The sequence below is a fragment of the Lactiplantibacillus sp. B652 genome (assembly GCF_023806745.1).
GTDB classification, from domain to species: Bacteria; Bacillota; Bacilli; order Lactobacillales; family Lactobacillaceae; genus Lactiplantibacillus; species Lactiplantibacillus pentosus.
Genome location: NZ_JAMSKY010000002.1, coordinates 403,700 through 445,231 on the forward strand (window position 1 = coordinate 403,700; position 41,532 = coordinate 445,231).

Annotated in this window: 35 protein-coding genes, 1 pseudogene and 1 other annotated feature (1 of these 37 running past the window's edge); of the genes and pseudogenes, 11 read left to right on the top strand and 25 right to left on the bottom strand. The window is 47.3% G+C overall.

Going from position 1 to position 41,532, the window contains the following annotated elements:
* Both MZO40_RS04505 and MZO40_RS04510 read right to left on the bottom strand, forming a co-directional pair.
* Positions 1–1,013: the start of an excinuclease ABC subunit UvrA gene (locus tag MZO40_RS04505; protein ID WP_105961912.1), read on the bottom strand. The gene continues 1,255 nt to the left of window position 1, outside the view; 1,013 of the gene's 2,268 nt are visible here — the first part of the coding sequence; it begins with the start codon at positions 1,011–1,013; its stop codon lies off the left edge, out of view.
* A 53-nt stretch (positions 1,014–1,066) separates the two neighbouring features.
* Complete coding sequence (locus MZO40_RS04510; RefSeq protein WP_003638401.1) at positions 1,067–1,354, bottom strand: hypothetical protein; 288 nt, start codon at positions 1,352–1,354, stop codon at positions 1,067–1,069.
* 109 nt (positions 1,355–1,463) lie between these two features.
* Between MZO40_RS04510 and MZO40_RS04515 the strand changes: the two genes are divergently transcribed.
* The 3 genes from MZO40_RS04515 to MZO40_RS04525 all read left to right on the top strand — a co-directional run bounded on the left by MZO40_RS04515 (position 1,464) and on the right by MZO40_RS04525 (position 3,793).
* Positions 1,464–1,985, top strand: coding sequence for a hypothetical protein (locus MZO40_RS04515; protein ID WP_225367257.1), 522 nt, complete (start codon positions 1,464–1,466; stop codon positions 1,983–1,985).
* A 113-nt stretch (positions 1,986–2,098) separates the two neighbouring features.
* A complete protein-coding gene (locus MZO40_RS04520; RefSeq protein WP_050340248.1) occupies positions 2,099–2,575 on the top strand; it encodes a MarR family winged helix-turn-helix transcriptional regulator in 477 nt (158 codons plus the stop codon).
* A 531-nt stretch (positions 2,576–3,106) separates the two neighbouring features.
* Positions 3,107–3,793, top strand: coding sequence for a CPBP family intramembrane glutamic endopeptidase (locus tag MZO40_RS04525; RefSeq protein WP_252133129.1), 687 nt, complete (start codon positions 3,107–3,109; stop codon positions 3,791–3,793).
* Between the two features lie 292 nt (positions 3,794–4,085).
* Here the strand turns inward: MZO40_RS04525 and MZO40_RS04530 are convergent, their stop codons facing one another.
* From MZO40_RS04530 to MZO40_RS04555, 6 genes are all read right to left on the bottom strand, one after another.
* A complete protein-coding gene (locus MZO40_RS04530) occupies positions 4,086–4,454 on the bottom strand; it encodes a hypothetical protein (RefSeq protein ID WP_050340246.1) in 369 nt (122 codons plus the stop codon).
* 253 nt (positions 4,455–4,707) lie between these two features.
* A complete protein-coding gene (locus MZO40_RS04535; protein WP_050340245.1) occupies positions 4,708–5,046 on the bottom strand; it encodes a hypothetical protein in 339 nt (112 codons plus the stop codon).
* 160 nt (positions 5,047–5,206) lie between these two features.
* Positions 5,207–5,974 carry a response regulator transcription factor gene (locus MZO40_RS17515; RefSeq protein WP_050340244.1) on the bottom strand — a complete coding sequence of 256 codons (768 nt, stop codon included), beginning with the start codon at positions 5,972–5,974 and terminating at the stop codon, positions 5,207–5,209.
* A gap of 5 nt (positions 5,975–5,979) precedes the next feature.
* Positions 5,980–7,311, bottom strand: a complete 1,332-nt coding sequence (locus MZO40_RS04545) for a GHKL domain-containing protein (protein WP_225083531.1) — start codon at positions 7,309–7,311, stop codon at positions 5,980–5,982.
* Between the two features lie 230 nt (positions 7,312–7,541).
* Positions 7,542–8,150 carry a hypothetical protein gene (locus MZO40_RS04550; RefSeq protein WP_088769725.1) on the bottom strand — a complete coding sequence of 203 codons (609 nt, stop codon included), beginning with the start codon at positions 8,148–8,150 and terminating at the stop codon, positions 7,542–7,544.
* A gap of 129 nt (positions 8,151–8,279) precedes the next feature.
* Positions 8,280–9,101 carry a Cof-type HAD-IIB family hydrolase gene (locus MZO40_RS04555; RefSeq protein WP_105961915.1) on the bottom strand — a complete coding sequence of 274 codons (822 nt, stop codon included), beginning with the start codon at positions 9,099–9,101 and terminating at the stop codon, positions 8,280–8,282.
* A gap of 422 nt (positions 9,102–9,523) precedes the next feature.
* Between MZO40_RS04555 and msrA the strand changes: the two genes are divergently transcribed.
* Entirely contained in the window at positions 9,524–10,327 is an 804-nt protein-coding gene (gene msrA, locus MZO40_RS04560) for a peptide-methionine (S)-S-oxide reductase MsrA (RefSeq protein WP_105961916.1), read from the top strand.
* A 219-nt stretch (positions 10,328–10,546) separates the two neighbouring features.
* Here the strand turns inward: msrA and MZO40_RS04565 are convergent, their stop codons facing one another.
* Positions 10,547–12,946: a sigma factor-like helix-turn-helix DNA-binding protein gene (locus MZO40_RS04565; RefSeq protein WP_165861031.1), complete on the bottom strand. Its 2,400-nt coding sequence runs from the start codon at positions 12,944–12,946 to the stop codon at positions 10,547–10,549.
* A gap of 394 nt (positions 12,947–13,340) precedes the next feature.
* Between MZO40_RS04565 and MZO40_RS04570 the strand changes: the two genes are divergently transcribed.
* From MZO40_RS04570 to MZO40_RS04580, 3 genes are all read left to right on the top strand, one after another.
* Positions 13,341–16,295: a YhgE/Pip domain-containing protein gene (locus MZO40_RS04570; protein WP_105961918.1), complete on the top strand. Its 2,955-nt coding sequence runs from the start codon at positions 13,341–13,343 to the stop codon at positions 16,293–16,295.
* Positions 16,296–16,718: 423 nt separating this feature from the next.
* The gene (gene mscL, locus MZO40_RS04575; protein ID WP_252133130.1) at positions 16,719–17,102 is read left to right on the top strand and encodes a large-conductance mechanosensitive channel protein MscL; all 384 of its coding nucleotides are present in this window, start codon (positions 16,719–16,721) and stop codon (positions 17,100–17,102) included.
* A gap of 104 nt (positions 17,103–17,206) precedes the next feature.
* A complete protein-coding gene (locus tag MZO40_RS04580; protein WP_003638386.1) occupies positions 17,207–17,854 on the top strand; it encodes a deoxynucleoside kinase in 648 nt (215 codons plus the stop codon).
* A 130-nt stretch (positions 17,855–17,984) separates the two neighbouring features.
* Here the strand turns inward: MZO40_RS04580 and MZO40_RS04585 are convergent, their stop codons facing one another.
* The 7 genes from MZO40_RS04585 to pepV all read right to left on the bottom strand — a co-directional run bounded on the left by MZO40_RS04585 (position 17,985) and on the right by pepV (position 25,254).
* Positions 17,985–18,671: a glycerophosphodiester phosphodiesterase family protein gene (locus MZO40_RS04585; protein ID WP_050340234.1), complete on the bottom strand. Its 687-nt coding sequence runs from the start codon at positions 18,669–18,671 to the stop codon at positions 17,985–17,987.
* Positions 18,672–18,691: 20 nt separating this feature from the next.
* Entirely contained in the window at positions 18,692–20,056 is a 1,365-nt protein-coding gene (locus tag MZO40_RS04590) for an ABC transporter substrate-binding protein (RefSeq protein ID WP_105961919.1), read from the bottom strand.
* Positions 20,053–20,895 (bottom strand): carbohydrate ABC transporter permease, encoded by an 843-nt coding sequence (locus MZO40_RS04595; RefSeq protein WP_105961920.1) that lies wholly within the window; start codon positions 20,893–20,895, stop codon positions 20,053–20,055. Before MZO40_RS04595 ends, MZO40_RS04590 begins: the two co-directional genes overlap by 4 nt.
* Positions 20,895–21,860, bottom strand: coding sequence for a carbohydrate ABC transporter permease (locus MZO40_RS04600; protein WP_122217849.1), 966 nt, complete (start codon positions 21,858–21,860; stop codon positions 20,895–20,897). Before MZO40_RS04600 ends, MZO40_RS04595 begins: the two co-directional genes overlap by 1 nt.
* Positions 21,835–22,944, bottom strand: a complete 1,110-nt coding sequence (locus tag MZO40_RS04605; protein ID WP_105961922.1) for an ABC transporter ATP-binding protein — start codon at positions 22,942–22,944, stop codon at positions 21,835–21,837. Before MZO40_RS04605 ends, MZO40_RS04600 begins: the two co-directional genes overlap by 26 nt.
* A gap of 308 nt (positions 22,945–23,252) precedes the next feature.
* Positions 23,253–23,759: a universal stress protein gene (locus MZO40_RS04610; RefSeq protein ID WP_105961923.1), complete on the bottom strand. Its 507-nt coding sequence runs from the start codon at positions 23,757–23,759 to the stop codon at positions 23,253–23,255.
* 91 nt (positions 23,760–23,850) lie between these two features.
* Positions 23,851–25,254, bottom strand: coding sequence for a dipeptidase PepV (pepV, locus tag MZO40_RS04615; protein ID WP_021336284.1), 1,404 nt, complete (start codon positions 25,252–25,254; stop codon positions 23,851–23,853).
* A 254-nt stretch (positions 25,255–25,508) separates the two neighbouring features.
* Here pepV and MZO40_RS04620 point away from each other — a divergent pair, with 254 nt between their 5' ends.
* Positions 25,509–26,351 carry an NAD(P)H-hydrate dehydratase gene (locus MZO40_RS04620; RefSeq protein ID WP_105961924.1) on the top strand — a complete coding sequence of 281 codons (843 nt, stop codon included), beginning with the start codon at positions 25,509–25,511 and terminating at the stop codon, positions 26,349–26,351.
* Between the two features lie 244 nt (positions 26,352–26,595).
* Here the strand turns inward: MZO40_RS04620 and MZO40_RS04625 are convergent, their stop codons facing one another.
* Together MZO40_RS04625 and MZO40_RS04630 are read right to left on the bottom strand one after the other, a co-directional pair.
* Positions 26,596–27,336 carry a pseudouridine synthase gene (locus MZO40_RS04625; RefSeq protein ID WP_003638377.1) on the bottom strand — a complete coding sequence of 247 codons (741 nt, stop codon included), beginning with the start codon at positions 27,334–27,336 and terminating at the stop codon, positions 26,596–26,598.
* 7 nt (positions 27,337–27,343) lie between these two features.
* On the bottom strand, positions 27,344–29,014 hold the full coding sequence (locus MZO40_RS04630; RefSeq protein WP_050340227.1) for a polysaccharide biosynthesis protein: 1,671 nt from the start codon (positions 29,012–29,014) through the stop codon (positions 27,344–27,346).
* A 398-nt stretch (positions 29,015–29,412) separates the two neighbouring features.
* On the opposite strand from MZO40_RS04630, the gene MZO40_RS04635 reads away from it, so the two are divergent.
* Positions 29,413–29,631, top strand: coding sequence for a hypothetical protein (locus MZO40_RS04635; protein ID WP_105961925.1), 219 nt, complete (start codon positions 29,413–29,415; stop codon positions 29,629–29,631).
* A gap of 501 nt (positions 29,632–30,132) precedes the next feature.
* On the opposite strand, the gene leuS is transcribed toward MZO40_RS04635, so the two are convergent.
* On the bottom strand, positions 30,133–32,559 hold the full coding sequence (gene leuS, locus MZO40_RS04640; protein WP_252133131.1) for a leucine--tRNA ligase: 2,427 nt from the start codon (positions 32,557–32,559) through the stop codon (positions 30,133–30,135).
* Positions 32,560–32,681: 122 nt separating this feature from the next.
* Positions 32,682–32,892, bottom strand: a binding site (T-box leader).
* Positions 32,893–33,038: 146 nt separating this feature from the next.
* On the opposite strand from leuS, the gene MZO40_RS04645 reads away from it, so the two are divergent.
* Positions 33,039–33,689 carry a phosphatase PAP2 family protein gene (locus tag MZO40_RS04645; RefSeq protein ID WP_105961927.1) on the top strand — a complete coding sequence of 217 codons (651 nt, stop codon included), beginning with the start codon at positions 33,039–33,041 and terminating at the stop codon, positions 33,687–33,689.
* A 69-nt stretch (positions 33,690–33,758) separates the two neighbouring features.
* Positions 33,759–34,286 carry a class I SAM-dependent methyltransferase gene (locus MZO40_RS04650; protein ID WP_050340223.1) on the top strand — a complete coding sequence of 176 codons (528 nt, stop codon included), beginning with the start codon at positions 33,759–33,761 and terminating at the stop codon, positions 34,284–34,286.
* A gap of 256 nt (positions 34,287–34,542) precedes the next feature.
* On the opposite strand, the gene MZO40_RS04655 is transcribed toward MZO40_RS04650, so the two are convergent.
* From MZO40_RS04655 to MZO40_RS04675, 6 genes and pseudogenes are all read right to left on the bottom strand, one after another.
* Positions 34,543–34,740 carry a hypothetical protein gene (locus tag MZO40_RS04655; protein WP_088769739.1) on the bottom strand — a complete coding sequence of 66 codons (198 nt, stop codon included), beginning with the start codon at positions 34,738–34,740 and terminating at the stop codon, positions 34,543–34,545.
* A 28-nt stretch (positions 34,741–34,768) separates the two neighbouring features.
* On the bottom strand, positions 34,769–36,295 hold the full coding sequence (locus MZO40_RS04660; RefSeq protein WP_105961928.1) for a glycosyltransferase: 1,527 nt from the start codon (positions 36,293–36,295) through the stop codon (positions 34,769–34,771).
* An 11-nt stretch (positions 36,296–36,306) separates the two neighbouring features.
* Positions 36,307–37,815, bottom strand: coding sequence for an accessory Sec system glycosyltransferase Asp1 (asp1, locus tag MZO40_RS04665; RefSeq protein ID WP_105961929.1), 1,509 nt, complete (start codon positions 37,813–37,815; stop codon positions 36,307–36,309).
* A 26-nt stretch (positions 37,816–37,841) separates the two neighbouring features.
* Complete coding sequence (locus MZO40_RS04670) at positions 37,842–39,476, bottom strand: glycosyl transferase family 1 (protein WP_105961930.1); 1,635 nt, start codon at positions 39,474–39,476, stop codon at positions 37,842–37,844.
* Positions 39,477–39,592: 116 nt separating this feature from the next.
* The gene (locus MZO40_RS17585) at positions 39,593–40,084 is read right to left on the bottom strand and encodes a hypothetical protein (RefSeq protein ID WP_263852152.1); all 492 of its coding nucleotides are present in this window, start codon (positions 40,082–40,084) and stop codon (positions 39,593–39,595) included.
* Positions 40,027–41,532, bottom strand: a pseudogene (locus MZO40_RS04675) (hypothetical protein); the annotation flags it as partial. The gene MZO40_RS17585 and the pseudogene MZO40_RS04675, both read right to left, overlap by 58 nt.

Consider the following 41,532-nt stretch of genomic DNA (forward strand, 5'->3'; position numbering starts at 1 on the left):
GAGCTGGTTCCACGATCCAAGGTCAAATAGCCTAGACCAATATCGACCAACGACTGAATTTTAGTCGTTAATTCACGGACGATATCCTGCGCGAGCGGGGCGTCGATCGTTTGCAAAAAAGCCAGGACGTGCTTCAAATCCATCGCACTCACTTCCGCAATGTTAACGCCGTTGATGTGATTGGTCAGTACGACCGGTTTCAAACGGGTGCCACCACAGTCGGGGCACGGCTTGCGAGTCACCACCGCCGCAATGGCATCGCGATGGTGTTCCGCTTCCTTTTTGCCAATAATTGACCGCTTGATGCGTGGAACAACGCCCTCGTACAACGCCGTTCTTGGAAAGCCGGCACCGGGATGGTCGAGCTTTTGTTGGGGCGCGTGCATTAACAAGTCATATTCTTCCGCCGTATAATCCTTGATGGGCTTGTCATTATCGAATAAGCCACTAGTTGCATAACGCCGCCAGCGCCACGTGTCCGGTGCAAAACTCACAAAGGTGATGGCACCTTGATTAAGGGATTTTTCGGGATCGATCAATTGGTGCTCATCAATATCGTCGACGTACCCCAAGCCCTGACAGGTCGGGCACATGCCTTGTGGTAGATTAAACGAGAACGTGTCGGAATAGCCGATAAACGGTTGGCCGACTCGCGAGAATAACAGGCGCAATAAGGAATAAATCCCGGTATAAGTCGCAAGTGTTGAACGGGCGTTTTTACCCAAACGCTGCTGGGCAATCACAATGGCGACCGGCAAATGTTCGATGTGGCCGACATGCGGTTGCCCATACTTTGGTAAATACTGCTGCGTGAAGCTCGGAAACGTCTCATTCAGTTCGCGTCGTGACGCTGCCGCAATCGTATCAAAGACTAGCGACGATTTTCCGGAACCGGACAGTCCCACAAAGACCGTCGTGGCATACTTAGGGACCTGGAGACTGACGTGCTGCAAATTATTTTGAGTCGCGTCAAAGACTTCGATTGCCCCATGTTCAAATGGTTGCTTGCTCATCTAATCTTCCCCTCTCAAATCAAAAAAGGACCTGAATTTTCAGATCCTCCGCCTCAAACCGATTCGTCCACTAATTTGACGACCGTCCCGTAGCCCGTAACGACTAGGAACCGGGGTGCGACACTCATTTGAGCAACTTCTGTATTGAAGTTCACGTAAATGAGGCCGTCGCCACCCTGTTCTTCGGCTTTTTTCAGCAACAATGGTTTGACTTGTTCAATCAAATCATCGAAACGTTCAAATTGGTCGACACCATCAGATTCGAACATCAGGTGCTTGGTGACAGAAACAACACCTTTAATCATGTGTGACCGTTGTAGATCACCGGTTGTCATAAACATTTTATCCCAACCCCCTATCACCTCAATTCTACTTGAAAACCCCGTGACTAGCAAACGTAACCAATTATTTGACCATCCGTTTTTAAAGGACTAAGTTAAAGGTTAGGGAGTGATATTTTTGGAAACAGCAACACAACTTTTACAACAGTATACTTTCGAGCCCGTTAAGTCGAAACTGCGGGCCGAACAACACACCTTAGCTGTCCAAGCACAGGACCGCGCCATTCCATTCGGTCACTTCAAGATTCGACTGAAAAATATCGATAACCAGCAGTCCTACTTGCTTGAACTGAAACAAGCGTTACAATTGACGACCACGACCGGACTCCAGTTACGTTCCCGGCTACACGGTGTGCATGTCAAGCACGCGCGCCACTTGGTTCCTAACGGTTATCACGTGCTCGCGTCATTAACAATCAAATCGGCACCCGAAGATGCCCACCAGTTTGTCCATGATAAAACCAAACTGGCCTGCCTGATTCCGGTCAGTGAGCACCACACGACTGATCTACCCGACCAAGTCCCGTTATACGCCTTCACGGATAATCACCAGTTAGTCATTAACCAGCAAGCCATGGCCCACTTATTCCTAACTTGCATCCGGCAAACGACCCATAGCAAGGTCAGCTAATCAACCTTTTTATAAATAATTTGATAGAAAACAATGTATTTGCGCAATATTAATTGCATTTAGCAAATTAATTGCGTACAATGTACTAGAATAATAGTAAAGGAGGCGGTTTGATGGCGACACCAACGAAGAATATTTTGTTAGACGAACAACTCTGTTTTGCGCTTTACACTGCCAGCAAACGCTACAATCACTTTTACGCCGAAGCTTTAGCACCCTTTAAGCTGACTTATCCGCAGTACATTACGTTACTTGCATTGTGGGAAAAGAGTCCAATGACGGTCCGGGAACTCGGATCGCACGTCAACTTGGATAGTGGGACGTTGACTCCACTGCTCAAGCGGATGCAGACTCAAGGCTGGGTCGAACGGAAGCGTGATACTGATGACGAACGGCAGGTCAACATTTCCTTGTCACAAAAGGCGATCGATGCTAAACCTGAGATTTTCGCGCACGTTAACTCATGCATGGACCTATTAGGCTTAGACCAAGACACCTATGACCAAATCCGCGAAACAGTCAACTTTGCTTCTGAACGCATTAAGAATGCTAAGCCAAGCACAATTGACTACACGGGTGACACGTTCTAACAGAATCAGACGATTAAAGCCGAAGCACGCTGCTTCGGTTTTTTTGGTGCAGTTATCAGCTGTAAATGCCCTTTCCAAGAAACAATCAATCCCAGAAATCAGCTGCAAATCAGACTTGAGCAATACGGGTTTATTAATAATTTTGTCCAGTTCAGACTGCGATTTGAGCAAAAAAAATGACTCTACCGCTTATTAGCAGTAGGGCCAAAGAGTTAGGTTTAAGTACAATATGGGGGATTGTACTTGCTCGTCCATCCACTTTGGGGGAGTAAAATGAACAAGTGTATAACTATTAGGTACAAGTATATACTATTACATAATTGTGAAGAAATTGTGAAGATTTATCTGGAAACCACGAATTTAAATATTATTTTTTAAATATATGATTGTTTTTACATCATTTTTAAAATTTCAGCATATTAACAATGCTGAAATCCAAACAACCTCATTCACACGATTCATATTTTAGATTTGCAATTACGTGTTCCAGGCCCATGACTGCGGTAAAATGAGCTCAAGAGGTGAAGTCTAATGGAATTAGTTGACCGGGGATTAGGCTGGCTCGCCCGGGTATTACTGACAATTGGCCTGGTAATTGGCGTCGTCATTCCCCCAATGTTACTTAGGTTAATTAACCAACTCAATCGGCAATCACGAACCGCAAACTTAGAGATCATCTTAGCCGTTGTTTACGTGCTTGTCTTCGGTATCGTCATCCTAGCTGCTAATGCCTTGATGCGCCATTATACAGGAGCCTATCAACCACAACGAATGACTCGCCACGACTGGCACATCGTTCTTGGCGTTTACGCCGTCATCTTAGTGCTGGAAAGTTTATTTCAATTACTGAATCAACTCATTTATCATCAAAGTCAAACCCAGAATAATGCCGCAATTCAAAATTTGATGGCCGGTAGCACCCTCTCGCTATGGCTGATGGCCCTCAGCGCAGTGTTTTTAACGCCGATTACCGAAGAGCTGGTCTTTCGTGGCGTCCTCATGAATGCTTTTTTTAAGCAGTCCTGGCTCAAAATCATTCTCAGTGGCATTGTCTTTGGCAGCCTGCACAGCAGCTCGACACTGCCCAGTTTTATGATTTACCTCACAATGGGGCTCACCCTGGCAAGCGTTTATCAGATGACTGGCAAAATTCACGCCAGTATGAGTCTCCACTTTATCATTAATGCGTTGGCAATGAGCCTGCTCTTGATGCATTAAGTTGACTGATGTTCATTCACAAACTTGGGACATGTGTTTAACTGACAATTTGCGATATATTTAAGGTAAAAATCCGCACCAGTCATAAAGACAGTACGGATTTTTATCTTAAAAACTACGGTCTGCATTAATTGGATTGACGCTTTTGAAATAAGCGGATACTACATTACAAATACAACCACTAATATCGCAAATCAAAGAAAGTACATCTCACTCATTATCTCAAAAAAAGACGACCCCAGCCGCCCCAATTCCAGTCTTCACTTGATATACAAATACCGGTCCAAACTCATCACATATCCGTGCCCACCCACACGAATAACACGTCAAAAATCAGAAATAAGACGTTAAAATGCAGTAACCACCAATTCATCAGACCTTTTTCGCGAACCATGCCGAAAACGGCGAGCACAATCCCGATAACGGGAATCAGGCCGCCTTGTAACAGCCGATAAATTGGCAAGTAGGCCCATTGCGACAACAATACCGGTCCAGTGAGTTGTCCCAGCAACACGAATAATAAAAAGACGCCGATATTCAATAACGAACACGCAAACGCGGTCTCAGTCACTGCGCCCATCGATAATCGAAAATGAAATTGGAATCGCAGGATAAAAGTCCCGATAATCCCGATGATCAAAATAATGCCAATCACTAACATTCCCGCACGCTCCCCTTATCTGGTCATGTTCACCTTACGCTAAAATACGGGCAGCGCCTAGCCGTTGGGATAAAGCTTAATGGATTTTTAGCAAAGCACCGCGGCTCACTCAATAGCGGTGCAAGGTCCGGATCAATCTTTAAAACGCCTGGCAATTATTGACCATCAACGCTAGCCTGAAATCCCGCCATTCTCGTAACTGGGACTGATTTCAAGCCAACAAAAAAAGAGCGTGCAATACGCTCCCACCAAACTAACTCTTTGACCCAGTTGGTACCTTTAAGACTTTCGGTTTCAACCCCACGACCCGAATCGTCACTTGCTTTTTAACGGGCATCTCGAGATAAAACTTACCATTTTGCTTATTTGAAATCACTTGGCGAACATGCTTGCCACTCTTGACTGTCACGATCACGCCATGTTTCGTGTGACCGCTGATCGTGGCGGAGGTGGCGTTTTGATGATAAACCACTTTCGACACTGTCAACTGCTTGACTGGCCGATGATAATCGCCTTGTAAACTATATTCAGAACCAAAAATCAACAGACAGCCCGCCAGAATCATTAGACTCAGTGACCAAAACTGCTTCATGACACCACCTCCAATCCAGTCCCCATAACTGGTATTTGATACTTTAAGGATACCTGCAAATCACGACTGCAACACAAAAAAGGTGCAAAGCTCAAAATAGCCTGCACCAACGTTAGGATTATTTAGTTGTCATTAACGATTTTGTTACATAAGAGTCAGCTTAGTCCATCGTGACCGATAAATCGGACTGTTTGATCAAGGCGACTAAATCATGCATCTTCCGAATGGCAATGTCGACCGTTTCGCCGTTTTCGAAGTAGCCGAGCTGGTGTTGCTTATCGATCCGCACCAACATCTGCGGATTGACCAAGAAACTCTTGTGCACCCGAAATAGCTCGGGATGCGCGACCGTTTCGTCACTGATTTTGCCATTATACTGGACGATACGGTCTAATAAGTGCAAGACCAACTTGTTACGACTGGTTCCAGTCTCGATGAACAGTACTTGTTCTAGCGGCACGTTGAAGAGTTGCCCACCCTTGGAATAGGAGAACATCGCCTTGCTTGTCGCCCCCTGTTTGGTGTAACGCTCATACGCCACGCGAATATCCGTTTCGACCTTGGCTTTGACGGTATCTTGACCTAAATCCTTGACGATAAAGTCCAGTGGTTCGATGCGCCGTTCGAACGTCAAAAACGCCATTTCAGAGTGGGTCGAGACAAAGACGATCTTTGCATTCACGTCGGCCTCACGAATCTTGGTTGCGAGCGACAAGCCGTTCAAGTCCTGACCCGGATATTCAATATCCAAAAAATACAAGCCTTCTACACTTTCATGGCTCTGAACGTAATCCAACAGCGTTTGGGCCTGACCAGTTGCCAAAGTCAACTCCATGTCAAAATCATTAATCATAATGTGATTCGTAATAATTTGCTTTAAGGTCGCTAATTGTTCTGAATCATCTTCCACAACAAAGGTTTTTAACACGCTGCTCACTCACTTTCAATGCTAATAATAAACTCGAATCGGTGGCGCGAACTGACTTCATAGGTCACGTTGGCCAATGGGTCTAATAACTCACGGACAGTCGCTAATCCCTGTCCGTGACCCGCGCCCTTGGATGTATGACCGGCCACCATCAATTGGTCCAATCGTTCGATGGGCGCCGCCAGTGAATTGGCAAATATCAATTCGACCATCTTCGGATACTTGACCACTGCCACAGTGATTTGGCCGCCACTCTGTCCTTTGACCGCTTCAATGGCGTTATCCAATAATATCCCACTGACCCGCGCTAAGGTCACCGGGTCGATGGCCAACGCAGCGACGGGGTCATTGGCTTCCAGCCGGACTTGAATCCCCGCTTGGCGCGCGGCCGAAAACTTACTCTGGACAATTGCTTTGAGGGCTTTGTCCTTAATCTGCTCTAAATTATCAAAATGACCAAAATCGCGGCTCAAACTCTGCTGGGACTTGGTGACGACCCGATCAAAATAGGTCTGCAATTCAGGGTCATCCGCCGTATGGATGTATTCGCCCAACGACAATAGAATATTCTGGTAGTCGTGGCGGAACTTACGTAAATTCTGGTAGCTACTTTCAAGATTTTTAACATAAATATCATACTGCTTGCGCTCGAGGGCCTGCCGATTGCTCTGAAGGCGCATCGTATAGCTATAAAACAAGTAAATAAACGTGCCGGCATTGATCATCAAGATTGCCACTAGTATCAACATCAGGATGCCTAAAAAGCCGGAGCCAATATTGTAATTATCAGCGGCAGTCGTAATGGTGAAAAAGGCCACTGCCACGACGACCAAAGCACTGACGATCACGTTCAAGGTCACTTCATCACTAAATTGCCGTGGGTAACGTTTTTGTAAAATTTTAAAACTGACCACTACCGCCAGCATGCAGGCAGTTACGATCGTCTCACCAATCAATTCAAATAACCAGCCGCTCCAATCATTCAATCCGAGATTGAGCAGGTGCAGAATCGACTCGGTCGCGTAGTTGCCAAAGAAACTAAATAGAATATAGGCTAACGTCGCCGTCAAACTGGTGACAATGAAGTACTTTTTACGACGCACAAACGCCAGCAGCCCCATATTGACCATAAAGGTGATAATATCTGAATAGTCGTCGTATAGCATATAAATCGCGGTCAGGAGCACGGACATCACCGCGATACTGGCATACACCCTTTTCTGGCGTAACTCGCGATTGATCAGTATTTGTAGTAAAAATACCAGCATGACCGAGTACCAATGGTCAAACGCCGCGATATACCAATAAACGTAAACGATAACTGCTCCCCTCCCCACATTCAGCTCAATACTACCATTGTAGCGAAATTAATCCGGTTTGTATATTTACAGCATAAAAACTTAACAATCTTTATCGAATCACTGACTTCTAACAAAATCGTCCTCAAACCGGTCGTCCAAGGGCATCCAGGCCTTTTGACAGCCGATCGCCACCCCTGCGGCCAACAGTTATGACCGCATCAAAAAAGCGACCCCCATACACTATTGGCGTCGCTTGATTAGTTTAATTAATGAAAATCACCGGGCATGAAACTTTCAATCACCGCGGTGGTGTTAAAGGTCTCAAAGCTATGGAAACTGGCCTCATCAATTTCGGCATAGCGAATCGCAATTTGCGGCCGCTTTTTGAGGTCAAACATATCAACGTAATTGAATTCGATGTACTTCTTGTGTTCACTGTGAATAAAGCCGGCATAGCTATCACCGTGCTTCTTGATACGACCAGACAGTTGAATGACTTGGTCATGACGGAAGGCCTGCTTCAATAGTGTCTTGAGCAGTGAATGTTTGGTCTTACTTTGTTTCTTCAACAACTTAGTGACCAACCGTTCCGTATTCCAGACATCAAAGTACCCGCGTTGCTTGGCGAGTGTAATGATAGTCGTCATACTCTTCAAATAATCAGTGTCACTAATCACGCGGGCTAACGATGCTTTACGAAAAACCACTAGCCCATCTAGTTCACCATCGACATTAACGGCCTTAACCAGCACAAACTTTTCGTCCTGCTGAATGACATAGCCGACACTAAATTGCTCATTGGTTCCCTTGGAATAAATCTCAACGAGGTTTTTATCCTTAATCGCCTTAGCTAAATCGTCGCGAATCGCACTCATGCGTGTTCCCCCATTCGGTAATTTGTAACAAATAATTTATCTCATATTAGCACATTTTCAATTACCATGATACCACTTGTAAATATTGAAATCCAAATGGTATCTTTCATTTTGACGATAAAAATCGGTTTATAATACAAATTTATTAATTACTTCAGCTAACGCATCGTGATTATTATCCGCTGCCGTCACATACTTCGCTGCTGCTTTGACGGTATCAATCCCGTTCGCAACACTGACTGGCAGGCCCACGGCGTTTAACATTGGCAGATCATTTCCGTTATCACCGGCTGCAATGATTTCATCCGCGGTGATGCCGAGTAATTTACCCAATTGTAGGGTCGCACTCCCCTTATTCACGCCGGCGGGATTGAATTCCACGTACCGGTCCGATGAATAGGTGACGGCTAACTTGCTGGCGTCAACCCGTTGTTCAGCCGCAGCCCGCATTGCTTTGCGGTCAGCCATCGTTGGCAAGGCCATGATGATCTTCATGATATTCATATCCTTGAAGCGTGAAAAATCAGGTTCGTTCATGACTTCAAACGTCACCCCACGGTTTTCAAGGTAGGCGGAATCACTAGCAACCGGATTATAAATGTACAGTTTATCTTGCGTATATACATGGGTCGCTGCGCGTTCATCGGCCACCCCAGCTTCAAAGACGCCCTTGGCAAGTTCGTAAGGCATGGCGTTAACGGCCAGCGGTTTGTTACCGGCATTTTCCAAAATCAAGCCACCATTATATGAAATCGAATATTGGTGCGGTTGATTGCGAAGCCCCATCGTTTCCAAATCATTTTGAAAAGAGGTATAACTCCGCCCTGAATTTGGCACGAAGAACACGCCCTTTTCAGCCGCCGCTTTGATGGCCGCTGTATTCTTAGCTGACAGCGTCCCGTCATCATTCATCAATGTTTCATCTAAATCACAAACAATCATTTTATACATATCAATCGTCCCTCTCATCCAGTCCACTACGACCATCCTCGGTCAGTTTAGGTTTACCATTCCACTCTAGCGAAAGATTGGGGGAAATGCAACCGCTTTATTTTGGAGTGTAAAGTACCAATCTGATTTGAACATGTTTTATTCCTTATTATTGCGAATCAGTAAATCGGGATACGTTATATGTTAGAGCACAAACTACACTTAGTCGTGATCGCCCAGCCAAATCTCCTCTATTTCTATCCATCCTGGCGAAAAACAAACTATAATTTTTGCTAAAGCGTACAACTCCCAATCATGCTGTTAGGTGTATTCACTCGCACCATGCTAAAATGTACCTAATTCAAATGAACCAAACCAGAAACGAACTTAAATTCCCACGCCTCCCCCAACACAGTCAATCAACTAGCAGCGGGTGATTAATCGTGAAAACAAATAATGCCGCGTTAATGCGCGACCTATACAACCTAATCTTAAATCCCGCAACCCGCGACTGGGAGCGGCATTTACTAGTTCAGGTCAAAGATAATCCGCAACAATTATCCCCAACTGGTCAATTGAAGCAGTTGGAAGCCGATTTACGGCCACTCGCGACTCGTGATAACCTCACGCCGGACGTGATGGATTTCTACTTGGCACTGACCGGCAACGGGTCCGTGGTGCCCAAATCAGATTATTCTGACACACCACAAATCGATGCTAGCCATGAAGAACGCGCCGTGTTTGCCGGCGGCTGTTTTTGGTGCATGGTCGAGCCCTTTGACCAACGTCCCGGAATTATTGCCGTCACTTCGGGCTATACGGGCGGTTCGTGGGCACAACCCACCTACGAGCAAGTTAGTGGTCAGTACACCGGCCACGTGGAAGCGGTCGAAATCAGGTATGATGCCCGTAAAACGTCTTATCGAGAACTTGTCAAACTCTATTGGCAACTGATCGACCCGACCGACCAGTTTGGACAGATTAATGACCGCGGCAACCAGTATCGCCCCGTTATTTTCTACGCCAATCCAAGCCAAATGGCAATTGCCACGGCGTCTAAACAAGCCGTCATTGATTCAAAGCGCTACAAACAACCGATCGTCGTGGCAATCGAACCACTATATCATTTCTGGCCGGCTGAAAATTACCATCAGGATTTCTACCGCAAGCAACCGCAACGTTATCGACGAATGAAAAAGGCGCATGACCATTATTTGAAGTGGTTGGCGTTTAAAAACAAGTTATGACACGCGCTTCTTCTTGATAGGCAACATCCGCTAAACAAGCGCAGTAGAAAGCGGCGTAATTTGCGTCAAATCATAACTATCAAAAAATTAGGCTGACCAGTCTCCATTGGGACTAGTCAGCCTAATTTCATCTAAATTGCTTCATTAAAATAAAATTTTCGATTAAATAAACGTTGATTTATCAGCCATGAGTAGCTTTTGAACTGCTTATGGCGCTCATTAAACATCGATTCCGAGCTCTTGGTAAGTATCTTCATACATACTCAATTTATCTGGATAGATGTGATTAGTCTCTGTTGAATACGCTAATTGGCCTTTAGCCAACTTCTCAAGTGCTCTTGTTCTAGTCACATCCAGACCGAATTTATGATTCAGCTCACGTAAGAAATCGTCAATATCACGTGACTGCCCACCCAGTTCTTGTGCAAAGAAATCAGTTAACGGCGGACATTTTGGTGTCGGATGACTCTGCTTAACATAGACTGAACCTCGCGTTTTGATGGTTCTAATGGACGGAATGGTGAAAATCAACCGTTCATACGCAAAGTCGCTCAGATTAGCTTTAGCCATAAAATCACTTTCAAAGCCAGAATCAAGCAACGATTTCCAAGTGAAGAAAACGTCATCCTCAATAAATGACATGACTTCTTGCAGAAACCGATCAATATCCGGCTTAGTCACGTCAATTCTATTCAATCCCTTCGAAGTCAAGTAACGGGTCGAATCTATCGCAACCAGGTCATGTTGCAATTCCAAATTATACGCCTTGAATCTAAACCAGTTGTTCGGATAAGCTTGAACCTTCTCAACTGAAATTTCGTCATCCGCCAACCACAGTGCTCTAATTGCATCATTCAAAGAAGCATAAGATTTTTGCATTAACAGGGCACTTCGCTCGATGTAACCGAGTCGATCCATCAGTAATGGTGACACTTGTATCGACGGATCAACTAGCTTAATAATCGCTGCAGCTTGGTCATAAGGATATATTGGTTGATTGAGAACAACTTTCATTTTACGATAAAAATCTACATCACTGGGCAACTTAACATTCATATTGATCATATTGCGATGAATGTATGGCTTATAAGTTGTTCCCAAGTATGACCACATCGTTGGACGCTGAAGCGCAAAATTAGCTTCAAGGTAGTCAACGGTATCTGCCAATGATTGCCCGTCAAACTGTGAAAAAACACCAAGATAAAATTGCTCCTTGCACTGGGTATCATTCTTGATTGCCCCAATGTAAACCTGCGACTGACGAACAATTGTATTTAAGCGCTCAAACCGCTCATAGCCCAAGCCTTTTAACAAATTAGCTAACTCAGAACTTTCTTGCAGCCCTAGTTCGGCCATCAGCGACTGATTGTGGTCAAAAAAGTAATCAATCCCATAAATGCCATCTGCAACATCAAATAGTGCATTCAACTCGTCCAGATAGTCCAGTATATCGTGCAGATCCAACTCATAGTACCGAAAGTAGCCATTTGTTCGTTGAATAATATGTGCTTGTCGTTCGATCTGGGCCAGTACCGCACGAGCCGAAATGGCAGTCGCCTGCATTTGACCATGAGCTTCAAAAAAGCTTTTCATTTGAACGACCATTTCATCATTATCAAAGACCCGTCGATTGTTAAACAGAATTTCATCAATCACATTGGCGGCCGAAAAAGGAACCACTTGATTCGCGTGATTAATGAATTTTCCGTGCTGATTCAATCGGGCCCCTAAAGCATCTGGTGCGACTTTATTCAGTGCGAGTAAGTATTGGTCCAATGACGCCAGCGTTTTAGGACGTTTATACTTTAGAGTCAAATAAGTATATATTTCCTCAGTCCCTTGAGTATAGTTTAAAAATTGATCGAGTTGGATATCATAAGTCAATACTAATTTGTGATATTTCTCAACGTCGTCAAATAATGGGAGCTGTTGAATCATTTTGGCAATAATCTGACGAACACGCTCACGCGTCAGCCCATGTTCATCACCGATTTCTTGTAACGTCTCCCCAGACAAACGACTAACTAGGATGTCTTTCTTCTTGAAGTCTAGCCTTAAAAATGCCATTAACGTCTTCGGAATTTTCTCAACGCCAAACCACTTTTGAAGCTTTACTGCGGTTCGCTGCTGATTTGCAGCTTGCGCTAATCGCACACTCAAATCAACCTCTGGCTTGGTTTCAAGCTCCCGCTGTAATTCCGATTGATTGGTGACTTTCCAATCAAAATAGGCTTGTACGAGTGCAGCATTTTCCGTTGGATTTTTCCGCCAATCGGTTGGCATCTTCATTTGTTGCCTAATCATATCATCTAGTTGTGAGACCGTTCTGACCCCATTTCGTTGCAAGCTTCGGATTAACTTATCACTTGCGCCCACGATTACTAGAAAGTACAGCGAATCAGCCAGATCAGGATGATTTTGCCGCCAGTTCACTTGAGCAGCTTCGATTTGACTCACCGCTTGGGCACTTTTACGACCCACTAATTGTTCCCACAATAATGCAACGTGCTGTTCATTGATTAAGTCATAAAAGTGACAAGTGGTGGGATCTAACTTATCAATTTTCCCCTGACTTACCCCTAAAGTGGCTAAGGCACAACACATGATTGGATTTTTCATAACAATAGCCATTCCTTTCGATTATCCGCCAATAATAACTTCAGCGTTAATACAATTCCCCTACCCTTGCGTTTATTATAAATGTACGCTCATGTTCAAGAAAGCAAATCCGCAATTTCTAATCCAACTATATCCGGAAGTATACTTGAATTTTAATAGACCCCATCTATTTCCATCTGTAATGGGTGATTTGCACGTGATCTGTTCGTCATACTAACAATCTCCAAATGTCAGCGCCGTTTTACACCCCACTTACGCCCCAAGTGTGGCATAAGCCTCACACGCGGGGAAACTGATGTGGCACTTCATTTAAAACCTGTTATTCTCATTGGTGCACAGGCGAATTTCCAGCGGTGTTACCTGACACCTTTCACCACAAGGGGGAGTAATGACAATGATTAAAGCAGAATGGGCCTATATGCAGCGCCACAAATTTATGATGATCGTCATGGCAATTATTATGTTGATTCCATCGATATACGCCGTCACATTTCTTCGGTCAATGTGGGATCCGTACGGACGGCTCAATCACTTACCGGTCGCTGTTGTCAACCAGGACCAGGCTGTCACTTACCAGGGCCACCGACTCAGTATCGGCCACGACCTGACGCACACACTCAAGCAATCCGATGCGCTGGAATTTCATGCGATGACGGCAGACCAAGCCCAAACCGGGTTAAAAAATGGCCGCTACTACATGGTCCTCACGATTCCTAAAAACTTTTCACAGCACGCCACGACCTTGCTCAATCGGCACCCACAGGCGATGGTGCTGCACTATGACACGAGTGCTGGCCATAACTTTGTCGCCAGCAAAATGGCAACTTCCGCGGTCGGCTCAATTCGGACATCCGTCGCACAAACGATTACGACCAGCTATGCCAAGACGATGTTTGCAGCTATCAAGCAACTAGATGGCGGTCTCAAAACCGCTACGACGACTAATCAAAAACTCGCCACCGGTGGCACTCAACTGGCATCGGCCAATCGGCAGCTCGCCGGGCATCTTGATACACTGGCCACCAGTTCACTGAAACTGGCACAAGGCAGTCAAACGATGCGCATCGGTTTAAACCAATATATTAACGGCGTCGACCAACTGCAAGCAGGTAATCAACAAGTCGTCGCTGGACTGACGCAGCTACTCGTCAAAAGTAATCAGCTGGTCGCTGGATTCAATCAACTTAATACCGGTGCTCAAGCGCTGAATCAGGGCGTCAATCGCTACGTCACCGGCGTTCAGCAAGTTAACGTCGGCACCACCACGGTTAACAACGGTGCCGGTCAAGTGGCGACTGGTGCTCAGCAATTCAGTCATGGTACGGCGCAATTAGCTACTGGGACGCAGCAATTTGGAACGGGACTGAATCGCTATGTGGACGGTGTGAGCCAGGTCAATACTGGTGCCGCGGATCTTAGCCGTGGCACCAGCCAGTTACAGGCTCAAACGACCCGTTTAACTGGCGCAACGACCGCACTTACGGATGGCGCTAGTCAGCTTAACACCGGTCTTCAAACGCTAGATTCACATAGTCAAACACTAACTGCCGGACTGCAACAGCTTCAAAATCAGCTGCAACACCGGACCAGCGACCAGGCAGCGCTCAACACAGCTGTGACCGCCTTGCAAAAGCAAGCGACGGGCAGTGACTTGACCACCGTTAACAGCGCACTCAACGCCCTGTCAGCGGCCATCAAGGCTAGTTCAACGGTCCGCGCCAACGTTGCCGCGACAGCGGATCATCAAAACCTAACTGCTGCCCAAAAATCCGCCATTTTAGCGACGGTGGATCAGTCAACCAATCAGGACGCCATCAACGCTGCGCTTGCGAGTCTGACGACTGCGCTCGCACAAGTTAAACAGCCCACTGTTGACGCGACCGCCCTCACCAACGCCCTCAGCGCCATCAATCAGCAGCAGACGGCCCTCGCCGGCTCAGTCGCTCAGCTTGCTACCGGCGCACAAGGGTTGACTAACGGCATTCAAACTGCCGGAACAGCGGCCAGCCAACTGAACACTGGTTTGACCCAATTTAAGACCGACCTGCCACAGCTCACTACCGGCATCACGACGCTGGCCAATGGCGCAACGCAACTAGCTAGCGGAACGGCCGGACTCACGACCACTAGCACACAGCTGACCCAGGGCTTCCAGGCGTTAAGCACAGGCACCGACCAACTTAACCAACGCAGTCAGCAGCTCGCCGCTGGTGCTGGTCAAGTCGCAGCGGGAACCCAACAATTAGCGACGGGAACGGCCCAACTCAGTAGCCAAGGCAACCAGCTCACCCGCGGCAGCAATCAAATCGCGACTGGGCTTGGCACAATTCAGACTAAATTGCCTGGCCTCACGACTGGTGTTACCCAACTTACAAACGGGGCGCAACGTGTCGGCAATGGTCTCAACCAACTCGCCGCTAACGGCAACACTTTAACGACTGGCAACACCCAGCTCACCAATGGTAATCAACAGTTAGCAAGTGGCGCGCAACAACTTGCCAACGGTGCGAACCAGGTCACGGCCGCTGACCAGACCATTCAAAGCGGCAATCAAACTTTGGCGACTAAATTAGGGTCGGCCGCCGAGCAAGGCCAGGTCAATCCGTCCAGCTTGACGTATCAACAAATTGCTAAACCGGTGACGACGACTCATTCAGATTCGGATCAGGCTGCCAACAACGGGACTGGCATGGCACCCTACATGTTAAGTGTGTCGCTCTTCGTCGGCGCGCTTGCGTTTAACATGATGTTTGATTTATATACACCCCGCAAGCATCCAAAATCCGCCTTCGAATGGTGGTGCAGTAAGGCAATCCTAGTGCTGGTCTTTTCACTGATGGAAAGCACCATTATGCTTGGGTTAATGATGCGCATCGATGCGCTCACACCGATTCATCCGTTCGCCACCTGGTTGGTGCTGATTCTGACGGCACTCCTATTCATGACGATCGTCGCCTGGCTGAACCTCGTCTTCGGTAAGGCCGGTGCCTTCTTCAGCATGGTCTTGCTGGTCCTGCAGCTCGGCGGTTCAGCCGGCACTTACCCGATTCAACTATCCGGCCGCTTTTTCCAGATGATTCACCCGTGGTTACCGATGAGCTACAGCGTTAACGGATTACGACAAACCTTAATGACTGGCAATTCCGCGCTTGGTGAGCTGGGCATCCTGACACTGTTTCTCACGCTATTCGTTGCTTTTACTGGGCTGTTCTTCCTGCGTCGTTACCCACGGCTCGCACAAATTGATTTCGACGACCCGGCTGCCCTCAAAGCGACGCAGAGTAAACTAGCCACGCACATTCAGCGTCGGCTGCGAGCTAAAGCAAGTGATGAACCCGACGTACACTAACTGGATATGATGATTGGTCAGTGCACCGCTTAATATTGACCACCAGTCTAATAACGCCTCAGCACACTTGTGTTGGGGCGTTTTTTGTATCGATTTTGTCAGTAACTGAACGCTTTTCGCGACTAACCGATATACTGGGGTTGATTCGAGCTTGTCGTGCCATGTTCCCGAAGTCTTGAATCCTAGTCACTAGCCACCGATAACGTGCAGCTGTGCTCCCCACCCCAACCCCCGCCTCAAGCACAGCGCCCACCAGATTAGGTCACTATCCAAACGAAACAAATCGTTAGTACGGGCAAAATTCGACCGCGTATGCTGTGGTTAACCACCAATTGCCCCGAAATTCATCTCGTATATCAATTGAGTCAACGTTTGATTTTGGCTATACTGTTATCAGCTAAACAAAAAAGGAGCGCTCGTCACATGATTAAAGAATTTAAGGAATTTATTGCTCGTGGGAACGTGATTGACTTGGCCGTTGGGGTCATTATCGGGTCTGCGTTTACCGCCATCGTCAAATCGTTAACCGATAACTTGATCAATCCGTTGATTGGGATTTTCCTAGGTCGTATCGATTTATCCAACTTAAAAGTCAGTATCGGTGATGCCACCTTCAAGTATGGGTCATTTTTGAATGCCATCATTAATTTCTTCATCGTCGCCATCGTTGTGTTCATTCTGGTGAAAATTATTAATAAAGTCGTTAAAAATGAACCGGAAGAAACTGAGGATGAAGAAGAAGTCGATCTTTCCGCGCAATACTTGGAAGAAATCCGTGATTTATTGAAGGAACAAGCCAAAAAATAGCCCAAAATAGCACCGAAGCAAATTTTTCATTAAAAGTCTATATGGTATTCCAACTTTTTTTGAGATACAATATATTGTGCAATTTTTTATAAAGAGGGGCTATCATGGTGATAATAACAGCAGGAATGATTGGGGTCGGCAAAACCACGTTAACGGGGCTGATTGCCGATCACCTTGGAACGAAGGCATTTTACGAACCGGTTGGCGACAACCCAGTACTGCCACTTTACTATTCGGATCCAAAGAATTACGGGTTCCTATTACAAATCTATTTCCTCAACAAGCGCTTTGCAATGATCAAGAAGGCATTGGCCGATGATAACAACGTTCTCGACCGCTCCATCTACGAAGATGCCCTCTTTACCAAAGAAAACAACGCTGAGGGTAATATTTCTGACACTGAACTGAAAGTTTACTTGCAACTATTAGACAATATGATGACCGAATTAACCGAGCTCCCTAAAAAGGCGCCGGACTTGATGGTCTACTCCGAAACCGACTTCGATACGATCCTCTACCGGATCAAGAAGCGGGGTCGTGACTACGAACAATTCGATAACAATCCTGAACTTGAATCATATTACTACAAGATGTGGACCGCCTACCGCAAGTGGTATGACGAATATGATGCGAGTCCTAAGATGAAGATCGACTTACAACAATACGACTTAGAGAAACCTGAAAATCAACAAGCCGTACTCGCACAAATCGATGCTGAATTGGGTAAGATTCGCAACCCAGCCAGTGTTTAAACATTCTAACGATAAAAAGGAGTGGATTTCCGCCATGGAAATCCACTCCTTTTCTTATGCTGACAATTAATCACAACTATCAATAATTAGTAAGTTCGTTTGAACTAACGTGTCGCGCTTCGAGCTGCGCTTACATGGCCGCTCGTACTTGCTGCGCCAACTCAAAATTATTCGTAATGACCGCGTTAACGGCTGCTGCAAACAATTGTTGCATGACTGCCGGCTCATCAACGGTCCACACGCGTTCTGCAACTTCTTTCACCGGTTGGAAATGCTCGAGATGCACCCCTTCCAAATGTTCATGGGTGGCAAATTCATCTGGATTACCCAAATGTGCAGAGGTCAAAAAAGCGTACTTTTGACTGGCATCAATGGCATAGGCGCGCTTCAAGCTCTTCAAATTGAAGGACGAAAAGACGACCGGATAGACTAAATCTGTCTGTTTGATCATCCGCAGTACGATCCGTTCGATGCCAGGATAGAAGTGGCGGTCGGTCTTGAACTCTAGGTTTAAGTGTACCGGCTCACCACTGACGAGACTCAAAAACTCTTGCAGTGATGGCACGGGTTCTCCGTTAGCCAGCTTGAAGTAACGTAACTGTTTGAAAGTCATATCGGCAATGGCACCCTCACCATCCGTGGTTCGATCGATGCGTTCATCGTGCATGATGACGGGCACCATGTCCTTGGTCAGATGCACATCAAATTCGAGTCCGTCGATATGATGGTTAATGGCGTAGGCGAAGCCCGCTAAGGAATTTTCTGGAAACTTCACGGGCACGCCGCGATGACCGTAAATTAATGACATATTTGGCACGTGGTTTCAACTCTTTTCGATTAATGACGACCGTTTGCACGGTTATTTGATTCTAACACTTGATTGTAGGTATTTTCAGCTGTTTGCAAAGATTTACGAATATCTTGACCCGCAAAAATTTGTTGCATCGCATTTTGAATGGCAGTCCGGGCAGGCACCCATCCGTCCACGAAGACACCTGAGTTGGTATTATTAGGCTTGGTGCGAGCCATTTGATTCCCAGAGACTTCCAGCACTGGTGACTTCTTGAAGAGCTTCTTCAGTGTTGGTTCATCCTTAGCATCCTTATTAACAGCTAAGTAGCCGGTCTTGGCCTGCCAATCCGCTTGGACTTTAGGACTAGTCAAATACTTGGTGAATTCCCATGCCCCGTCTTGAACAGCGCTAGGTTTGTCATTCGCGATCCACAACGCCGCGCCCCCAACGGCGATACCATTGGCCTTTTGACCATTTGGCCGTGGGAAGTATGTGACGCCGAGGTCGTTCTTCAAGACTTGATAGAGTTGGCCGGTCTTCGCTGATGACTGCATAAAGATCCCGAGGTGACCTGACAAGAAAGAAGCTGCTTCATTGGCGGCAGCGTTACCACCAGAACCAAAGTTCATGAAGTCACCGTAATCAATATTTTCTTTGACCCACTTCATGGCATTGATGGCCGCGGGACTTGTAAAATCGACCTTTGTCGCATTACCGGTGTGGCCGTTATCATGATTAGCGACTGGAACGCCCGCATTGGCCCCGAGTTGTTCGAAGAGCCATGAGTAAGCCTCCATGGTCATCCCCTTCACTTCACCATGCGATTTATCATGAATCGCTTTGGCAACCCGCGTGATGTCATCGTAGGTTGGGTCGACAGGTGGTGGCGTAATGCCGTACTTCCGCAACACCGCCTTATTGTAATAGAGGGCAGTCTGAGAGGCGTTGAACGGCATCGCTAATAATTGGTCCTTACGCATCACGATGGCCTTGGCCCCTGGAATAATCTGACTGGCATCATAGCCATCACGGTCAATGAACTTTTGCATCGGTGTGGTAAAACCACTATGATACATCTGACTCGTCGAGATGTCCATCGATTGGAACAACGCCGGTGATGCCGCGGTCCCGTGCGTATTGAGGATCTTCTGAATGACGCCGTTGTAGCCGCCTTCGAATTCAGCGACCACTTCATATTTAGACTGCTGCTGATTAAAGGCTTTGACATAGGTGTCGATTGCCTTTTGGCCGGGTCCCTTCATTTCATGCCAAAAGACGACTTTGATGCGGCCAGTATTGGCTTGCACCTGACTGCGATTATAGGCGAAGGCCCCCAGCGCGAGTACCAGAACAACTAATCCGAGTCCCCATTGCCAGGACCACCGCCATTTGTGCATCATTTTCATCATTTCACTGAGCCCTCGTTCAATCCAGATTTAAAGTAATGTTGCCCCCAGAATAGGACGATTAATGTTGGAATGACGACGATGGCAGCACTGGCTTGGACCAGGCCCCAATTAGTCGCCGTTTCTTCAGAATGCAATTGACGCAGGCCATCTTGCACCGGCCGTAAACGATTCGAGAACGTCGTCAACATTGGCCACAAGTATTGGTTCCAACTTCCTAAGAAACTGTAGGCGGCTAACGTCAATAGACTGATTCGCGAATATGGTAGCGCGACCTTACGATAAAATTGCCAGTGGGATAAACCATCGACATCCGCGGCCTCTTTTAAGTCCCATGGAATCTGCTTAAACGCTTGCCGCAACATAAAAATCCCAAATGCAGAGGTTAAAAACGGAATCACCATCACCGCATAGTGGTCCAACAAGTGCATGGCACGGACGGTGTGGAAATTAGGAATGACCTCGGCTTCAAATGGCAGCATCATCGTCGCCAGGACCACGTAGAAGAGCTGATCCCGGTACTTAAATTCTAAGAACACAAAGGCGTAGGCTGCGATGGATGCGAAGAACAAGTGTGCAAACATCTGAATTAATGAAATTACCAAACTATTGAACAAATAGCGTAAAATCGGCGTTTGAGTGAAGGCTTCATGGTAATTCTGCCAGGACATCACCCCGCTCAACGACCCTTTGGCGATAGCGGTCGTTGGTAAAAAGCTCGTCCAAAGTCCTAAGATAAAGGGCAAGATAATGATCAGGGCTAACACGCTGAGGACGAGATACTTTAAGACTAACGCCACCCGCCGCCGGACGATGGCTTGATGGCCTAATGTATTTTCCATTAATAGTTCACCCGCTTTGCTAAAAGTTTGAATTGAACCACCGTGATAGCGGCAATAATGACCGCTAAGACGATCGACTCGGTGCTTGCTAAGGCGTAATTACCGTCCACGAAGGCATCTTGATAAATACGATACACGAGTAAATTCGTCGCGTTGGTTGGGCCACCAGCAGTCATCAAATCAATCAAGCCAAAACTTTTGAAGGCTGAAATCAATGTGATCACGGCCACGAAGAATAGTGTTGGCGAAATCATCGGTAGCGTAATGTGTAGGAACTGGTAACGTCGATTCGTGCCAGCCACATCTGCAGCATCATATAACGTCTTGGGCACTGATTGAAGCGCACCAAAGAAAATCAAGAAAGTAAAGCCCAGGTGCATCCAAACGCTGGTCATGATGACGGCGACCATCGCCCAATGTGGTTCCGTCAGCCAATTAATCGCCGGCAAATGCAGCCAAAGTGCCACTTTGTTGAGAATCCCAATCGACGGGTTGAACATGAATAGCCAGAAAATAGCTGAAACCGAGACTGATACCCCCATCGTCGATGTAAAAATCGTCCGAAAGAACTCGATGCCCCGCACTTTTTGGTTGGCGACGGCGGCTAACAATAGGCCACCAATCAAGGTAAAGACCGTCACACCAACGACGTATAGTCCGGTAGCTTGCAAGCTTGCCAAGTAACTCTTCGTACGCAACAAATGAATGTAATTTTGGAGCCCCACGAACACGGTCGGTTCCCCAAATGAGTTCGTTAAAAAGAGACTAAGATAAAATGTCCGTAACATCGGATAAAAGACGAAGATGCTGAGTAACAACAGTGATGGGCCTAAAAACAGCCAGGCATAATATTTGTCATTGCGCTTGAGCTCAAAGCTGACCGGTTGGGCCTGTGCCTGGTCGTTGGACTCTGGTGACAGTCCCGGTTTAGGACGTCGCTTAATGGACGGAAACGAATTGATCACTGGTTGCACCCCCTTCTTCTGCAATTAATTGTTCGTGTTCATCAAAGATAAAGACTTTACCACTGACTGTGACCGCAATGCGCTGATTTAGTGGTAGTTGAACTTGTCCAGCTTGAACGATTCGCAGGGCTTTGCCATTGTCGGCCATCGCTTCAATGATCGTCGTCTCACCTAAAGCTTCCACGTTCACGACGGTCGCATTACCTTCATTTGCGGCAACTGGGGTCGCGACCAGTTGATTAGGCCGAATCCCGACCGTGTACGTGCCGACGGTGATTGGCCGTTCTAAAGTGACTTGGACCCCTTCCGCCACTTGTAATTCACGGGTTGCTTTGCTCGACATCGTAGTTGCGGTTAACAAATTGATTTGGGGCGTCCCAAAGAATTGCGCCACAAAATGGTTGGCCGGATGATTGTAGATATCTAATGGCGTATCGATTTGTTGGACATGGTGGTCATTTAAGACCATCACGTGGTCAGCCATCGTCATCGCTTCAGTCTGGTCATGGGTCACGTAAATCAAAGTCAGGCCTAGCTTTCGCTGTAATTCACGAATCTCAGCACGCATCCGAACGCGCAGTTGGGCATCCAAATTGGAGAGCGGCTCGTCCATCAAACAAATCTTAGAATCACTGGCAATTGCACGCGCCAGGGCCACCCGTTGTCGTTGTCCACCAGACAATTCACGTGGCTTGCGGTCACGAAAGGCGGTTAAGTTAACCATGTTCAAGGCATCATTGACCCGTTGCTCGATTTCTTCAGCGGGCATTTTACGTGCGCGCAATCCGAATGCCACGTTGTCGGCAACCGTTAGAAATGGATACAGCGCATAACTTTGAAAGACCATCGATAACTGGCGGTCCTTTGGTGGTACGGCATTCATCACTTGGTTGTTGATCAGGAGTCGCCCACTTGTGATTGGAATAATCCCCGCAATCATGCGTAACAGCGTGCTCTTACCACAACCGGATGGCCCGACAATGACGAACAATTCGCCATCTTGAATCTCAGCATTAACATCGTGCAAGACTGGTTGTTCATTCTTGTCATAGGCTTTCGTGACACTTTGTAACTCAATTCCCATAGTGTTATCCCCTCGCATTACCCTTTGATTTGTCATTGATTTAACTTACTCTTAAATCATGACAGACCAACGTATCAGAACTGTTAGCATAATGTAAAAATAACGTATGGGTTATGTATTTTTTTCATAAACATCATTAAAGTTCAGGTGCCCACTCCTTAACTAAATTCTGAAAAGTCGCTCGTTTCAAAGCGTCGCCGACACTCGTCACCAGTCGTAGACACGCAGCGTTTCAACAAAAAAAGAGTGGCAACCATCTCAAATTGAAATGATTGCCACTCTTGAGTGAACAGTAAAGCTAATTTAAATTAAAGTCGGCGCGTCGAACGCTTGGTGAATTTGACCGGTTGCTGGTCTTCGTCGGTTCGAACGACCAACGTATCACACGCGGCGTTACGAATCACATAGGCCGCATTGGAGCCAATCAATACCCGAGCCACATTGTTTAGGCCGGTCGCGCCAATGACGATTAAATCAGTGCCATAGCGTTCAGGGAGTGTCGTCGCCAGTAACAGCTTGGAGTTACCCGAATGCAAGTGAACCCGGACATCCGTGACACCAGCATCCACTGCCTGCTGACGGGCCTTCGCGAGGTTGGCTTTCAACATCGTCGTCAGTTCATTCAATGACTGCGGTGTGGTCGCGCCAAACCCCATCGGCCCCTGAGTCAGCCCGATAAACTTTTCAGTATTGATCACCGTCACAATATCCAACGCGGCCCGTTGCTCAACAGCAATCGTAATCGCTTCTTGCAAGGCCAACTGAGATTGGTGACTGGTATCAATGCCCACTAAAATTCGCTGTACGAGACTCATTCGTCGACACTCCTTTCAAATTCATCGTTTATCCGTAACCGACACGCATCATCACCGCAGCTGCCGCAAACATATGGCAGCCTAGCATCAATTATTTATCCGTCGCTAAAACGGCGATTGATTCCGCATAAATGGCCATTGCTGCCATTAATTCATCGATTGGCTGGAACTCGTTGGCTTGATGCATCGTGTCTTCGGTATCAGGGAACAAGGCACCAAAAGCGACCCCACGGGCCATCATCCGGCCGTAAGTCCCACCACCGACGATTTGTGGTTGTGAGGCCGTATCACCGGTCTGACGGCGATAAACGTCCATTAAATCCTTAACGATTGGGTCTTCAGGATCAACATAGTGTGGTACCATGAAATCGCCTTGGCTGACCGTCGCACCAGCTGGTAATTGGGCTTGCACTTTAGCCGTCAAGTCAGCTGGTTCGATGCCCTTAGGATAACGGAAGTTCAAGGTTACTTGGCCACCCTTTTGATGGTCGAAACTGAGTAACCCTACGTTCATCGTTAAGTCACCCATCACGTCATCCGTAAACGCTAATCCGAGCTCTTTAGCCCGTGAATCATCGTGTAATTTGTGCGCGATGAAGTCGAGGAAGGCAGCCGCATCGTCACCAAACGCATAGTTGGTTAAGAAAGTTGCGAGATAAGTGCCGGCGTTGATGCCGTTACGTGGTTCCATCCCATGCGCAGCCTTGCCGACCACTTCCAACTTGACACCTTCTGGAACGACAGTCAATTCACCAGTGACTGGTTGTTGGTCCAAGAACGCGGTAAAATCAGCCGCAAATTGTTCGTTGTCACTCGTTGACACGATAGCTTCGGCGTCACGTGGTACCATGTTTTCCCGCAAGCCAGCATCGAAGGAAACGAGGTTGAAGTCGCCACCATCTTCATGGCCGAATTGCAGTTGCAGACTCACATTCCCTTTTTCACCATTGATCAATGGGAACATCGCGTCAGGTGAGAAGCCCAAGGTTGGCGCAGGTTCAACTTCAAAGTACCGTTTCATCCCAGTCCAATTACTTTCTTCGTCCGTCCCAACAATGAACCGAATCTTCTTGTTGAGCTTCAAACCGAGTTCCTTGACGATTTTCAAGCCGTAATAGGCGGCCATTCCGGGACCCTTATCATCAGAAACACCGCGGGCATACATCTTGCCGTCCTTGATGGTTGGTTCGAATGGATCAGTATCCCAACCATTTCCGGCGGGCATTTCATCGACGTGGGCTAAAATTGCTAAGGTTTCATCACCTTCACCGATTTCAGCATAGCCAACGAGGTTATCGATGTTCTTCGTCTTGAAGCCATCCCGTTCGGCAATCGCTAAAAACGTCGTTAACGCTTGTTTAGGGCCTGGTCCAAGTGGGGCGTCATCGGTCGCCTGACTATCATCTCTAAAACTTGGTACCCGGAGCATCGTGGTCAAATCTGCTAAATAATCTTCTTGGTGCTTTGTCGCTTCATTTTTCCAATCAACTGACATGTCAAAATCCTCCCAGATATTCGGTCGCGCACTTCAGCATATTAAAACGCAACCACTGTTGTTATCTTAATTTTATCATAGCTCGCGGTAACTTAATAATCGTAAGTAACGGCTTTTAGAAAATGGTATACTCAAAGTATACGCAGGTGCGGCCACCAATGCGACTAAATGCCATCGCAACTGCATTTTGAGGTCGCAATATCACCGGCAAACGTGGCCCGTATCTCAATCAAATTTAGAAAGCTGGCAACCTGATGCAACCCATTACAACTGAAATTGTCAGTCGGACGATCATTAAACGGCCGGCTGATTCTTATAAAGGCACTTATGGCCGCGTCATGCTGATTGGTGGCAACCAGAATTTTGGTGGCGCCATCATCATGGCAGCGACGGCCGCAACTTACAGTGGCGCGGGACTCGTAACCGTCGCCACCGACCCAACTAACTTTACGAGTCTGCATGCCCAACTCCCTGAAGCAATGGTCATGGATTATCACCAAACGGATGCCCTGCTCCAACTATTAGCTGGAATGGACGTTATCGTGATTGGACCGGGACTGGGAACGGATACGGTCGCCGATCAATTACTCAGCACGGTGCTGACGGCAACACACGCCCCCCAGCGACTCGTGCTCGACGGCTCAGCGCTCACTTTACTGGCGCAACATTCGCGGGCACTACCGGCGACTGACATCGTGGTGACGCCACACCAGATGGAATGGCAACGCTTGAGTGGCATTGCCATCAAGGATCAGACCCCGACCGCCAACCATGACGCCCAACAACGACTCGGCGTGACCGCGGTCGTTAAAGCTCACCGCACAACGGTCTACACCAACGAACGCGTCTGGTTCAATCCAGGTGGCACGCCCGCCATGGCAACGGGAGGAATGGGCGACACCCTCGCCGGTATGATTGGTGGCTTCGTCGGCCAGTTCGACAACTTCACCAATGCTATTTTGAGCGCCGTCTACTTACACAGTGCGATCGCCGACGACCTCGCTGCGACCCGCTACGTCGTCTTACCGCACCAAATCAGCGCCCAAATTCCGCGCTATATGCACCGTTTCAGTCAGGAGACCCCCGCCGAATCCTAGTGCTGACGGGGAACCGGTTGCGCTTTAAATGGGTTCACTGCCTACAACGACTCACTCGCAGCCTACTAATCATCTGAACCGGTCGCGTACTGGACGTCATTTGGGGCTCGCATGTGGACACACAGTTTAATCGCTGACAGACTAAAAGGCCGTTTCAGGCATACCCACTTGAAACGGCCTTTTGTCTATCATTAAAATGTCTGATGGACAGCCCGCAGTGTCGTACAGGTCTCTGCGCCGCGACTTATTCGCCGACCGGTTGATGCGCATCCGCCTTCAAAGCAGCGACTTCATCGTCCGTCAAAGCGCGATAGTTCCCCGCCAACAAGCCAACTGGCAACGTCAGTGACCCGAATTTGATGCGGCGTAAACCGACGACCCGTTCACCGAGGGTCCCGACCATTCGTTTGACTTGGTGATACTTACCTTCATGAATCTTGATTTCAATCGTGGTAAAGTTCTCAATCTCGTGGAACTGGATGATTTCTGCTTGAGCTGGCTGTAATTCAGTGCCATCCTTTAACGTGATACCGTCATTAAATGCAGCCAGTTGGGCCGCTGTAATCTCACCAGTCACTTCAGCCTGATAAACTTTCGTGACGTGGTGATTGGGCGATAAGAGGTCGTGGGACAAAGCGCCATCATTGGTAATCACCAAGATGCCCTCCGTATCCTTGTCCAAGCGTCCGACTGGAAATAAGTCATCGCGGAAATCGGTCGTATTGAAGAGATCCATGACCGTTTTGGCCGAGGCATCCGTCGTCGCCGTAATCACCCCGACCGGCTTGTTCATCACATAATAAAAATATTGTTGATACCGGACCGGCGCGTCGTCTAAAAAGACCGCATCGTTGCCGGGATCAATCTGTTGTTTGCCCGAAATCACAGGTTCGCCATTTGCGGTGATATGACCATCCTTGATCAAGCGCCGCACCTGGGTCCGTGTTCCGATTCGCATTGCATGTAAAAATTTATCTACTCGCATAATTCACCTATTTAATTCTTAGTTTCCGTCGTAAACCGGCTGCCTTGGTCCCAATCATCAAGTCTGCCATCCGTGAGCGCAGCGCCAAATAAACGTAGACTGCCCCACCGGCGATAACAGCCAGTGCAACGATCAAGAACGACTGGGTCTTACTATGTTCATTCAAAATGAAGTTTAGACCGTAAACGACTAGCCGTGCAGTGGCGTATGTCAAAATTGAATAGACCAAAATTCGGTTGATTTTTGGCAATAACTTGACGTACCGAATACCAAAGTTGACTTCCAAATCGTACATTGCCATCAGACTTGCGACCATCATCCCGATTGCAGTCGCCACTAATGGACCGGCCGTCGACAGGAAGTAAATACATGGGAACTGAATAATGATCTTGACCAATAAGCCAATCAGATAGTATCGGATAATGTCCCGATTCCGTGACAAGCCTTGCATCAGCGCTGAAATCACCGTGAAGAACCCGAGGGCAATCGCCGTAAACGCCGAAATCTGTAAAATCAACGTGCCGATCTGGTCATAACTATAGAACAACGTGTTCAGTGGTTGCGCCACTGCAGCCATCCCTAACGCCCCTGGAATCATGATAAATAAGAACAGGATAATGGAATCTTCCAATTGTTTGCGAATATTACGCATATTATGACTGGCTAACGATTCAGATAAAATCGGAACGACCGTGACCGCAATCGCGGAGGCCAACGAGACGATAATCATAACCAGTTTATTGGCGTTAAACGCAAAGTAAGCGTACAAGGTATCGATTTGTTTGGTGCCCAAATGGAAAATAAGGCGCATCATTGGCTGGAACGTCGCTTGGTCCAACAAGTTGAACACCGTCGTCGCCGTATCAATAACGATAAACGGAATCGCTTGAATAATGATGTCGCGGAACAACTGCCAGACAGGAATCACTAGTTGATTCTCACTCTGGGCGGCCAATGCATTCAATTCCGGTCGTTTGCGAAAATAGTACCAACCTAACAGTAAGAAACTCGCTGCCGCACCGACAAAGGCCGCAAACGTGGACTGGGTGACCGCATCGACCCAGTCACCGTGAGCCACGCGCATGATAAAGTAAGTAGCACCCAACATGTAAATGACGCGGAACACTTGCTCCACAAATTGTGAAATCGCAGACGGCGCCATCTGCTGGTACCCCTGGAAAAAACCGCGCGTCAACGACATGGACGGCAAGATGACCAGGGCGATTGCCAGTGCATGTAGAACTGGAATCAAGTTGGCATCGTAGCCCCCGAACGCCGTTGAAATTGCACCAGCACCGAACCACAAAATAATCGCACCAACGATCCCAAACGCGGACGTCAACAACAAGCCCCGTTTGAACAACCGCTGACCAACCGCATACTCGTTCATCGCATTATATTCGGAAAGCTGCTTGGAAATCGCGGACGGAATCCCCCCGATAGCAATCAGTAAGAAAAAACTATAAATATTATACCCCTTGGCATAGAGGGCGTTTCCTTGCGTATAATCCGCGCCCATCCAAATCACCCACGGGATAATGTAAATGGCTCCCAGAACCCGTGAAAAGAGGCTCCCAGCCGTCATCCAAGCTGAGCCCCGGACCATCTTTTGGTGCGCTTCAGCTTCGGAGTTCACGTGTGTTGTCTTGGGCTGATTAGCTTTTGATTCCTCAGACATGTTCGTAACCCACTTTCTTAATTCAATCCTAATCATTTTAGATGAAAAACAAGCAAGTTGCAATTCAATTCCAGCCTTATGCCAGAGTTTAACTGAACTTTAATGATACCGAATAACTTGTTACCACTTACGATTGAAACCTGGTGTCCCTTGAATCATGATTCAAATGTGCCAGTTTAGATTCCTGCTCGTCAGCCAGTGATCGTCTTAGTCCGACTTCCGGGGCCGGCTGACAATTGCTGGAACGTAAGCCGACATCGATTTGAACTCACGCAGAAAATCACTGCGTAATTTCAAAAACGAGTCTTATTCTAAGCCGGAAACAACCCACTTCCGACTAAGAATAATTTGGCTACTGAGCATTGTCAGCCAACCCCTCCAGTCGGGAATCCGTTCGAATGGCAGATGAACGACCACCTATCTGGGTACAATTGACCACTGAATATTACGTGACTGGTTTTTCAGGCAATTTTTTAATCGGGATTGATGATACTTTATGGCGTTTGAGTACTGAGAAGATCGTCTTCGTTTATAAGTTGAAGTCTTGCTATATCAATCAACCAGAAAAAGTTCTATCAGGTTCCATGAAGCTACTTGTCCGAAGGCTTAAACCATGAGTGAAGAGTTTAACAATTGTTAGAAACCAGTCTGACAGTTCAATATTAGAATAACCGTGTACCAAGGAACCAACGACTAATCGGACAAAAAGTTGGGTCAGCACATGTCATCCTTTCGAATACCTGGAAGCCGGTCTAGGACGAACTTATCACGGCAGGTTTACGATAACTCGCACTGTTTCCAGCGATTCTCAGCTGGCGGTTTTTGACCTTAGTAATCGACACCTTTCAATCATCATCAATACTAAAAAACAAACCCGTTACATTTTTCTCCCAACACCACCACATCCAGCATAGTAGCGGCGATACCCATTGACCAACGAATGCACCTCTGGCACACGTAAAACCCGGCGACTTCCAGCCAACGAACCATTGTTCACCGAACAAAGGCGCGGCGAATACCGACTAATGGCATCCGATTCAATCAAAAAAATCGTGCCCCAACCCCAACGGGTCAGGACCACGATTCATTCAATCTAATTGTAGCGTCATTCAGTCGAACTAGTTAGCAACCACGTTGACTAACTTGCCAGGAATGGCGATGACTTTCCGGACAGTCTTGCCGGCAGTGAATTCCTGAATCTTGTCGTCGGCGAGCGCTAATTTTTCAAGCTCGTCTTTGCCCATATCCTTCGCAACCTTTGCGTGGGAACGGACTTTACCATTAACTTGGAGGACCACTTCGACCGTGTCTTCAACCAACTTAGATTCATCATAAGTTGGCCAAGCCGCGTACGTGATGATGTCGTCATGGCCTAATAGTGACCATAATTCTTCACACAAGTGTGGCGCGATTGGTGACAGAAGTTTGACGAATCCTTCAATATAAATGATTGGCAAATCGTCTACCTTGTAGGCTTCGTTCACGAAGACCATCATCTGTGAGATGGCGACGTTAAACCGCATTGCCTCGTAGTCTTCGGTGACCTTCTTGACCGTTTCATTGTAAACCTTAGTGAGTTTACCGTCATTGATGGTCGTGACCCGGTCGCGGACGCGGTTGTTTTCATCAATCATTAACCGCCAGACCCGTTCGATCCACTTGTTGGCCCCGTGTAACCCATCGGTACTCCACGGAATTGAAGCTTCCAACGGTCCCATGAACATTTCGTATAACCGCAGCGTATCAGCACCGTATTGGTCAACGATGTCATCTGGATTGACCACGTTACCGCGTGACTTGGACATCTTTTCGTGGTTGTCCCCAAGAATCATCCCTTGGTTGACTAACTTCTGGAATGGTTCCTTGGTTGGGACAACGCCTAAGTCATACAAGAACTTGTGCCAGAAACGGGCATAGAGTAAATGCAAGACGGCGTGTTCAGCGCCACCGACATACAAGTCAACTGGTGACCAGTACTTCAGCTTGTCGTAATCGGCTAAGGCTTCACGGTTATGTGGATCAACGTAGCGCAGGAAGTACCATGAGCTCCCCGCCCATTGTGGCATCGTGTTAGTTTCACGTTTACCCTTCCGCCCATTTTCGTCGACCACGTTAACCCAGTCATCGATGTTAGCGAGTGGGCTTTCACCTGTCCCGGATGGTTCCAGGTTCTTCGTTGCTGGTAAACGTAATGGTAATTCGTCTTCAGGCACCAAGGTCGTCTCGCCGTCTTCCCAGTGAATAACTGGAATTGGTTCGCCCCAGTAACGTTGCCGTGAGAAGATCCAGTCACGTAGGCGGTAGTTGACCTTCTTTTCACCGGCATGATGTTCGCCTAACCAGTCGATCATCTTATCAATAGCAGGTTGCTTAGCGAGGCCATCAACAAAGCCAGAGTTGATATGTTCGCCATCACCCGTGTAAGCTTGTTGGTCATAGTCGTTATCACCAGCAATGACCGGTTTGATTGGCAAATCGAACTTCTTGGCGAATTCAAAGTCACGGTCATCGTGAGCAGGCACGGCCATGATTGCCCCCGTCCCGTATGAAGCCAGGACGTAATCAGCAATCCAGATTGGTAATTTTTCACCGTTGACTGGATTGATACCGTAACTACCAGTGAAGACCCCGGTCTTGTCCTTGTTCAAGTCAGTCCGTTCGAGGTCAGACTTGCTAGCGATCTTCTGCTTGTAGGCTTCGATTGCATCCGCTTGTTCGGGCGTCGTCAATTGTTCAACTAAGTCGTGTTCTGGTGCCAAGACCATGTAGCTGGCCCCAAATAACGTGTCCGGGCGCGTTGAGAAGACTTCGATTTCCGTGTCTTCTGGTTGGTCGGCTACTTTGAAACGAATCGAGGCCCCAACGGAACGGCCAATCCAGTTGCGTTGTTGTTCCTTGATGTTTTCTGGCCAGTCGATGTCATCCAAGTCATCGATCAACCGGTCAGCATAAGCGGTGATTTTGAGACTCCATTGCTTCATTGGGACCCGGTAAACGTCGTAACCACCACGTTCCGTTTTGCCATCAACAACTTCTTCGTTAGAAACGACCGTCCCGCCCATCATGTCAGGCGCCCAGTTGACTAACGTTTCAGATTCATAAGCTAAGCCCTTCTTGTAGAGCTGTTCAAAAATCCACTGCGTCCACTTGTAGTAGCTAGGGTCAGTCGTATTGACTTCGCGGTCCCAGTCATATGAAAAACCAAGTGAGCGAATCTGGCGTTTGAAGTTTTTGATGTTCTTAGCCGTAAAGTCCTTCGGGTTGTGGCCCGTCTTGAGCGCATATTGTTCTGCGGGAAGGCCGAATGCGTCCCACCCCATTGGATGTAAGACGTTGTAGCCTTGCATCCGCTTGAACCGTGACATAATATCCGTCGCGGTATAGCCTTCTGGATGTCCAACGTGTAATCCTTGGCCCGATGGGTATGGGAACATGTCTAAGGCGTAATACTTCTTCTTATCCGTTGTGTCGAGTGTTTTGAAGGTTTTGTTTTCCTTCCAATAATGTTGCCATTTGCGTTCAATGACTTTATGGTTGTATGCCATAATGGTGCCCCTTTCTTGCTGCCTTGTATGTAAAGCTAGCATTGCGACGGTGAGATGAGCTGTCGGTTGAGTATCTGCGAATGCCCGTTAAAAAACAAAAAAATCCTATAAGCCAATTATGCTTATAGGACGAAAACGGGTTCCGCGGTACCACCTATGATTCCACGTTATCGTGGCTTCTTGGGAATCTTAACGCGAAACCACGTCCGTGCCTACAAGTGCGTTCAGCCGGATGACTCAAAGGTGAGTTCGTCGCTGGTGAGTCCCCGTTTGCAACCACCACGGAGTTTCTGTAAAACACCACCGATTACTAATCCTTCTCAGAGTCGTAAAGTTATTGTTTTCATAGTAGCAAACCACCGCGCATTTTTCAAGGGGTCGCGACCGACTCAGGCATAAAAATTCTCATCGACTCATCATCAAGTGTGCCATAAAAATGATATAATTATTTCAATAAATTAGTCATTGGAGGATTCATTTTGAAACAACGCGCTTGGCGACATTCCGACTGGGTAATGGCCGTGATTTTTCTCATCTGGTTAGGCTGGACGGCCGCGGTCTGGCAACGGGTCACCTGGCTAGTCCAATTCGACACCCACGTCGCCAACTTCTGGCATGCGAGTCCGCAGTGGTTTCAACGAATAATGGTCGGCTACACCCAACTCGGCAATCCACACGCGATTACGCTCATCACACTGCTGATTGGGGCGACCATCTGGCTTCGTCATGACCAGCGCGCCACCCTATTTTTCTGGGGAAACACCTGGATCTTGGCTGGTTATGGCAACTACTTGGTCAAACAGGTCATTCAGCGGCCACGCCCAACCGCCTGGCGCCTGCTAGAAATTGGCGGCTACAGCTACCCAAGCGGACACTCCACGACAACGACCGTCTTAATCGGTAGCCTGCTCGTGCTCGCGTTCGATTATTGGCATCGCCAGCCCAAGACAAATCTGCTCGCAGTGCTCGGTTGTGCGGCAATCCTGCTAATGATGATTAGCCGCGTCGTCGTTGGCGTTCACTATCCGAGCGATACAATTGGTGGTCTTTTACTGGGAAGTGTTTTACTATATATAAGTACGCGTTTGAGCGGCCCCTATCGACACGGACCACTCAAGCGACCATCTTAAGCAAACGAATTAATCAAGGGGGTCACTCTCATTCAACTCAGTTCGGCATTAGCTTTCAGCCACGCGCTAATGAATCAAGTCGTCAATCCTGGTGATCACGTGATTGACGCCACGGTCGGCAACGGCCATGATACGGTCTATCTCGCCAAGCTAGTCGGCACGACGGGACACGTGGATGGCTTCGACATTCAGCCCGCTGCCATCGCTGCAACAACCAAAGCATTGACCGCAGCTGGCTTTAATCATCAGGCCACGCTCTGGCAGACCGGCCACGAACACATTGCGGATAAGATTGCCGCGGATGAACCGATTAAATGTGCCGTGTTCAACCTCGGTTACCTACCCGGTGGCGACAAATCGATTATTACGAAACCGACGACCACGTTAACCGCCATCAAAGCGATTCAAGAACGGCTCGTGACCAATGGCCTGATTATTCTGTTGGTCTACGCTGGTCACCCCGGTGGCGCCGCTGAAGCTAAGGCGGTCTTAGATTACGCCACAAGTCTGGACCAGCATCAATTCCAAGTCCTTCAGTACCAATTCGTCAATCAGGTCCACGTCCCACCGTATCTGTTGGCGATTCAAAAACGATAATAACTAAAAATCAGGATTCACAGCCCTTAATTGGTTGTGAATCCTGATTTTTAATTGAGCTGATTTTGTAAAATGAATTGCATGGCATATTGCTACTGAACGTCCGATCTGGTCACGCTACTTGGCTAGCCTAGTCACTTAATGGATTACCATCCGCGTTTCAGTGAAGTCATTGGTCGTTCCGATTATATTAACGTCAAAAACCACTAAGCTAATTTCTTAACTTAGTGGTTTTTGCTATATCCATAGTTGGATTTCACTTCTCCCACGGATACTTGCCGTTCTCGTCTTTAGGCGTCTCACGCATGATTTTTTTGGTGCCTTCTTCCATCTCCTGGCGCCGCTTCTTACGATTGTGGTGACGTATGATCAGGACAATGCCACCAATGCCGCAATAGACAATCAACCGGGTGAACATTTTAACAGTCCCATAAATGGTCATTATCATTAACATTATTAGTCCTCCTAGCCACTAAAACGAGTTAAGCCGTTACTTTGGCAGGTGCGAAATAATCCAACAACGCTTGCCACTGCTTGAATACAGCTTCCTCCGAATAACGTTTGGCATTCTGATAAGCCTGAGCACTGTACTTCGCCAACTTATCTTGGTCCTTCAATAAGTCCACAATCGTGGCCGTTAACTGCTTAACGTCACCGTCAGTCGTTAATTCACCGGATTGATGATTCTGGATAATGTCACTTGGGCCGTACTTGATATCATTCGCGACCATTGGTAACCCATGTGCTTGTGCTTCCAATAGCATTAACGAGAACCCTTCTGCACGACTTGGCAACAATCCCAATTGGGCACGATTGTAGACCGCATTAACGTCCGTGGTGTAACCCTTGAACAGCACGACATCTTCTAAGTGAGCCGCTGCAACCTGTGCGTGCAATTGCTTTTCGATATCACCATTAGCGTAACCCCACAGCTCGAGCTTGGCATCTGGGAATTGCTTGTGGACTTCAATAAAGGCCTCAATTGAATGATTCTGTTGCTTTTCGGGTGCCAACCGTGCGACATGCACAACTAGGTGCTTTTGGCGCTGATCAAAGGCCACTGGTTGTTCAGCCAAGGTCGCATCAGTTACATAGCCGACTGGAATGGTAAACGCCGGAATCGCGGTTCCAAACCGGGCAGCGACGTCCTTACTCTGTTCGGGCGTTGCCGAGATGACCGCATCCCACTCTTGCCAGTTATTTAAGGCATTCGCATAGTTGTTATTGAGCGTTGAATGTAGAATATCGTTAGCGTCACTCACATGATTGTTATGTAAGTGCAAGACTTTCTTGGCGGGCGTCTTCATATTGAAGAGTCCCCAAGCACATTCCACGGTCCGGTCACAGATAAAGACATTTTGATCATCCGTTAATTGATTTAACTCATCATAGAAGAACCGGGTCAACTCGTTCATTCCATTAAATGTATGACTTTGACCGTGATAGTTCAGTACCCGCCAAGTCACCCGTTCTTGGCCGGCATGGTTGAGCAAGTGAATCTTTTCGATATGAATCAACCCATCGGGACCAAAGTAAGCTTCCTGGGCGATTTTACCGTCCCAATCAAAAAGCTGTTCCAAACATTTGAAGCCACGCGTATCCCACCAGCTCATCTTGAGCGTCCGACCATTAACATCAAAATACTGAACGTTGCTAATAGCCTCAGTCCCAGCCCGTAGGTAAATAATCATGATTAACTTACCATGTTCAACGACTTGAACTTGGTTGTCCTTACGGGTCTTAATGGCGTCAGCGGGCACTTCAAAGTCAGCGAGGTTGAACGCCTGGCGTTTGACACTGGTACTGCCATTGAAGAAGTCAAAGAGATTGACAAAATCGTCATTCGCAATCTGCGCGCCATCAAGAACGTCGTGCAGATTCATGGCAAAGATCCGTGTCACGATTTTAGCCGCGACCTGATTCTTTTTAAATAAATTCAGCCGATTGATCTCAGCTTGTTCGATTCCTGATTTTGAAAACTGCATGTTGTCGTTTAAGAAATAATACATAAGCGTCCCTCCTACTTAAGCCCTAATAATTGTTGCCAACGGTGCCAAACTTTCAGTTCAGTCTGGGAGGTGTGCATCTTCTTAAAGGCTGCTTCACTAAACGCCGTCAACTTCTTCGTATCCGTCATCAACTCCAGGACCCGGTCGCGCATTGCCAGTTGATTACCGGCATCCACGACGAACCCATCTTGCCCATCGTTAATAAAGTCCTTAGGGCCATAATTGAAGCGATAACTAACGACTGGAATCCCATGGCTCATAGCTTCAGGCATACTCATTGGGCCGCCATCCACTAAGTCGGTATTCAATAGGACTTGGTAATCGTCATACCGTTTTTCTAAGTCGGGATGATAATCCAATAAATGAACGTTATTGGTCAATTTCAATTCTTCAATTAATTTCGTCAACGTCTTGATGTACTCAGGATCCCCATAACCATAGAAATCACACTGTACGTCTTGTAGCTGTTGCTTAACGAGCGCAATCACTCTGATCAACTGGTCTAGCTGACGGTCTGGTGCGATTCGACCAACGTATAACAACTCTTTGGGCCGTTCTAAGATTGGCCGCAGCTTACTTTGCGCCATCGGACTAGTCGTCACTGCCGGTAAGACGGTCACGTTCGCCTTACTAAACCGCGTTTTGAGGTGTTGTGCTTGACTTTCCGTACTCGTAATAAAGCCATCAAAGTGTTGTAAGTTATCAAAAGCTGGCGTTAAGAAGCCGTCCAGTGGTGCGTGGACCGGATCGTTGATGTCCTTGGCATGATAAATCGGCACGGTCACGTATTTGTGCGAATCGTCTTGAAGTTCCAGTAATGGCACCACACTAGTCCCAGGGCGGTCACTGATAAACGTCGTCGTGTCCTGATCCTCATGACTTAATTCAGCTAAGAAGAACCGGAATAACTGATTTGCATCCTGGAAGAACCGCTCCACTTGGCCGCGATAGTTCTTCAGAATCAAACGAGACGCTAACGGATTACCGTTCGTATCTGGAACGAAATATTGTTCCATGACGGTCTGGCCCTGTAGATTGTAATAGCGTTCTAAAACCAACTTGCCGTTCTGGCCAAAATACTGTGTGCTCGACTTAAAGCCCCGCCAATCCCAGAGGTCCGTGGCCGTCAAATTGCCTTGATTATCGAAAAATTCTTGATAGAAGACACGCCCAATCGTCCCCGGAATGAAGCCAACGTTGCTGACCAAGTCATCGCCGTTGAAGACTTTACTAAAATTGGCGCCGACTTCTACGGCATATTCCTTAGGCAGCCGCATATCTTCGGTATGTAAGACTTTGACCGGAACATCCGTCGTTCCCTGAAAATAGTCAAACATATTGAGTACTTGCTCATTGGCTAACCCAAAAGTACCCATCGTTTGATGTAATAACCGATCATACATCTTCGTCACGATTTTTGCTGGTGCCTTATGATGATTGAAGAGTTTCACCCGATTAATTGCCGCGTGTTCAACGCTCGAGTTCTTACCCAAAATATATTCATTGATAAAGTAAAACATACAGTCCACCCTTTCTTCCGTTCACATTATGCTTGCCGATATGTGTAGTTGTAATAATTAACCAGACCTGAAAGAAAATGCTCAGAGTCGTCAATTCGGGTACGGAAATTATCATCACGGGCATAAAAGCCACCAACGAATTTTTCCGGCCGATACAAATACATCGCAATTTCTGGTAGCCAAGCACCGGCTTGAATCTCATAAAGGGCTCGACGATGCATCAATTGATGAAGAACTGGAACCTCATAATCAGCCAACAATTCGTCATTTCCAGAACGTTGAATGCGGTCCACCATTTTTTGGGAAGCATCCAATAACTCTAGCAAGGTTGGCGAAGCATGGACCCGGTTCTTAATATAGTTAAAATGCGTAAACACATTCTTGATGCCCAACTTCATATAATCTTGGTTGTCTGGAAATACCGAAAGTGCTTCATTGATGGCATAAGCAATCCAGTGATCGTGGAACTGACCATAATCGTTAGCGACCATTCGATCCAACATTTCACGAACCAACTGCTTCGTCTCATCATTGGGTTGTAACTCATACAACCGACATAAAGCAAACACGGCTTCACCATCATAATAGATGATTCGGAATCCGGATTTGAGCGTTAAGTCCTCGTTTAGCACATGGATAAAGCCAGTCTCGGAGTTCCAGAATTTCTTAATGCCATTGAACGCCTGCTGCAGAACTGGTGAAAAAGTTCGATCCAGTGATAATTCCTGATACTTGCAAAGTGCCAGAATTAACATCGCTTGACTGCCCAGCTTCAATTCGTCCTTATCGCTCAAATACACGGCGTCATCCACTTTAAGGAGTGAATGATCGATGCCCCACTGCAGCGCTCGTTTAATTCGCGGAAAATCTGCTGAACGCTTTGTCTGTTCAGCGGCCTCCAGTAGCGCATAGACGGTCGAAAAGTGACGCAAATAATTATAGCTGGTCAACACACGTTGTAATGCTGGAAAGTATCCGTAGATAAACTTTCCGGCATCATCAAGCTGACGCATTAAATAAGATTCACCCTCGGAAATGACCTGGTTAATTGTCTCACGTTCATTGGTGATCTTGCGGATGCCTTTTTCCAGATAGCCATCCGTTTCTAGCGTATGAATCTGCTGGCCGTCAAAGAACACCCCACTTGTCGTAAAACTCCACACATGTGACGCCTGCGCAATATCGACGTCCAAATCCGGCTCACGCGTCTTCAGATAATCGGCAATGCGATCGTAATCAGCCCATGAATTAGCATGTCCGTCACCAACTCGAGACGCCTTGCTTGGTTTGAAGAATGCTTGGCCGTTAATTTCGGTTTCAAGCAGTGCCGTCCTAAAATCAGCGTCAAAACTAACGCCATAGCGCCAAAAGTTCATTTTAGTAATCTTGAAAAGCTTTTCTTCAAAAAGTTTGCGTGCTAGCACCTGAACTCCTTGCACGATATCCAAGCGCACCCAACTATTATTTGACGTTGCGCCCAGTACCTTTGCGATGGATTGCCAAACATCGTTAAATGTATCACCACGATAAAATTTCACACTCGCACGATGTCGCTTGTCTGAAACTGACAATGCCAAAGTCACTTTTTGACTTGCATCATTCTGTAGATTACCAATATCAATAAGCGCCTGTTTTAGCTTTTTCACAACTGATTTCTGCATGTTACGACCTCTTTTATATGTATGCCAAAACGGGCCTATTCAGCCCGCTTTGGTCAATAGTTTAATTTTACACCGAGTTTCGTTTACAGTGCTAACAAAGTTACTTTGAATTCAAACTATTTTTGTTGATCCTCATCTTCGTCATCATCTTTCTTACGACGACGGCCGAACAAGAAGAACCACCAGCCGAGTCCGGCCGCTGCAGCTGCTGTAAGCAACCCGCCAAAGATCGTTCCAGCGTTATTGCTTGTGTCAGATGCAGTCTTGCCATTCTCATCTGTATTGCCTGTACCAACTTTATCATTCGTACTGTCGGTATCAGTGGACTTATCATCCGTATCCGAATCATCACTATCTGATCCCTTAGTGTCTGAGTCAGATGATGTTGAAGTCGTCCCATCTTCAGAATCAGTGGTTGCCGTACTCTGCGCACTTGCAGCCGCATAAGCTACTGGAGTTGCAGCAGTCGTTGACGTGGTTGCTGCACCATCACTTGATGGCGATGCAACTGCCAACGTAGCAGCTGTGGCTGAAACACCACTCGTTGCAGCTACAGTTGATGCACTAGCGCTTGAAGCCGACGTCGAGTTAGTTGAACTTGAAGCCACGGTACCATTTGACGTTCCAGTTGAAGTACTACTGTTTGAACTAGTAGTAGAAGAACCAGTATTCGTCGTTGAACCGGTATTGTTTGTTCCACTAGTCGAGCCACTGTTCGAGTCAGATGAGCTACTATCTGAGTCAGTCTCAGTATCCGATCCACTACCGGAGTTACTGCCGGAATTGTTGCCAGAACCAGATCCGGTGTTGCTGTTGGAATCGGAATCGCTGTCCGAGTCGGAATCGCTGTCCGAGTCTGAGTCACTATCGGAATCTGAGTCGCTGTCGCTATCTGAGTCGCTGTCGGAGTCTGAATCACTGTCTGAATCGCTGTCGCTATCCGAATCACTATCGGAATCTGAATCGCTGTCAGAGTCTGAATCGCTGTCGGAATCACTGTCGGAATCTGAGTCGCTGTCGGAATCTGAATCACTGTCAGAGTCGGAATCGCTGTCGCTATCTGAATCACTATCGGAGTCTGAATCGCTGTCGGAATCCGAGTCACTATCGGAATCTGAATCAGAATCACTGTCGGAGTCTGAATCGCTGTCTGAGTCCGAGTCGCTATCCGAATCGGAGTCGCTGTCCGAATCAGAATCACTATCAGAATCTGAGTCGCTGTCTGAATCTGAATCACTATCGGAGTCGCTGTCTGAATCTGAATCACTATCGGAGTCTGAATCGCTGTCGGAATCCGAGTCGCTGTCGCTATCTGAGTCGCTGTCGCTATCTGAGTCGCTATCGGAATCTGAATCACTGTCAGAGTCGGAATCACTGTCGCTGTCGGAATCCGAGTCACTGTCGGAATCTGAGTCACTATCGGAATCGGAATCGCTGTCGCTATCCGAATCTGAGTCGCTGTCAGAATCGGAATCGCTGTCGGAATCTGAGTCGCTGTCTGAGTCGGAATCACTGTCGGAATCTGAGTCGCTGTCGCTATCCGAATCGCTGTCCGAGTCGGAGTCACTGTCGGAGTCCGAGTCACTATCGGAGTCGGAATCACTGTCTGAATCGGAGTCGCTGTCCGAGTCTGAATCACTGTCAGAATCGGAGTCGCTGTCCGAGTCGGAGTCACTGTCAGAATCGGAATCGCTGTCCGAGTCAGAATCGCTGTCCGAGTCAGAATCACTGTCGCTATCTGAATCGCTGTCGGAGTCTGAGTCGCTGTCTGAATCAGAATCACTGTCTGAGTCTGAATCGCTGTCGCTATCTGAGTCACTGTCGGAGTCTGAATCACTATCGGAATCGGAATCGCTGTCCGAGTCAGAGTCACTATCGGAATCTGAATCAGAATCACTGTCTGAGTCGGAATCGCTGTCGCTATCTGAGTCACTGTCTGAGTCTGAATCACTATCGGAATCGGAATCGCTGTCCGAGTCAGAGTCACTATCGGAATCTGAATCAGAATCACTGTCTGAGTCGGAATCGCTGTCGCTATCTGAGTCACTGTCTGAGT

Coding starts and splice junctions, on each gene's coding strand:
- mscL (WP_252133130.1), top strand. CDS start 16,719: ATGATTAAAGAATTTAAGGAATTTATTGCTCGTGGGAACGTGATTGAC.
- MZO40_RS04620 (WP_105961924.1), top strand. CDS start 25,509: ATGCAACCCATTACAACTGAAATTGTCAGTCGGACGATCATTAAACGG.
- MZO40_RS04660 (WP_105961928.1), bottom strand. CDS start 36,295: ATGTATTATTTCTTAAACGACAACATGCAGTTTTCAAAATCAGGAATC.
- MZO40_RS04670 (WP_105961930.1), bottom strand. CDS start 39,476: ATGCAGAAATCAGTTGTGAAAAAGCTAAAACAGGCGCTTATTGATATT.
- MZO40_RS04520 (WP_050340248.1), top strand. CDS start 2,099: ATGGCGACACCAACGAAGAATATTTTGTTAGACGAACAACTCTGTTTT.
- MZO40_RS04655 (WP_088769739.1), bottom strand. CDS start 34,740: ATGTTAATGATAATGACCATTTATGGGACTGTTAAAATGTTCACCCGG.
- MZO40_RS04580 (WP_003638386.1), top strand. CDS start 17,207: ATGGTGATAATAACAGCAGGAATGATTGGGGTCGGCAAAACCACGTTA.
- MZO40_RS04605 (WP_105961922.1), bottom strand. CDS start 22,944: ATGGGAATTGAGTTACAAAGTGTCACGAAAGCCTATGACAAGAATGAA.
- MZO40_RS04650 (WP_050340223.1), top strand. CDS start 33,759: ATGAATCAAGTCGTCAATCCTGGTGATCACGTGATTGACGCCACGGTC.
- MZO40_RS04610 (WP_105961923.1), bottom strand. CDS start 23,759: ATGAGTCTCGTACAGCGAATTTTAGTGGGCATTGATACCAGTCACCAA.
- MZO40_RS04555 (WP_105961915.1), bottom strand. CDS start 9,101: ATGTATAAAATGATTGTTTGTGATTTAGATGAAACATTGATGAATGAT.
- MZO40_RS04525 (WP_252133129.1), top strand. CDS start 3,107: ATGGAATTAGTTGACCGGGGATTAGGCTGGCTCGCCCGGGTATTACTG.
- MZO40_RS04565 (WP_165861031.1), bottom strand. CDS start 12,946: ATGAAAAATCCAATCATGTGTTGTGCCTTAGCCACTTTAGGGGTAAGT.
- MZO40_RS04535 (WP_050340245.1), bottom strand. CDS start 5,046: ATGAAGCAGTTTTGGTCACTGAGTCTAATGATTCTGGCGGGCTGTCTG.
- MZO40_RS04625 (WP_003638377.1), bottom strand. CDS start 27,336: ATGCGAGTAGATAAATTTTTACATGCAATGCGAATCGGAACACGGACC.
- pepV (WP_021336284.1), bottom strand. CDS start 25,254: ATGTCAGTTGATTGGAAAAATGAAGCGACAAAGCACCAAGAAGATTAT.
- MZO40_RS04635 (WP_105961925.1), top strand. CDS start 29,413: ATGGCAGATGAACGACCACCTATCTGGGTACAATTGACCACTGAATAT.
- MZO40_RS04510 (WP_003638401.1), bottom strand. CDS start 1,354: ATGTTTATGACAACCGGTGATCTACAACGGTCACACATGATTAAAGGT.
- MZO40_RS04550 (WP_088769725.1), bottom strand. CDS start 8,150: ATGAGTGCGATTCGCGACGATTTAGCTAAGGCGATTAAGGATAAAAAC.
- MZO40_RS04530 (WP_050340246.1), bottom strand. CDS start 4,454: ATGTTAGTGATTGGCATTATTTTGATCATCGGGATTATCGGGACTTTT.
- leuS (WP_252133131.1), bottom strand. CDS start 32,559: ATGGCATACAACCATAAAGTCATTGAACGCAAATGGCAACATTATTGG.
- MZO40_RS04630 (WP_050340227.1), bottom strand. CDS start 29,014: ATGTCTGAGGAATCAAAAGCTAATCAGCCCAAGACAACACACGTGAAC.
- asp1 (WP_105961929.1), bottom strand. CDS start 37,815: ATGTTTTACTTTATCAATGAATATATTTTGGGTAAGAACTCGAGCGTT.
- MZO40_RS04595 (WP_105961920.1), bottom strand. CDS start 20,895: ATGGAAAATACATTAGGCCATCAAGCCATCGTCCGGCGGCGGGTGGCG.
- MZO40_RS04570 (WP_105961918.1), top strand. CDS start 13,341: ATGATTAAAGCAGAATGGGCCTATATGCAGCGCCACAAATTTATGATG.
- MZO40_RS04590 (WP_105961919.1), bottom strand. CDS start 20,056: ATGATGAAAATGATGCACAAATGGCGGTGGTCCTGGCAATGGGGACTC.